Origin of the sequence: Butyrivibrio sp. XB500-5, assembly GCF_003625505.1 — a bacterium.
Lineage (GTDB): Bacteria > Bacillota > Clostridia > Lachnospirales > Lachnospiraceae > Butyrivibrio.
In genome coordinates, this window is sequence record NZ_RAIS01000011.1 from 1 (window position 1) to 42,201 (window position 42,201).

General features: G+C 37.5%; 47 protein-coding genes. 32 read left to right on the plus strand and 15 right to left on the minus strand.

The features are described from left to right. Positions 1 to 1,889 precede the first annotated feature (1,889 nt). Complete coding sequence (locus D6856_RS14735; protein ID WP_092248873.1) at positions 1,890 to 2,738, plus strand: ParA family protein; 849 nt, start codon at positions 1,890 to 1,892, stop codon at positions 2,736 to 2,738. Further along, complete coding sequence (locus D6856_RS14740) at positions 2,738 to 3,280, plus strand: hypothetical protein (RefSeq protein ID WP_120687529.1); 543 nt, start codon at positions 2,738 to 2,740, stop codon at positions 3,278 to 3,280. The genes D6856_RS14735 and D6856_RS14740 overlap by 1 nt, the downstream gene beginning before the upstream one ends. A gap of 69 nt (positions 3,281 to 3,349) precedes the next feature. Here the strand turns inward: D6856_RS14740 and D6856_RS14745 are convergent, their stop codons facing one another. Further along, positions 3,350 to 3,634, minus strand: coding sequence for an HU family DNA-binding protein (locus D6856_RS14745; RefSeq protein ID WP_022766405.1), 285 nt, complete (start codon positions 3,632 to 3,634; stop codon positions 3,350 to 3,352). Between the two features lie 152 nt (positions 3,635 to 3,786). Further along, complete coding sequence (locus D6856_RS14750) at positions 3,787 to 5,157, minus strand: MATE family efflux transporter (RefSeq protein ID WP_243114104.1); 1,371 nt, start codon at positions 5,155 to 5,157, stop codon at positions 3,787 to 3,789. A gap of 149 nt (positions 5,158 to 5,306) precedes the next feature. On the opposite strand from D6856_RS14750, the gene D6856_RS14755 reads away from it, so the two are divergent. Next, positions 5,307 to 6,251: a type I phosphomannose isomerase catalytic subunit gene (locus D6856_RS14755; RefSeq protein ID WP_120687530.1), complete on the plus strand. Its 945-nt coding sequence runs from the start codon at positions 5,307 to 5,309 to the stop codon at positions 6,249 to 6,251. A 7-nt stretch (positions 6,252 to 6,258) separates the two neighbouring features. On the opposite strand, the gene D6856_RS14760 is transcribed toward D6856_RS14755, so the two are convergent. After that, complete coding sequence (locus D6856_RS14760) at positions 6,259 to 7,107, minus strand: MerR family transcriptional regulator (RefSeq protein WP_092248882.1); 849 nt, start codon at positions 7,105 to 7,107, stop codon at positions 6,259 to 6,261. A gap of 146 nt (positions 7,108 to 7,253) precedes the next feature. On the opposite strand from D6856_RS14760, the gene D6856_RS14765 reads away from it, so the two are divergent. The 22 genes from D6856_RS14765 (at position 7,254) to D6856_RS14875 (ending at position 27,607) form a co-directional block, all read left to right on the plus strand. Continuing rightward, positions 7,254 to 7,475 carry an acyl carrier protein gene (locus tag D6856_RS14765; protein WP_120658750.1) on the plus strand — a complete coding sequence of 74 codons (222 nt, stop codon included), beginning with the start codon at positions 7,254 to 7,256 and terminating at the stop codon, positions 7,473 to 7,475. A gap of 18 nt (positions 7,476 to 7,493) precedes the next feature. Further along, positions 7,494 to 8,423 carry an enoyl-[acyl-carrier-protein] reductase FabK gene (gene fabK, locus D6856_RS14770; protein WP_092248888.1) on the plus strand — a complete coding sequence of 310 codons (930 nt, stop codon included), beginning with the start codon at positions 7,494 to 7,496 and terminating at the stop codon, positions 8,421 to 8,423. A gap of 13 nt (positions 8,424 to 8,436) precedes the next feature. Further along, positions 8,437 to 9,366 (plus strand): ACP S-malonyltransferase, encoded by a 930-nt coding sequence (gene fabD, locus D6856_RS14775; protein WP_120687532.1) that lies wholly within the window; start codon positions 8,437 to 8,439, stop codon positions 9,364 to 9,366. Beyond that, a complete protein-coding gene (gene fabG / locus D6856_RS14780; RefSeq protein ID WP_120687533.1) occupies positions 9,366 to 10,106 on the plus strand; it encodes a 3-oxoacyl-[acyl-carrier-protein] reductase in 741 nt (246 codons plus the stop codon). The genes fabD and fabG overlap by 1 nt, the downstream gene beginning before the upstream one ends. Then, complete coding sequence (gene fabF / locus D6856_RS14785) at positions 10,099 to 11,334, plus strand: beta-ketoacyl-ACP synthase II (protein ID WP_120687534.1); 1,236 nt, start codon at positions 10,099 to 10,101, stop codon at positions 11,332 to 11,334. The genes fabG and fabF overlap by 8 nt, the downstream gene beginning before the upstream one ends. Before the next feature lie 12 nt (positions 11,335 to 11,346). Beyond that, complete coding sequence (locus tag D6856_RS14790; RefSeq protein WP_120687535.1) at positions 11,347 to 11,775, plus strand: acetyl-CoA carboxylase biotin carboxyl carrier protein; 429 nt, start codon at positions 11,347 to 11,349, stop codon at positions 11,773 to 11,775. Positions 11,776 to 11,786: 11 nt separating this feature from the next. Further along, a complete protein-coding gene (gene fabZ, locus D6856_RS14795) occupies positions 11,787 to 12,227 on the plus strand; it encodes a 3-hydroxyacyl-ACP dehydratase FabZ (RefSeq protein WP_092248902.1) in 441 nt (146 codons plus the stop codon). 1 nt (position 12,228) lies between these two features. After that, a complete protein-coding gene (locus D6856_RS14800; RefSeq protein WP_120687536.1) occupies positions 12,229 to 13,557 on the plus strand; it encodes an acetyl-CoA carboxylase biotin carboxylase subunit in 1,329 nt (442 codons plus the stop codon). A 3-nt stretch (positions 13,558 to 13,560) separates the two neighbouring features. Further along, complete coding sequence (locus tag D6856_RS14805) at positions 13,561 to 14,394, plus strand: acetyl-CoA carboxylase carboxyltransferase subunit beta (protein WP_120687537.1); 834 nt, start codon at positions 13,561 to 13,563, stop codon at positions 14,392 to 14,394. A 22-nt stretch (positions 14,395 to 14,416) separates the two neighbouring features. Next, complete coding sequence (gene accA / locus D6856_RS14810; protein ID WP_092248910.1) at positions 14,417 to 15,172, plus strand: carboxyltransferase subunit alpha; 756 nt, start codon at positions 14,417 to 14,419, stop codon at positions 15,170 to 15,172. Positions 15,173 to 15,180: 8 nt separating this feature from the next. After that, on the plus strand, positions 15,181 to 16,833 hold the full coding sequence (locus D6856_RS14815) for an AMP-binding protein (protein ID WP_120687538.1): 1,653 nt from the start codon (positions 15,181 to 15,183) through the stop codon (positions 16,831 to 16,833). A gap of 86 nt (positions 16,834 to 16,919) precedes the next feature. Then, entirely contained in the window at positions 16,920 to 17,285 is a 366-nt protein-coding gene (locus tag D6856_RS14820; RefSeq protein WP_092248916.1) for a response regulator, read from the plus strand. Positions 17,286 to 17,391: 106 nt separating this feature from the next. After that, a complete protein-coding gene (locus tag D6856_RS14825; protein ID WP_120687539.1) occupies positions 17,392 to 17,796 on the plus strand; it encodes an amino acid-binding protein in 405 nt (134 codons plus the stop codon). A gap of 312 nt (positions 17,797 to 18,108) precedes the next feature. Next, positions 18,109 to 18,696, plus strand: a complete 588-nt coding sequence (locus D6856_RS14830) for a hypothetical protein (protein WP_120687540.1) — start codon at positions 18,109 to 18,111, stop codon at positions 18,694 to 18,696. Positions 18,697 to 18,776: 80 nt separating this feature from the next. Further along, positions 18,777 to 20,138 (plus strand): ABC transporter substrate-binding protein, encoded by a 1,362-nt coding sequence (locus D6856_RS14835; RefSeq protein WP_120687541.1) that lies wholly within the window; start codon positions 18,777 to 18,779, stop codon positions 20,136 to 20,138. 96 nt (positions 20,139 to 20,234) lie between these two features. Continuing rightward, positions 20,235 to 21,164, plus strand: coding sequence for a carbohydrate ABC transporter permease (locus D6856_RS14840; protein ID WP_199704185.1), 930 nt, complete (start codon positions 20,235 to 20,237; stop codon positions 21,162 to 21,164). Between the two features lie 2 nt (positions 21,165 to 21,166). Next, positions 21,167 to 21,988 (plus strand): carbohydrate ABC transporter permease, encoded by an 822-nt coding sequence (locus tag D6856_RS14845; protein WP_120687542.1) that lies wholly within the window; start codon positions 21,167 to 21,169, stop codon positions 21,986 to 21,988. 122 nt (positions 21,989 to 22,110) lie between these two features. Next, entirely contained in the window at positions 22,111 to 23,892 is a 1,782-nt protein-coding gene (locus tag D6856_RS14850; RefSeq protein WP_120687543.1) for a sensor histidine kinase, read from the plus strand. Position 23,893: 1 nt separating this feature from the next. Next, a complete protein-coding gene (locus D6856_RS14855; RefSeq protein ID WP_120687544.1) occupies positions 23,894 to 24,649 on the plus strand; it encodes a response regulator transcription factor in 756 nt (251 codons plus the stop codon). Positions 24,650 to 24,683: 34 nt separating this feature from the next. Continuing rightward, positions 24,684 to 25,838 carry a glycosyl hydrolase family 8 gene (locus D6856_RS14860; protein WP_120687545.1) on the plus strand — a complete coding sequence of 385 codons (1,155 nt, stop codon included), beginning with the start codon at positions 24,684 to 24,686 and terminating at the stop codon, positions 25,836 to 25,838. A gap of 330 nt (positions 25,839 to 26,168) precedes the next feature. Continuing rightward, positions 26,169 to 26,963 (plus strand): PHP domain-containing protein, encoded by a 795-nt coding sequence (locus D6856_RS14870; RefSeq protein WP_120687547.1) that lies wholly within the window; start codon positions 26,169 to 26,171, stop codon positions 26,961 to 26,963. A gap of 14 nt (positions 26,964 to 26,977) precedes the next feature. After that, positions 26,978 to 27,607: a polysaccharide deacetylase family protein gene (locus tag D6856_RS14875; protein ID WP_120687548.1), complete on the plus strand. Its 630-nt coding sequence runs from the start codon at positions 26,978 to 26,980 to the stop codon at positions 27,605 to 27,607. Between the two features lie 140 nt (positions 27,608 to 27,747). Here D6856_RS14875 and D6856_RS14880 read toward each other — a convergent pair whose 3' ends face one another. The 4 genes from D6856_RS14880 to trxA form a co-directional block, all read right to left on the minus strand. Then, a complete protein-coding gene (locus D6856_RS14880) occupies positions 27,748 to 28,029 on the minus strand; it encodes a Dabb family protein (RefSeq protein ID WP_120687549.1) in 282 nt (93 codons plus the stop codon). A gap of 87 nt (positions 28,030 to 28,116) precedes the next feature. After that, positions 28,117 to 28,440 (minus strand): hypothetical protein, encoded by a 324-nt coding sequence (locus D6856_RS14885; protein ID WP_120687550.1) that lies wholly within the window; start codon positions 28,438 to 28,440, stop codon positions 28,117 to 28,119. Positions 28,441 to 28,442: 2 nt separating this feature from the next. Next, complete coding sequence (locus D6856_RS14890; RefSeq protein ID WP_120687551.1) at positions 28,443 to 29,198, minus strand: nucleoside/nucleotide kinase family protein; 756 nt, start codon at positions 29,196 to 29,198, stop codon at positions 28,443 to 28,445. Positions 29,199 to 29,275: 77 nt separating this feature from the next. After that, positions 29,276 to 29,605: a thioredoxin gene (gene trxA, locus D6856_RS14895; RefSeq protein ID WP_330392994.1), complete on the minus strand. Its 330-nt coding sequence runs from the start codon at positions 29,603 to 29,605 to the stop codon at positions 29,276 to 29,278. A 148-nt stretch (positions 29,606 to 29,753) separates the two neighbouring features. Here trxA and D6856_RS14900 point away from each other — a divergent pair, with 148 nt between their 5' ends. Then, complete coding sequence (locus D6856_RS14900; protein ID WP_120687552.1) at positions 29,754 to 30,089, plus strand: winged helix-turn-helix transcriptional regulator; 336 nt, start codon at positions 29,754 to 29,756, stop codon at positions 30,087 to 30,089. 54 nt (positions 30,090 to 30,143) lie between these two features. Next, positions 30,144 to 31,055, plus strand: coding sequence for a hypothetical protein (locus D6856_RS14905; protein ID WP_120687553.1), 912 nt, complete (start codon positions 30,144 to 30,146; stop codon positions 31,053 to 31,055). A 290-nt stretch (positions 31,056 to 31,345) separates the two neighbouring features. On the opposite strand, the gene D6856_RS14915 is transcribed toward D6856_RS14905, so the two are convergent. After that, positions 31,346 to 31,543: a PspC domain-containing protein gene (locus D6856_RS14915; RefSeq protein WP_092248972.1), complete on the minus strand. Its 198-nt coding sequence runs from the start codon at positions 31,541 to 31,543 to the stop codon at positions 31,346 to 31,348. 201 nt (positions 31,544 to 31,744) lie between these two features. On the opposite strand from D6856_RS14915, the gene D6856_RS14920 reads away from it, so the two are divergent. Then, on the plus strand, positions 31,745 to 32,086 hold the full coding sequence (locus D6856_RS14920; protein WP_092248975.1) for a hypothetical protein: 342 nt from the start codon (positions 31,745 to 31,747) through the stop codon (positions 32,084 to 32,086). Between the two features lie 122 nt (positions 32,087 to 32,208). Then, complete coding sequence (locus D6856_RS14925; protein ID WP_092248978.1) at positions 32,209 to 33,495, plus strand: aminotransferase; 1,287 nt, start codon at positions 32,209 to 32,211, stop codon at positions 33,493 to 33,495. A gap of 39 nt (positions 33,496 to 33,534) precedes the next feature. On the opposite strand, the gene D6856_RS14930 is transcribed toward D6856_RS14925, so the two are convergent. Next, positions 33,535 to 33,828 (minus strand): hypothetical protein, encoded by a 294-nt coding sequence (locus D6856_RS14930; RefSeq protein ID WP_092248981.1) that lies wholly within the window; start codon positions 33,826 to 33,828, stop codon positions 33,535 to 33,537. 133 nt (positions 33,829 to 33,961) lie between these two features. Between D6856_RS14930 and D6856_RS14935 the strand changes: the two genes are divergently transcribed. Beyond that, positions 33,962 to 34,567, plus strand: coding sequence for a YgjV family protein (locus tag D6856_RS14935; protein ID WP_092248984.1), 606 nt, complete (start codon positions 33,962 to 33,964; stop codon positions 34,565 to 34,567). Positions 34,568 to 34,575: 8 nt separating this feature from the next. Here the strand turns inward: D6856_RS14935 and D6856_RS14940 are convergent, their stop codons facing one another. Beyond that, positions 34,576 to 34,812, minus strand: coding sequence for a hypothetical protein (locus D6856_RS14940; RefSeq protein ID WP_120687554.1), 237 nt, complete (start codon positions 34,810 to 34,812; stop codon positions 34,576 to 34,578). A gap of 142 nt (positions 34,813 to 34,954) precedes the next feature. On the opposite strand from D6856_RS14940, the gene pta reads away from it, so the two are divergent. Then, the gene (gene pta / locus D6856_RS14945) at positions 34,955 to 35,938 is read left to right on the plus strand and encodes a phosphate acetyltransferase (RefSeq protein WP_120687555.1); all 984 of its coding nucleotides are present in this window, start codon (positions 34,955 to 34,957) and stop codon (positions 35,936 to 35,938) included. 45 nt (positions 35,939 to 35,983) lie between these two features. Here pta and D6856_RS14950 read toward each other — a convergent pair whose 3' ends face one another. The 3 genes from D6856_RS14950 to hypA form a co-directional block, all read right to left on the minus strand. Then, positions 35,984 to 37,402, minus strand: coding sequence for a sensor domain-containing diguanylate cyclase (locus tag D6856_RS14950; protein ID WP_120687556.1), 1,419 nt, complete (start codon positions 37,400 to 37,402; stop codon positions 35,984 to 35,986). 77 nt (positions 37,403 to 37,479) lie between these two features. After that, complete coding sequence (locus D6856_RS14955) at positions 37,480 to 38,427, minus strand: GTP-binding protein (protein WP_120687557.1); 948 nt, start codon at positions 38,425 to 38,427, stop codon at positions 37,480 to 37,482. 71 nt (positions 38,428 to 38,498) lie between these two features. Further along, positions 38,499 to 38,849 (minus strand): hydrogenase maturation nickel metallochaperone HypA, encoded by a 351-nt coding sequence (hypA, locus tag D6856_RS14960; RefSeq protein WP_243114105.1) that lies wholly within the window; start codon positions 38,847 to 38,849, stop codon positions 38,499 to 38,501. Positions 38,850 to 38,949: 100 nt separating this feature from the next. On the opposite strand from hypA, the gene D6856_RS14965 reads away from it, so the two are divergent. Continuing rightward, positions 38,950 to 39,165 carry a hypothetical protein gene (locus D6856_RS14965; RefSeq protein ID WP_092248862.1) on the plus strand — a complete coding sequence of 72 codons (216 nt, stop codon included), beginning with the start codon at positions 38,950 to 38,952 and terminating at the stop codon, positions 39,163 to 39,165. A gap of 28 nt (positions 39,166 to 39,193) precedes the next feature. On the opposite strand, the gene D6856_RS14970 is transcribed toward D6856_RS14965, so the two are convergent. Both D6856_RS14970 and D6856_RS14975 read right to left on the minus strand, forming a co-directional pair. After that, positions 39,194 to 40,495, minus strand: coding sequence for an ATP-binding protein (locus tag D6856_RS14970; RefSeq protein WP_120687558.1), 1,302 nt, complete (start codon positions 40,493 to 40,495; stop codon positions 39,194 to 39,196). 38 nt (positions 40,496 to 40,533) lie between these two features. Next, positions 40,534 to 41,700 carry a replication initiation protein gene (locus tag D6856_RS14975; protein WP_092248867.1) on the minus strand — a complete coding sequence of 389 codons (1,167 nt, stop codon included), beginning with the start codon at positions 41,698 to 41,700 and terminating at the stop codon, positions 40,534 to 40,536. Positions 41,701 to 42,201: the final 501 nt, after the last annotated feature.

Below are 42,201 nucleotides of genomic sequence, written 5' to 3' on the forward strand. Positions count from 1 at the left end.
GCTGTTATTACTTATTTTGTTCCCTTTTTTATCACTTTAGACACTCTTTTTAGTCCTTTTTCTCTTATAACATTGCCTTTTTTGCTTTTCTTATATATATTCCCTTTTTAGTCACCTTTCTTCCCTTTTTATACACTTGCAGATTTCCATGTATTTCACTCTTCTGTATTATCCTGTATTTTAGCTTTTTTGGCTTTTATACCCGGGACACATCATTTCCCTTTTTAGTCACCTCTTATTCCATTTAACTTATCTCTATATCCTCTTTTCTAGCACTTTTACATATATTTTTCTGTTCCCTTTTTTATATCCTTATATTCCCTTATTCTTTACCTCAGATTCCTCTTTTGGTATCTTATCTTTCCCTTTTTTGTTCCTATAAATCTTTTAACTCCTGATGGTTGCTATGTTTTCAGGCCATATTAATTAATAATCAATTGTAGTTATATATAAAACTAATAAACAACTCTCTTTTGTTGTATAAAAATATCTTAAGATCATAGTTATTAAACAAACTATAACTATATATTTTATACGGTAGCATAAAAAAAGAACCGGTACGATTTTAGTATCAGTTCTTTGATATTACGTATAAAGTTTTTATTTTTACACATATCTTTTGATATTAAATCCAAATATAACTACTGCGTTTTTTCTATATACTTAAGCTCGATTTTATATTAACATTATTATTAATGCTATTTTGTTACTGTATTTTGTTATCTGAAATATGTAAAAAGTTTAATATAAATACGCAACAAGCGTTACGCTATTATTGACTTTTTGGGTCGGTTTTTTCTTCAAAACGCTACCTCTTCTGGTTTGGTTGCATATGTTATTAAATCTAGAATTACTATTACCTAATCTCTCTGATTTTTTCTTCTCTTTTGGATTTTTTTATTTTGTTATAATATTTAGCTTGCGCAAGAGAACTTGCAATATTTAGCTTTTTATTTTCATTATCTTGTATTGATTGTTTTAAAATGTCGTAAACACTGCGTTTTGACGTATTTCTAATTATTGCATCATAGTGATTTGCTTTATATGGTTTTGGGTGCCGTTTTAGCTTACTATCATTGGCCGGGCATTTAAATTGCAATCTGATGACTATTGCTTAAAATCGCTCTATATCTTGACTTATTTTATTTTTGCCTTTTATGTAGATCAAAGATGTCTTTACTCTACCGGTTGTGATGCTTTGCTCGCACTTATGTCTTTTATATATAGGTATTATATTCATTATACATTATATCTTTGATATCTATATCATTTATACTTTATCATATATCTATAACATTTACAATATCTATTATCTTTAATCTATTTAAACCATTTACTTCATTTAATATATATTCCATATACATAGTATATGTATAATCCAATACATTCAACTTATATAACATATCTATAATATAAAACACATTTTGTGTATCTATATTTTGTATTTTTATATAATAATACAGACATATATAACATATATACTACATATATTATATTTGCCATCACAATATGTTTTCTCTATCTATAGTGTGCTAAACATTGCTATTAAATAGTACGGTATAATAGATTACTGAATAATTATATTGAATGTATAACATATATTCGCTATGTAATAAAACAAGTATTTATGAGAGTACTAAATAGTAGGTATAACATAAATAATACGTATAAGTTATATAACAAGTATAACACAAATAAATAAAATATATGATATGACATATAGATGTAATAGATTAAAATAGTATATTAAAATAAGTATATGAAAAGAAAGAATAATGTTATATAATACATATACATTATGAATAAAATGTGCTTATAGAAAATTAAATAAAAAATATATGATATATAAAAAATATAAAAGACAATAGAATAAACGACCAGGAGGAGATATGCGAATTATAGCTTTTAGTAATCAAAAAGGTGGCGTGGCAAAAACGACATCAAGTTATGCGATGGCGGTTGGCTTAGCGAAAAGAGGATATAAAGTATTGGTTGTTGATGCTGACCCTCAAGAAAACTTATCAATGACAGCCGGAATAGATTTAAATGAGATCGATCCGGATCCCGAGGAAATAGAAAGATTATCAGAAGAACAACAAGAATACTTTTATAGGAATGTTCCTGCAAAGCTATTTGAGGTTATGGAATCAGAAGTCGACAAAAAATCAGCAAAAAAGGATATTAATAAGGCGATAATTCCCATTGCTGAAAATTTAGACTTAATCGTTGGGGGAATAGACCTTGCATCGGCGGATATGACTTTTAATAATATAGGCCGTGAAAGGTTAATGGAAAAAGCATTTGGGAAACTAAACAAGGAATATGATTTCTGTGTTTTTGATTGCAGCCCGGCACTTGGAGTAGTTCTTATGAATATATTAACCTTGGCGGATGAGGTAATAATACCACTTGAACCAGGGGCTTATTCCTTACAAGGGTTATCAAGACTTTATAAATTCATCGGACAGATACATGATTATACAAATGATAGACTAAAGGTAGACGGAATACTTGTTACTAAAGTAAGAAAAACAGCTAATTCCAAGATATGGATCGGAGATATAGAAGAAAAGGCTAAATTGCTAGGAACGAAGGTATACAAGTCAAGAATAAGGTTAAATGTATCAGTAGAGGAAGCACAGACAATGAGAATGGATCTGTTTGAATATGCAAGCGGTTCATCTGCGGCAAGAGACTATGATGATTTTATCGATGAATTTTTAGAGGAGGATAAGTGATGGCAAGTAAAGCAGATCTTTTAAAAAAGAGTGTAAATAAGACCGGAAAGGGATTATTTGCAGGAATGACTCCTATAAAAGAAGAAACGGAGAATAAAGAGAAACAAAAATCAATTGAAGAGAATGCCGGCAGGATGGAGCCTCAGTATAAGGAAATAGAGAAAGATGCAGAAAAAGAAATTGTTGAAGTGATAGATCCTAAAAAGGAAACAGCACTTGAAGAGACAAAAGTTATAAAAGAAAACAAAACAGAGCCCAGCCCTAGGGAGATGGTAGAGGAGATTCTCAGACAAAACTCTGGTACAAAAGAAAAAAAGACAATTACAGGCGAGAAACAAGAGAAAACAAGCAGGTATGAGAAAGAGAAGTTTTTGCTTCTTGATATCAGAGGATATAGAGATTATGTTGAACATATGGCCAAAGCAGCAAATATGTCAGCAACAAAATATATCAGGAGCTTGATAGAGCAGGATATGGAACAGAATATGGATATCTATGAAGCACATAAGGCATTGGAAGAAAGACTAAAAAAGAGAAAATAAAAAGCAAAAAAAGAACTGTAAGAGAATAATGAATATTCTCTACAGTTCTTTTATTATATACAGATGATATTATTTCTTCTTGCCGTTAACAGCATCCTTAAGAGCCTTGCCGGCTTTAAACTTAGGAACTGTAGCAGCGGGGATCTTGATTGCAGCGCCAGTCTGAGGATTCTTACCTGTTCTAGCTGCTCTCTTTGCAGTCTCAAAAGTACCAAAGCCTACGAGCTGAACTTTGCCCTTTTTCTTAAGCTCTTTTGAAACAGCATCTGTGAAAGCCTTTACAGCCTTCTCTGAATCCTTCTTAGAAAGACCAGTCTCTTTTGCAATAGCATCAACAAGTTCTGTCTTATTCATGGTATAATACCTCCCTCAAATTGAGTATTTTTACTACTATTCATGATTTTACAACGTTTTTATGCGCCTTACAAGAGTTTTGGCTCGAAAAATCGCCAAAATTTGTAGCGTTTTTTAGTGCACAATACTGAAAAACCGCATGAATAATGTCTTTATAACGTGGCGAGGGTGGTTTTGTACAGTTTTTTGAATAGTATAACAGATATGGTGAGCGAAGCTATCTCTGCTATTGGGAAAGCAAACCAAACTAAATTGAGGTTGCCTGTTTGAGCCAATAACCATGCAGCAGGGATGAGAACAACAAGCTGACGGCCAACAGAAACGGCGAGAGAATAGGTTCCTTTAGAAAAAGCCTGGAAAACAGATCCCATAGCAATACAAAGACCTGCAATAGGAAACGAAAGGCTTATTATTCTAAGCGCAGGTTTACCAATAGCTGTCATTTCAGAAGATGAATTGAAAAAGCCGAGTAGTGTAGCGGGGAATATCTGAAACACAAGGGTTCCGGTAAGCATAATCGATACAGCTAAAACAACAGCAAATCTAAGAGCTTGATTTATTCGTTCCTTATACTTGGCACCATAGTTATATGCAAGAACAGGAATAAGACCGTTGTTTAAGCCAAACACCGGCATAAAGAAGAAACTCTGAAGCTTAAAGTAAACACCAAATACCGCTGTGGCGGTTGATGAAAACATACCTAAAATAAGATTGATCATGTAAGTCATCACAGAACCAATAGACATCATAAGTATTGAGGGTATTCCGACATAAAAGATTTCTTTAATTGTGGAAAAAACAGGAGTGGTGATATCTTTAATAGAAAGATGGATTTCTGTATTAAATTTTAAATTGCATAAAAGACCAATCATGGCAGCAATGAACTGGCCTAAAATGGTTGCATACGCAGCACCGGCAATTCCAAGTGCGGGAAAAGGTCCTATTCCAAAGATTAGAAGTGGATCAAATATAATGTTAATAAGTGCACCTGTTGCCTGCGAAATCATGCTATAGAAAGTTTTTCCGGTAGACTGAAGCAGACGTTCAAAGGTCATTTGGAAAAAAAGACCTAAAGAACAGCAACTAATTATCTGAAGATAAGTTGCCCCGTATGAAGATATTATTGCAGATATAGTTTGGGTACGAATAAAAGCGGGTGCAAAAAAGATGCCTATAATAAGAAAGACGAGATAGTTGACAAACGTAAGTAAAACACCCATATTTGCGGCAGAATCTGCTTTATCAAATTTTTTTTCACCTAAAGAGCGCGAGAGAAGAGCATTTATACCTACTCCCGTTCCTGAACCTAAAGCGATCATAAGATTCTGCATCGGGAAAGCCAGAGTTACGGCTGTAAGAGCATCTTCTCCGGCAGTAAGTGATTCACCTACTATATTAGATACGAAGATACTGTCCACAACGTTATATAAGGCTTGTACCAACATTGAAATCATCATTGGCAAAGACATAGACAAAATAAGCTTTTTTACCGGCATAATACCCATTTTATTTTCTTTATTCATTGTATTCCCTCTTTATTTATATATGTGAGAAAGTAGTATAACACGAAAAAAAGAGATAATCTACTTATAAAAGGAATGACATAAATCAATAAATATGTATATAATTCATAAGATAAGATTATTATAGTGAATAAAAAAGGAATATCATAATGGGAATATATAAATTAAAACCTGCTTGCAAAGACTATATTTGGGGTGGAAATCGTCTGGTTAATGAATATGGAGTTGAGTGTGACGGAGAAATATGTGCAGAGGCATGGGTTCTTTCTTGCCATAAAGACGGCAGCTCAAGGATAACAAGTGATATTCAAGAAGGTAGATTGTTTTCGGAGTTTATAAATGAAAATAAAGCTGTTTTAGGAACTAATTGCGAAAGATTCGATGATTTTCCTATTTTAATCAAGCTTATAGATGCAAAAAAGCCATTGTCAATTCAAGTACATCCTGATGATGAGTATGCCCTGAAGCATGAAAAGCAGTTTGGAAAAACAGAGATGTGGTATGTGCTTGAGGCTGATGAGGGCGCTTTTTTGTATCAAGGTTTTGAAAAAAATATAGATAAAGAAGAATTTGAGCGACGAATTAATGATAATACTCTTACAGAAGTTTTGCATAAGAAGTATGTAAAAAAAGGAGACGTGATTTTTATAGCTCCCGGAACGCTTCATGCAATCGGTGAAGGAATTATGGTTGCCGAAATACAACAAAACTCAAACGTTACTTATAGAGTATATGATTACGGAAGATTAGGGCCTGACGGAAAGCCAAGGGAATTGCATATTTCAAAGGCGCTTGATGTTACAAAGCTTGAGCGACCGACAGATACTGTTTCTAATAGCGGACACTTGGCTACATGTGAATATTTTTGTGTTGACAAAATCACCGTCAAAAAGGAGGCGGTATATCATGGAAACGCCGGAAAGGAGTCCTTCGTTAGCATTCTTTCTATCACAGGAAACTGCACTGTATCAACAGGCACAGAAGCGATTTCCATGAAGAAAGGTGATTCATTATTTATTGAAGCAGACACCGGCAAGTACGAGATTGAAGGTGATGCAGAAGTGATCATAACTTCAATTCCGTCAAAAGCATGAAAACATATTATTCTACGCAGATAAATAAGTATTTAAAGTAAGAATGAGTTTCTTCTTTGTTATACAAGTTTATTAAACTTATAGAATATAGATCAGAGCAGGCTTTTAGCCTGTTCTTTTTTATATATGAAACCATCTTTCTGTATGTTTTTTCAATTGCCGGAGAATGATGGTCGTGATAGCAGCATACAGTCTTTGCGCTTGGAAGCGGAAAAGAGGACTCGTTATCGGCGGGGAGGAACGATAAGCTGATTATATTATTATAAAGATAATTTTTATTAACAAGATCTTTGTATTTAATCGTTACTCCTGAGGGAAACGTTGAAAGTGTATCATTTTCTTTTACCCTAGACATGTGATTGGAGATGTCATGTGCAATATCAGCCGCGTGATGTGCATCAGATTTGTTTTCGATGGGGGTTGTCGTCACACTTATTTCCGGAATGTCATCCATAAAAGGCTTATCCGGGCCGTGATCCTCGTATTTATCCAATATCCACATGCCCAGGTGAAGGGCGCTTATTTTTTTATTAATGGAAAAAAGTTCTTTTTGCATGTCTAAGATTTTAGAATTAACCAAATTAGTGATACTTTCTTTGGATGAATTATAAATTATGTTGCGTATCTCTTTGATGGAACAGCCTGTCTGGCGCATGGTTGAGATAAAATAAAAAGAACTTATCTGGGAAGCGGAATAGTAATGATATCCGTTATCGGGATCGATTCTTGGCTTAATTATATTTTGTTCATAATAGTATCTTAATGTGTCTCTTGTTGTACCACATAGTCTCGCAAACTGGCTTACAGTGAGCGTATATTCTAAATCGTCATCTTGAAAATTCTGAAATGTTGTCATTAAAACCCCGCTAAAATGATTAATTTTTTTCTTGACCTGGGGGTTACCCCCAAGATTATTGTAACAAAGAATTAAAATAAAACAACCCTATGACATGTGTGCAGAGCATATGTATGGGAAAAGAGAGAATTAAAGGAGATAAACAAATGAAGGACGTAAAGGGAACAATAATTCGTATAATCGCAGAGTATCTTGATAAGGAGGAGTCAGAGATCAAGTCTAGCGATACATTTACAGATATCGGTCTTGATTCACTTGATATCATGGAGCTTGTTATGCAGATGCAGGAAGAACTTGATTGCAAGATCGAGCTTTCTCAGGAAATCACAACAATTGATAAGCTTGTTGAGCTTATTGAGAAGCAGTAATCCTCTGGAGGGATTGAAATGAATAAGAACCCGGTATGTGAATTACTTGGAATTAAATACCCTGTTATTCAGGGAGGAATGGCGTGGATAGCAGATGCTCAGCTTGCAGCAGCCGTATCCAACGCAGGTGGGCTTGGCCTTATAGCAGCAATGAACTCAAATGGGGAACAATTGCGAGCACAGATTAAAGAGGCTAAGAAGCTCACGGACAAACCATTTGGCGTAAACTTAATGCTTATGAGTCCATACATCGATGAAGCAGTAAATGTTGTATGCGAGGAAGGAGTATCTGTAGTTACAACTGGTGCAGGAAACCCGGCAAAGTATATGGAGCAACTAAAAGCTTCGAATATTAAGGTTATCTGCGTAGTAGCCAGTGTTGCCCTTGCAGTTATGGTTGAAAGAATGGGCGCCAGTGCGGTTATAGCAGAAGGATGCGAGTCCGGAGGCCACGTCGGAGAGACAACAACTATGGCGCTTGTTCCGCAGGTTGTAGATGCGGTCAATATTCCGGTCATTGCAGCAGGTGGAATTGCGGATGGCAGAGGAATGGCTGCAGCATACATGCTTGGAGCAAAAGCTGTACAGATGGGAACAAGATTCCTGACAGCAAAAGAATGCAATGTTCATGAGAATTATAAAGAAAAAGTCCTTTCGGCTAAGGATAGGGACACCATCGTTACCGGAAAGACACTTGGACATCCTGTAAGAGCACTCAAGAACCGCATGACAAGGGAATTCCAGAAAAAAGAGAGCGATCCCGCGACAACACAGGCAGAGCTTGAAGCAATGGGTGCAGGTGCACTTAGAAAAGCCGCCATAGAAGGCGATGTTAAGTATGGTTCATGTATGTGTGGACAGATCGCCGGCCTTGTAAACAGCGAGAATACTTGCGAAGAAATAATAACAAGCATCTGTAGCGAAGCGGCTGCACTTATGGGTGCATGATTTTGGAGATAACATGGGAAAAATAGCTTTTTTATTTGCCGGACAAGGCAGTCAATATGCAGGAATGGGGAAAGATCTATACGAGAATGTACCGGAGGTGCAGAGTCTTTTTGACAATGCAGAAGGAGAAAGACCCGGAACACTTTCCCAGATGTTTGAAGGAACAGAAGAAGAACTGAAAAAGACAGAAAATACTCAGCCTTGCCTTTTTTTGGTTGACTTAGCATGTGCTATGGCACTGGAAAAAAATGGAATAAAGCCTGATGTCGTTGCCGGCTTTTCACTTGGTGAGGTGGCGGCTATGGCTTCATCCAAAGCACTTTCCAACGAGGATGCGTTTAAGCTTGTGTGCAAGAGAGGCCAGCTGATGCAAAAGGCGTCGGAATCAATCGATGGCGTGATGATTGCTGTAATGAGGATGAACAAGAAAGAGCTTGTTCAGTTATGCAGTGAGTATGGAGTGTATCCGGTAAACTTCAACTGTCCCGGACAGATTGTTGTGTCCGGAGAGGCCGAAAAAATCGAAAAGTTGAAAGAGACACTTACCGAGAAGAAGGTTCGTTTTGTCCAACTTGCGGTAGGTGGAGCGTTCCATACACCTTATATGAAGGGCGCTTCTGAAGGATTAAAAGAGGAATTGGCTTCAGAAAAGTTATATAACATAAATAAACCATATATCTCTCTTTATGCTAATAAGACTGCAAAACCATATCCGGATAACAGAGAAGGAATGGTGGAAACACTTACTGATCAGATTTCAAACAGCGTTAGGTGGGAGGAGACACTTGCAAACATGGCGGAAGATGGGGTTGATACTTTCATTGAGTGTGGCCCCGGTAAGACCTTATCGGGTTTTGTAAAAAGAACAGTTCCGGAAGCAAGAATATTTAACGTATGCGATCTGGATTCATTGAAGCTTACTATGGAGGGAATGACTAAATAATGCTTACAGGGAAAGTTGCGGTAATTACAGGCGGAACACGTGGTATAGGAAATGCAATTGCCAATTTGTTTGCTAAAAACGGAGCATCGCTTGCAATAATTGCCACAAGAGATAACGAAAGGGCTCAAAAGGCCATAAATACAATTAAAGAACTTGGGGCGGATGTAAGACTTTATGTATGCGATGTAAAAGATGCAGAGCAGGTCGAATCAGTTTCTGAAGAGATACTTGCTGATTTCGGAAAAGTAGACATTCTGGTAAATAATGCAGGAATAACACGCGATAATCTTCTTCCAAGCCTGAGTGTTATGGATATTGACGATGTAATTGATATTAATTTAAAAGGCACGATGTTTGTAACGCGTTCGTTTATAAGAAGTTTTGTTAAGCAGCGCCACGGAAACATCATAAACATTAGCTCGGTTGTTGGGCTAATGGGAAATAAAGGTCAGACTAATTATGCTGCATCTAAGGCAGGTATCGTTGGATTTACAAAGTCTGTTGCCAAAGAATACGGCAGACGAAATGTGAGGTGTAATGCTATAGCCCCCGGATATATTTCTACTGAGATGACAGAAGAACTCAGTGAAGCACAGGTATCCGAGCTTAAAGCTCAGCTTCCGCTCACAAGACTTGGATTACCTGAGGATGTAGCTAATCTGGCATTGTTTTTAGCTAGTGAAAATTCTTCTTATATCACAGGGGAAGTAATCAAAGTAGATGGAGGCATGTATGTGTAGAGTAGTAGTTACAGGAATGGGCGTTATATCCCCTGTTGGAAATGATATAGATACTTTTTGGGATAGTTTAAAAAGCGGAAAATGCGGTATCGATACAATAAAAAGATTTGATGCATCAGGCCTTAAGGTAAACCTTGATGCAGAGGTCAAAGATTTCGAGCCGAAGAAATACTATGACACCGTTCAGGAAATAAGAAAATCCGATCTTTTCATGCAGTATGCAATGGCTGCATCCAAGCAGGCTGTTGAGCAGAGCGGAATATTAGATAGTGATATTGATAAGGAGCGTTTCGGCGTATATATCGGATCTGGAATTGGTGGAATTAATACAACAATCAGAGAGACAAATAAGCTTAACGAAAAAGGACCTGAGATGGTATCGCCTTTTTTTGTTCCTATGATGATAGGAAACATGGCGACAGGTGCGGTATCAATCAAGTTTGGTGCTAAAGGCCCCACACTCCCTATTGTGACAGCATGTGCCACATCAACTCATACTTTGGGAGAGGCATATAGAGCGATCAAGCATGGCTACGCAGATGCGATCATTGCGGGCGGAAGCGAAGCGTCAATAAATGAACTTGCTATGGCCGGATTCATCAATTGCCAGGCACTTAACCTGTCAGACGACCCCAATTGCGGAAGTCTTCCTTTTGATAAAAGAAGAGCCGGATTTGTAATGGGCGAAGGTGCAGGAATTCTCGTCCTTGAGGAATATGAGCATGCTAAGAAGCGTGGAGCTAAGATATTTGCTGAAGTTGTAGGTTATTCAAATACAGCGGATGCATATCATATTACTGCACCGGATCCGGAAGGTGACGGAGCGGTTCGAGCAATCAGAACTGCGGTCAATGAGGCTCAGATTGGTGATAATGATGAGATTTACTTTAACGCACATGGAACAGGAACACATCTTAATGATGCAATGGAAACAAAAGCGATCAAAGATGTCTTCGGAAAAAGAGCGTATGACATTCATATAAGTTCAACAAAGTCAATGACAGGACATATGATGGGCGCAACCGGCGCTGTTGAGGCGATTGCATCAGTTCTTGCTCTTGAAGAGGGGATAATCCCTCCGACAATTAATTACAAGGAAAAAGATGAAGAGTTAGATCTTGATTACACACCCAACAAGGCCGTATCAGCAAATGTCACTTATGCCATCAGCACATCACTTGGATTCGGCGGACACAATGCTTGTATCGCATTTAAGAAGGTTAACTAAGAGAGGGCGATTATGAATTCATTACAGGATTATAAAGAGCTTTTTTCACAATTAAATCTTACGGAATTATCTGTTGAAGAAGGCGATTTCAAGCTTTTTATCAAAAGAGAAGTTTCTGCTCAGGCAAATCAAGTGATTGCAGATACAGCTAATGTTGTGATTCCTCCGGTAGAAAAAAAGGCTGAGAATGAAGCGCCGATTAAAAAAGTAGAGGGAACAGAAGTAAAAGCTCCCTTGCTTGGAATTTTTTATGGTACAGTAGGAGACCGTCCTGCATTAAAAGTCGGAGACAACGTAAAAAGCGGTGATGTTCTTTGCACTATCGAAGCAATGAAAATGATGAATGAGGTAAAGTCGCCTGTTGATGGAGTTATAAAAGCAGTTTGTGTCACAGAAGGAACTCTTGTTGAGTACAACCAGACGCTTTTTGTTATTGGATAAAAGAGGTTTTTATGAACAGAGAAGAGCTTAAAAATATACTTCCGCATAGAGAGCCAATGCTTCTTGTGGATGAAGCATATTTGAACGAAGACGGTACTGCTACAGGATATTATCAGGTTCGCGGAGATGAATTCTTTTTACAAGGACATTTTCCGGGTAATCCTATTGTTCCCGGAGTTATTCAGTGTGAAATGATGGCACAGTCTGCATGTATCATGTTCGAGGAAATGATGAATAAAAAAGGCTGTATCCCCGTTTACACGGGGCTTGATAAGGTGAGATTTCGCAATATGGTCAAGCCCGGAGACAGGGTAAGGATAGATACTAAGCTTATCAGGTCTTTTCATCCTATGTATGTGCTTCATGGTGAGCTTACGGTTGATGGTAAGAAGTGCATGAGCGGTGATTTCTCTTTTGCGATCACCGGCGAAGGTGACAGTAAGGAGGCATAATATGTTTTCTAAAATTCTTATTGCTAATCGTAGTGAAGTGGCGGTTCGAGTTATAAGAGCCTGCAAAGAAATGGGTATTGAGACAGTAGCAATTTACTCTGATGCGGATGCAGATGCGCTCCACGTCGAGATGGCAGATGAAAGCTATTGCATTGGCGGTCCGCTTGTAAAAGACAGCTATCTCAATATGGATGTGATAATTACACTGGCGCAGGCGGTTGGTGCGGAAGCGATTCATCCGGGTTATGGAATGCTTTCCGAGAATCCGGAATTTGCAAGAAGGTGTGAGGAAAATAATATTACACTTATTAGCCCTGGCGCAGAAGTCATGGAGAAGATGGGGCAAAAAGAGATTGCAAGAGAAGTTGCAAAACTTGCCGGAGTCCCGATTACGCCTGGAAGCGATATTTTGAATAATGATAAAGATGCGATCAAATGGGCACAAAAGATAGGCTATCCGATTATTTTAAAGGCAAGAGCAGGTGGCGGCGGAAAAGGAATTCGTGTTGTAAGGGAAGAGAGCGAGTTGATTTCCGCGCTTGAACAGGTAAAGAAAGAAGCCAAAAACTCTTTTGCCGACGACGCGGTTTTTATGGAGAAATACCTTGAAAACGTTAAGCATGTGGAAGTACAGATTCTTGCCGATAAGAACGGAAAAGTAGTTATCCTTGGAGACAGAGATTGCTCTGTGCAGAGAAAAAATCAGAAGCTTATAGAAGAATGTCCGGCACCTGTTTTGCCGGAAGAACTTAGACAGTCAATGTATGAATCGGCAAAAGCGCTTGCTAAAGCTGTAGGATACGTGACCGTAGGCACAGTAGAGTTTCTTGTAAAAGATAACGCATATTATTTTATGGAAATGAATACCAGACTTCAGGTTGAGCATTCTGTTACAGAGATGGTATGCGGAATAGATATCGTTGAGTGGCAGATAAGAACTGCAGCGGGAATAGAGATTCCCTTTGATCAAAAAGATATTGCTCATAGTAAGCACGCGATTGAATGCAGGATATGTGCTGAGAATGCAAAGGATTTTACTCCTTCAACCGGAAAAGTAGAGCTTTTGCATATCCCGGGAGGTGTAGATGTAAGATTTGATTCTGCATTATACCAAAATTATGAAGTTACACCTTTTTACGATTCAATGCTAGGAAAACTCATTGTATGTGCAGACACCCGAGATGGTGCGATCAGAAAGATGAAGAGTGCGCTTTCTGAGTTTGTTCTTGTTGGAGTTGAAAATAACCGCGAGATGCACATGAAATTTATGGAAAATGGCGGATTTGTCATAGGAAATTATGATACAGGTATATGCCAAAAGGTTTTGTGATAAATGGAATTAAGAAATCTTTTTTTAAAAGCAAATAATGAGCTGGAATACAGCGGAAACAGAATTCGAAGCAGAAAAGTAACTTGCAAAAAATGCCAAAAGGAAGTTTCTGTAGCAAAAATAAGAAAAAATAACTTCGTATGCCCTAATTGTGGGCACTACTTTACCGTCAGAGCAAGGCGAAGGATTCTTATGCTCACGGATAAAAGAAGTTTTGTTGAGTTGTGCAGGGAGTATGAATCCAAGAATGTACTTGGCTTTCCTGAGTATGACAGCAAGCTTCAGGCGGCGAAAGAAAAAAGCAGAGAAAATGAAGGCGTAATCTGTGGAGAAGCAACAATAGGAGGCCATTCGTGCTGTATTTTTGCCATGGATGCTAATTTTATGATGGGTTCCATGGGTGCAATTGTGGGAGAAAAGATTACAAATCTTTTTGAATATGCCACGGAAAAATCTCTTCCTGTTATCGGAATCACTGTTTCAGGCGGAGCGAGAATGCAGGAAGGAATGATCTCGCTTATGCAGATGTCTAAAGTTTCCGCAGCTGTAAAACGTCATAGCAACAAAGGGAACCTTTATATAGCTCTTTTGACCAATCCGACTACCGGTGGCGTTAATGCCAGCTTTGCTATGCTGGGAGACATAACACTTGCTGAGCCGGATGCCAGAATTGGATTCGCCGGACCGCGCGTCATAGAAAAAACACTCAACAGGGCATTGCCAAAAGGATTCCAGAAGGCAGAGCGCGTGTTGGAGTGTGGTTTTATCGATGCAATTGTTCCGAGAGATCAGCAGAAGGCATATCTTGAAAAAATTCTTAAGATACATAATTGCTGAAACATGACATATTAGGAGTATTATGAAAGATTATGATATAGTGCTGGGCGCCAGAGGTGAAAATAGGCCTACAGCAGTAGATTATATAAACGGAATAGTTAATGACTTTATGGAGTTCCATGGAGACAGATATTTTGGTGACGACGGTGCTGTTATTGCAGGTGTGGGATTTCTGAAAGATATGCCAATAACAGTGATTGGCATTGAAAAAGGAAAGAACACGGAAGACAGGATTGCTCATAATTTTGGAAGCGCCCATCCGGAAGGATATAGAAAAGCTCTTAGGCTCATGAAGCAAGCTGAGAAATTCCACAGACCAGTACTATGTTTTGTTGATACAGCAGGAGCGTTTTGCGGAGTGGATGCCGAGGAACGAGGACAGGGACGAGCTATCGCCGAGAACCTTTATGAGATGTCTGATTTGAAAACACCTATCTTATCCATAGTGATTGGCGAAGGAGGAAGTGGTGGAGCGCTTGCACTGAGCCATTCCGATAAAATTTGGATGCTGGAAGATGCCTATTTTAGCGTGGTTTCTCCTGAGAGCTGCGCTAATATTTTGTGGAAAAGCACAGAAAAAGCCGATGTAGTGGCTGATGCATTGTTCCTTACTTCCGAGAAATTATATAAGCTTGGTCTTATCGATAAAATATGCAAGAAAGATGATATTACAGGGCTTGGAGAGGATATATATTCGGAACTGAAAAAACTTTGTGCGACGGATGAAGAAACGCTTGTTGAGCAAAGATATCAAAAATTCAGAAATATCGGATACTAGGTGAAAAGATGGCTTATATATACCAGGACTATTATAAAGAAGTAATAGACGAAAACGGAAAGATTATAGATATAAAAATCAATTATAATGATTCATTCAATTTCGCATATGATGTTATAGATAGATATGCAAAAGAAGAGCCGCAAAAGCTGGCGCTTGTTCATAGGAGTGCCGAAGGTGAGGATACGCGCTTTACTTTTGGAGATATGAAGCATTTATCTGATAAAGCCGCAAATATGCTTAAAGAACTCGGCGTTAGACGCGGAGATTCGGTAATGCTTCTTATGAAAAGAAGATACGAGTATTGGATAAGCATTTTGGCTATTCATAAGCTTGGAGCCGTTGCAATACCGACATCACACATGGTGTCCGCTGAGGATATAAGGCAGAGAGTATCTCTTGCCAAGGCAAAGGTCGTAATCTGTGTTAATTCTGATCAGATATGCAGTAAAGTAGAAGAAGCACTGGTCGGAAGCGGGACAATCCAGCTTGTGGTGGGTGATAAGTACAAAGACAAGATTTCTTTTGATGAGCTTATGGAAAAAGCTTCAAATAAACTGGAAAGAGTATCTACACATGTTGAAGACGACATGCTCTATTATTTCACCTCCGGGACAAGCGGTGAACCCAAAGCTGTTATTCACGACTTTTCCTATCCTATAGCACACATTTTTACAGCTAAAAATTGGCATGGAGTGAAAGAAGACGGCCTGCATCTAACCGTTGCCGACTCGGGCTGGGCAAAATCTGCTTGGGGAAAGCTATATGGGCAGTGGTTCATGGGTGCAGCCATAATGGTCTATGATTATGAGCAATTCTATGCAGGAGATATGCTTAAATTGCTTGAAAAAGAAAAAATACGCAGTTTTTGTGCTCCGCCTACTATATACAAGTACTTTGTGCTTGAGGATTTTGGGAAATACGATTTAAATAACTTGCGTTACGTTACAACCGCCGGAGAGCCGATGCCTAAAGAGATAGCAAAGAGATTTACGGATCTTACCGGACTTACTATTAGAGAAGGTTTTGGTCAGACTGAGACAGCTTTGCAGATTTGTACAGCTGTGGGAGAGGAACAACTGACCGGAACAATAGGATGTGCATCTCCTTTATATAAGGTAGAACTTGTGGACGAAGATAATAAACCCGTTCCTGTAGGCGAAGAGGGCGAAATCGTTTTGATCCCCAAAGATGATAAGCGCCCTATCGGAGTTTTTAAAGGCTATCTTGGTGATGAAGAGCTTTATAAAGAAGTCTGGACAGGAGGAGTTTATCATACAAAAGATAAGGCAATAATGGACGAATCAGGCCATTTCTATTTTATAGGAAGAAATGACGATGTAATAAAGTCCAGTGGATACAGGATCGGACCTTCGGAAGTAGAAGATATAATTATGCGTCATCCGGCTGTATTTGAATGTGCTGTCACAGCATTTCCATCCAAGAACCGAGGCGCCGTCGTTAAAGCAAGCATTATCTTGAAAGAAGGATATTCGGATAACGGAAGGCTTGGGAAAGAGATTCAGGAGTTCGTAAAAGAAAGAGTTGCTATTTACAAATATCCTAGAATAATTAAATTTGTATCCAATCTGCCAAGGACAAGCTCCGGAAAGATCAGCAGAGCAAAGATCAGACAAGCTGATTATCAAAATAACGTTTAATGGTGTAAAAAACGATAACTTGTGTGGTATTATTAAGTATATAGAATAACTTGCTATGTATTTTCATATCATATAAGGAGTGGCTTATGCGAAAAAAAGTACTGATTGCGGATGATACTGTTCTCATGAGAGAAATGCTAAAATCTGCGCTTGATCCGGCAGATTTTCAGATAGTTGGAGAGGCTGTGACGGGTGAGCAGGCAGTTGAATTTTATAAAGAAAAGAAGCCTGACATTTTGATACTAGATATAAACATGCCCAAAATGAATGGAATAGATGCGCTTTCGGCTGTTATGAAATTTGACCCCAAAGCTAAAGTTGTCATGTGTTCAGATCAAAAATATGAGAATATGATAGTTATGGCAATAAAAAAAGGAGCAAAAGACTTTATTGTAAAGCCGTTTACCGCTTCTGATGTATTACAAGCGGTAAAGAAAGCATTTGACGAATAATATTTTAGCGAGATAGCCCCGCTGTCTCGCTTTTTTACTGGACATGGGGATGTCCTGATGTTAGAATACATGCATACGCCAATCGGCATAGTGAGGAGAATGAAAAATGCTTAAACAAATATCTATATACGCAGAAAATAAAAAAGGATGCTTACAGAATATCACCGGAATCCTGTGTGATAGTGGGGTAAATATTCTGGGTTCTGTTACCAATGATTCCGCAGAATATGGAATAGTAAGAATGGTAGTTTCCAATCCCGAGAAAAGTATTGATGTTCTTGGAAAAGCCGGATATATTTGCAAAACAACTCCGGTTTTAGCTGTAGAGTGTCCCGATGAGGTCGGCTCGTTGGATAAGATTTTGAAAACATTATATTCAAGCAATATAAATGTAAATTATACATATCTTTCATTTAACAGAGAATCCGGGCTGCCTATAATGGTTATTCATACTGATGACACCAAGCAGGTGGAAAATATTCTAATAAACAAAGGATATAATTGCATTTAATAGCGGCTGATATTTTAAACACAGGCAAATGCCTGTGTTTTTTTATTGTCTTTACTATTGATCTCTGCTTTGTCAGATTGACGTAAAAGAATGGGCATTATGTATAAAAGTATCAACAATCCCGAGCGCAATTCTAAAGCGTTAAAGTATTAACATGCATTCTGCACAAAAAAAGTAGCATAAAATTATCTTTTATCGTCAAGAAGTAAAAAAAGTACTTGATGAAGTAAAAGATTTCCATTCAATCAATTTTTTTTATCATATATACTAGATTATGCCGTGAGGTATAGAAAACAAAAAGAAGGCAGCTACATGAAAAATCTAAAGAAGTCATTGATTGTTGGCATACTGATTTTTGCTACGCTTACTCTTAACGGATGTGGTAAAAAAGTTGAGAGTTGGGCATACAATCATGAGCCGGACAAAGAGATTCTTGCATTATATGACAACGGAAACGCTGTCTTTAAAAATGAAAAATACAAATATATCAAAGATGATAAGTTTATAACATTAACCGCCAAAGACGGTAATGAATTTAAGATGCATTATGATACCGATAACGAAGGTATTGTTCTATATGAAATAGAAAAATATACGGCATGCGAGGGAACCGACGCTAACGGTAACAGCATTGATTTTTCGGAAGAAGACAAGCAAGGGATTGTTGGATATTGGCTCCATGAGAATGGAAATTCATCTTTTGTTTTTTCGAACGATGGAAGGTTTATGGAAGACAATAGTTTTGGCGGACAATATGCGGTCGACGAAGCTTCCGGACAGATAAAACTCATGTATGATGCAGATTTCCGTTTTCAAGATGCTTTTCTCTATTACTCAGTCAATGGAGATACTCTTACTATAGAATATCCCTGGCCTATGGTTCATACAACAGGGAAATAAAGGGGATCAAAAGCAGAAATGCTTGCGATAGAACAGGTGACAATGTCACCAAAACAAAACTTTATAATGGGAGGTATGATATGGAAATGAAGCGTTTAGTTTCAACCGTGTTGGCGGGTGTAATGGCTCTTTCACTTGTTGCATGTGGAGAATCAGCATCTACAGCACCGGCTACAGATTCAGGTGATGCAGCACCTGCTGCTGAGGCAGAAGCACCTGCTGAAGCAGAGGCAGAAGCACCTGCTGCTGAGGCTGCAGCATCAGGAGAGCCTATAACTCTTAAAATGTGGTGTATCGCTACAGAGAGTGACTCAAACCGTCATGCATATGAAGCAGCTATTGCTGATATGCAGGCTAAGTACCCTGAGATTACATTAGAATGGGAAGCATTTGAGAACCAGTCTTACAAGACAAAGATTAAGGCAGCTGTTTCAGCTAACGAAATGCCTGATATCTTCTTTACATGGTCATGTGCATTCCTTGGTGATTTCGTAGAGGCAGGAAAGGTATATTGCCTTGATGCTGCTTATGAGAATTACAAGAGTGAGCTTCCTGAGGTTATGCTCGGAAACACAACATATGATGGAAAGCACTATGGTGTTCCGTTGACAATGAACATCGTTGGTCTCTTCGCTAACATGGATCTCTTAAAAGAGGCTGGATACGATGAGATCCCCGGAACATATGAAGAGTTCATTAAGTGCTGTGATGCACTTAAGGCTAAGGGAATCATTCCATTCGGATGTGCAGGAAAAGAGACATGGTGCGTAACTGAGTATCTTGAGTCTGTTATCGAGAAGAGCGCAGGCGCAGATGCACTTAACGACATTTTCCTTGGAAGAGCAACATGGGACAATGCAGATGTTGGTGCTGCTGTTGATACATTCCAGAAGCTTGTTAAAGACGGATACTTTGATCCTTCAGGAATCGGCCTTACAAACGATGAAGTTAAGAACAACTTCATGGCTGGTAAATATGCATTCTACATGAACGGAACATGGAACTGTGCAGACTTCGCAAACAATGCAGAGTTCTTCCCTAAGGTAAAGGTTAGCGAGTTCCCTGTAATTAACGCTGATAAGGCTAAGCTTGGTCAGTTGATCGGTGGACCTTCAGATACACTTGCTGTTGCAGCATCTTCACCTAACGCTGAGAGAGCAGCTGATTATACTTTCGAGCTTGGTAAGCTTATTTGCCACTATGGATATCTTGATGGATGCGGACTTCCTGCATGGACACCTTATGGTGACACAAGCTCTGTAAATGAGCTCACACAGGCAGTTGCTGAGATCTGCTCAAATGCAGATACATACGTTCTCTTCGGAGATACAGCTATGGATGCTGATTCAGCTAATACATATCTTTCATATGTAGATCAGGTTTATGGATGCCAGGTTGATGGTGAGGCATTCATCAAAGGATTAGCAAAAGATATTCGATAACATAAAACAAAAGATTTAGCTTAGGCTACTTACGATCCTTCCTGTGCTTCCCATGGGGAAGACGGAAGGATCGTATTATTTTAGAAGGTTATAATAATGTCTGATAATAATTATATTGTAAGTAAAGAAATATTAAGGGAAAGAAGAAACAAGAACATAAAAAAGCATTTGACCATATTCGTATTCCTTCTTCCCGGATTAGCACTTTTTATAAGCATTCTTATTGCTCCTATAGCAGTATCACTCTATAGAAGTACTTTTGATTGGAATGGTTTTTCTGAAGGAACATTTATTGGAATTGCCAATTACGTAGAGCTGTTTACCAATGGTTCGATCAAATTTATAACGTCATTGAAAAACGCAATGATCATAGCTATCTTCTCAGTGTTTATACAGTTGCCTATTTCGTTGGCGCTGGCACTTCTTTTGGGAAGAAAGCCAAAGGGCGAAAAGGTATTCTTATCAATATTCTTTATGCCTGTGTTGATCTCAACCGTTGTTATCGGTCAGCTCTGGTTGAAAATATATAATCCCGACTACGGTCTTTTAAACAGATTTCTTGATTTTGTTCATCTTAGTCAGTATAAGCATGTATGGGTGGGCGAAATCGGAACAGCGCTTGGAAGTATCGTTGTACCTACTATTTGGCAGTACATCGGCTACCATATGCTTTTAATGTACGCCGGAGTTAAAGGTGTATCAGTAGACTTAAGAGAAGCAGCTATGCTTGACGGCGCAACAAAGTGGCAGGTTGATAAGTACATTGTTATTCCGATCATTAAGCCGATTTTAAAAGTAAGCGTAATTTTCGCGGTAACAGGTTCACTTAAAACTTACGACCTTGTACGTATTTTGACTGAAGGCGGACCCTTCCAGTCAACAGAAGTACCCAGTACCTTGCTTGAGAACATGCTTTTCTTGAGAAACAGGTATGGTATGGGTAGTACAATCACGGTTATGTTGATAGCACTTTGCTTTGCGTTTGCTTTATTGATAAGCGCTGCATTTAAGGAAAAGGATAAATAAAAATGAAGTTTAAAAAATCGTTAGCATATATTCTTCTTGGAATATGGGCACTTGTAAACTTATTCCCTATTTACTTCATGTTTACATTTTCTCTTAAATCCAATGATGAAATTTTCGGAAAAAACATTATAGGTATCCCTAAGGACTGGTTGTGGTCGAATTACGCTTCAGCCCTTAAGACGGGAAATATGGCACTGTATTTTGCAAACAGTTTACTGGTTACAACTTTGGCAATTGCCATTTCTTTAATGGCAGCATTGATGGCCACTTACGCGATTACTCGTATTCCTTCGAGGCTTAATAAGTATACCAACGCATTCTTTATGCTCGGACTTACTATTCCACTTCAGGCTTCAATCGTACCGGTATATGTTGTTTTATCTAAGCTTCATTGGCTCAACAAATATTCAACACTTATCGTGCCATATTCAGCTTTTGCATTGTCAATGGCAATTCTTATATGTACAGGATTTATGGTCGATATTCCTATTGACCTTGATGAAGCTGCAAGAATTGACGGATGTGGATTATTCGGAACGTTTTTTAAGATTATACTTCCGCTTACAAAACCCGCATTTTCAACTGTAGGTATCTATTCATACCTTCAGTGTTGGAATGAGTTCATGTTTGCCAATGTTTTCATTTCCGACTCTAAACACAGAACATTGCCTGTGGGTATTAAAGCCTTGTCAGGTGCATATACAACAGATTGGGGTCCGATTGGTGCGGCTCTTGTAATCGCAACATTCCCGACTTTGATAGTATATGTTTTCTTAAGCAGAAAAATTCAGGATAGCTTTATCGCTGGTGCGGTAAAAGGCTGATAATTTTATACAATTTAGAGCTTGGCGAAAGATAAAAGCCAAGCTCTTTTTCTTTTGCAACAAAAGGTGAAAAATGTTATCTTTAAGAGGTATTATGTGGAGGAAGTTTTGAGGGGCGATATATGAACATAAAGAAAAATCTCTTACAATTCTATGATAACAATAGCAAGAGAACATCCCTGTCATCCAGTCTTAAGCAGGTTATCTTTGGGATTATTTTTATTGCCATTGTTTCCTTTCTGATTTCCACATATTACATTACTGAAAAAGAGAGAAAAGAATATGGAATTCGCGAAGCAGAGAGCGTTATAAAAACACTCTCCAATAATATTTATTCCGAAACCAAGAATTATATAGACCTTTCAAGACTTATCATGACTGAAGGAAGACTAGTAACATTTCTTAGGGCGGACACAGACGATGTAGATATCGGAATGATCAATGACGCCAGATACGGAATTATGAGTATTCTTAATGTAAAAGAGGGCGTGGATTCGGTTATTGTCTTTCGCGAGGATATGAAAAGAGTAGTTACCGATAGATTTTCATATAAATATAACCATCCTCTGATCGAACAAGATATATGGAAAAAAGATATCTACAACGGAAGAGGACGAGCTGTGGTCTCGCTTAACAGTAATAAAATAGCTACAAGAGCGGATAACAAGCCTGTTGTGACTGTTGGAAGAGCTATATACGATATTGACTCTCAGCGTAGACGCGGACTTATGTTAATGAATATATCCGCTTCGGTATATCAAAAGATGCTAAATCAGCTACATTACAGCGATATATGTATAATGGGAATCGATGGTACATACTTGGCAGGAAATAAAGAGCTGGTTCCTTTTTTTGAAACCGGATTTGATTCCGCTCAGATGGTGCATAAGAATGATGTCCTTGATCATGAGCGGATCCTGATATCAGGATGTAATGTAAGCAATCTTCCGATTGTTATTCTCAAAGTTTCTTCGTACGGATCGGAAGGCATTCCGTACAAGATTATATACGCATTACTTTTCTTGCTGGTGGTGTTTATATTGATGGCAATATATGTAGCCAGATTTATTCAGAAGAATATTACAGATCCAGTGTTTGAGCTTTCAAGTTCAATGGAAAGAAACAAACGCTCCGGACATCTTAAAAAAATCAACATAGATATGTCTAGTAACGAACTCGACATGTTGAAGACAGATTATAACAGCATGATCGACCATGTAAACGAACTGATTGCTACACTTATAGAAAAAGAGAAAACACTTCAAAAAGCAGAAATGCGAGTGCTCCAAGAGCAGATAAAGCCGCATTTTTTATATAATTCCATAGAAACCATAGGTTTTCTTGCGATGGATGCCGGCGCCGATAGGGTACACGATGCACTTGAAACACTTGGCAGCTTTTACAGAAACTTCCTAAGTAAAGGAGACAGGGAAATTCCCTTGTCCAGAGAAGTATGCATAGTTAAAGATTATATTGCGCTTCAAAAGCTTAGGTACGGAGATATCATAGAAGATATTTATGATATTGCGGAGGACACTGAGAACTTCATTGTTCCTAAGTTAATCCTGCAGCCTCTTGTGGAAAACAGTATATATCACGGTATACGCTTAAAAGGTGAACGAGGTATAATAAGGATATCCAGCCGAATGGAAGAAAATGAACTCCATCTAAGCGTAAGAGATACAGGCGTGGGTATGGACGCGGATCAGATAGAAAAGATTCTTTCCAGAAAAAAGATAAATCAAGATGAACTCGACGCAGAGAGTTTTGGTTTATGGGGTACAATAGAAAGAATAAGAATCTTTTATGATAAAGAAGACGTGGTAATAATAAACAGCGAAATCGGTGAGTATACGGAAATTGAATTTGTTATTCCGTATGCAAGCCATTATGGGGTAAAGTGACATGAACAGAACATACAGGGTGATGATAATTGACGACGAAGAGTCTGCACGTAAACTCATGAGAGCCGGCATCAAATGGGATACTCTTAACATGGAAGTTGTCGGAGAAGCCGCAAGCGGCATTGAAGCTATAAACGTTATTGACGATGTAAAGCCTGATATTGCTTTTGTTGATATTTCCATGCCTTTTATGGATGGAATAGAGTTTACAAAAACCGCAACAGACAGATATCCGAATCTGATCATTATAATCATGACAGCAATCAATCAATTTGAATATGCAAGAAAATGCGTAAGTCTGCCCGTTTTTGATTATATGCTTAAGCCTATGGTAAGAGCGGAGATTTCCGATGTACTGGAAAGAGCTAAAAAGAGGTTAGATGAATCTAAAGATTCTTGGGAAGATTCTAAGGCAGAAATAGAAACCGAGAATTCAGATGAAAATAACTCGACCGAACTTATTAAAAAATACGTAGAAGATAACTTTACGGACTCAATGCTTAATCTTACTTTTCTTGCACAATATTTTGGCTTCAGCGCCAGTTATCTATCAAGAAAATTCAAACAAGACACCGGCAAGAATTTTGTAGAATACCTAAATGACTTGCGAATGAAAAAAGCGGTAAAAATAGCAAAATCTAACATCAAAATGTATCAGATAGCCGCAGAAGTTGGAATTCCGGACCCGAATTATTTTAGTAAATGCTTTAAAAAGTATACCGGAATGAGCTATTCTGATTATATTTCAACCAAGTAATTACTATTAATAAATTGAAAGGTTATTATTTATAATGGGAGCATTTGATTCAGGCAAATACAGAAATATCTTTAAAGAAATCGGAAAAACAGACGAGGAAATTTCTTCACGTTTAAAAGAAATTGTAAATACTTTTTTCTATGACGAAGAAGAACGAATATATCATGAAGCCGGCGATGATATGGGGTATCTGACTGATACCGGCAATAATGACGCCAGAACAGAGGGCATGTCATATGGAATGATGATGTGTGTTCAGCTTGATATGCAAGAAGAATTTGATCGAATCTGGAAATGGTCAAAAACATATATGTTCATGACAGAAGGAGAGAATGAAGGGTATTTTGCTTGGTCATGTCAAACAGATGGTAAGAAAAATGCCGACGGACCAGCTCCCGACGGCGAAGAGTTTTATGCTATGGCACTCTTTTTTGCTTCACACAGATGGGGCGATCGGGACGGAATTTTTGAATATAGCAAAGAAGCCAAGGAGCTTCTTCATTCATGCATACACAAGGGTGAAAACGATAGAGTAGGCACTCCCATGTGGAATAAGGATAATTACCAGATTTTATTTGTCCCGGGAATTGGCTTTACCGATCCATCCTATCATCTTCCGCATTTTTATGATCTGTTTGCTCTTTGGGCATATGAAGAAGATAGGGAATTCTTTAAAAAAGCCGCAGAAGCAAGCAGAAACTTCCTTGTAACAGCGTGCCATCCTGAGACGGGATTAAGCGCCGAATATGCTAATTTTGATGGAAGCCCGATGAATAAAGAATTACCTTGGGGACAATTCGGTGACTTTTTCAGCGACGCATATAGAACGGCCGCAAATATCGGTCTAGACGCCGAATGGTTTGGAATCGATAAAGGGCAATATTCGATTCCGTTTAAGATGATGAATTTCTTTAAAACCGATCTTGAAGCGGCAAGATGCGCTTACAAAGTTGACGGAACGCCTCTAGAAAGACCCGTTCTCCATCCTGTTGGACTAATAGCTACAATGGCTCAGAGCGCATTGACTATTCCATACAGCAATAATGAAAACAGTGATTTTTCTACTGCAAAAAAATGGGTTGAATGGTTTTGGAATCAGCCTCTTAGAAAAGGCGTTCGAAGATACTATGATAATTGCTTATATTTGTTTGCCTTCCTTGCATTATCCGGCAATTATCGCATTTGGTAATAATGTGTTTTAACACATATTATATATAATGTATTTAAGTTATATAACAATTTAGGGGTTTTATTATGGCTAATAACATAAAAAGAATTTGTATCAACTGTGGCAGAACATTTACAGCCCGCGAAGGGAGAAAGGTTTTTTGCTCATTTAACTGCAAAAGATTATACGGAAATCACATCAGTTTCAGGTGCAGAGATTGCAGAAACGCGACTTGCAGCATAAGAAACAATAATCTGGTCAATGCGCCTTATGGATGTGAAAATCTGCTCAATCCAAACAGGTAATAGTCTATTCCGGCAAGATAGAAAGAGTAAATAAAATAAAGACATCATGGAATACATTTACGAAACACACCTACATACTATGGAAGGAAGCGCCTGCTCAAACACTCCGGCCGAAGATTATATTGACTACATGATAGGCCTTGGATATAGCGGTATTATTGTAACAGACCATTTTTTTAATGGTAATTGCGCCGTTCCTAAAGATCTTCCCTGGGATAAAAAAGTTGAACTATATTGCAGTGGCTACAAACATGCGGAAGAAGCTGCAAAAAACAAGGGCTTAGCAGTCTTTTTTGGCATCGAGTATAATTTTGACGGAGATGAATATCTACTATACGGTGTAGACGAAGATTGGCTTCTATCCAATCCCGATATTATGCAAAAAGACAGATTTGAAGTTTACGAAGCGATTCACAGCGCCGGCGGAATAATGATTCAAGCTCACCCATACAGAGAAAGAGGATATCTAAAGGCAATTCATCTTACTCCAGAAGTATGTGATGGCGCTGAAATTTTTAATGCTGGAAACCCTGACTGGCAAGACGCTCTAGGTTACCAATACGCGAATGACCGGAATTTTCTCTTTTCAGCAGGATCGGACATTCATAATTTTTCACAAGATGACATGGGGGGTATGAGTTTCCCCTATCCTATACATTCTATAAAGGAGTACGTATCGGCTTTTCTTAAAGGTGACGGAACTCCTGTGTTTAAAAGAAATGTTCACGGTGGCAATTCTTCTTTTAACAGAGTCACTGACGATATTGCTCTTACGGTGCCTTCCAGAACCCCTTCTCTAGAAGTAATATGGCATAAGAAAGCTAACGTATCAGCACAATAATGGAGGCAAATTTCATGGATAACAAGAAGAAATATATCGCACTTACTTTTGATGATGGTCCTTCCGATACAACAACATTACAAGTTCTTGATAAATTAAAGAAATACGGCGTTGTGGCCTCTTTTTTCCTAATAGGAGAGAACATGACTCCTGAGAGATCGCATATTATCAAAGAAGAAATCGCGCACGGATGCGATATTCAGAACCATTCGCTTACGCATTCCGATATGCGGGAATTCAACAAAGAAACAATTCTCGCCGAGATTAAGGAAACTTCTCGAAGAATTGTCGAATACACCGGGAAAGAGCCTACGTTCTTCAGGCCTCCCTATATCTATGTGAACGATCTTATGATGGATACAATTCCATTAGTATTCATAAGCGGCTACAACGGTCTGGATTGGGATCCTGAAGTTCCGGCTTCCGAACGCGCACGGCTGATTATTGAAGGCGCCAGAGACGGAGCAGTTATTCTTCTTCATGATCTTGAAGGAAATGATGCCACTGTAGAAGCTCTTGATACAATTATTCCGGACCTGCTTAGGGAGGGATATGAATTTGTTACCATAACAGAACTGTTTGACAGAGCCGGAATTAATTATCAGAATGCAAAAAGAGAAGTCTATTCATATACAGATCAATAAGTCTCTGCTGCTTTTTTGTATATGTATATTAGATGCCGCACACGCTATTTCGTAAAACGGAAATTTTGCGAAATAGCGTGTGCGGCTTATTTTACTTTCTACACTATCTATATTTATTGATCAGCTATAAAATTTAACACTTAGTCACAATCAAAAATTGTCTTTCCTTCAAGCATATCTCCGAATCTAATCTTCCATTCGCTGTGTATGGGAGAATTGTCAAAATTCTCAAGCCCCTCAGGGGATAATTGCAATTCAATCATAACATGTGCTCTGTTTGACCGATCCGAACAAGACGGATAAATCCTAACCCCCGAAACACCTTCAACATTGGTGGATCCTTCAAATAATTCCTTAATTCCCTCCATTTGACTCTTCCAGTCAATGTGTTCCTTAAATTTTGCTATTATATAATGTTTCATAATCATAACTCCTTCATTGTCATAATAGATTCGGCGCATACACAAACAAGCCGCGCTAATACACGGCTTGTTATGATAATTAAATCATCATTTAAAAAGACTTGTGACAGTGTTCATTATTGTCTTGTTCTCAAGAATGGATTCTAATATGCCACCTAATTGAGTCTTCTCTCCTTTCAATATAGCCAATGCTGCTTTTTTTGTATCTGCGTCAGCAGCTCTGTAAAGCTCTAAAAGCTTTTTCTCTGCTGCAGTAACTTTCACAGATGAACCGGTGCTTTTCTTGGCGGAAGCGGAAGTCCCTGTCTTTTTGGGCTTATTTGTGCTAGCGCTTTTTGCTTTTGAAGTAGTCGCTTTATTTGTTCCGGAAGTACTCTTCTTAGATGTAGTAGCCTTTTTGATAGTTGCCATGATTAGCCTCCTTCACGTTTAAGTAATGTATATTGATCATCATCTCTTAATACCAATTCAATATCAGCCGGCTTTGTATTTCCCAGGCATAGCCACACATTCGCCATATCACTAAAATCTACAAATTTAATCACTTTATCCATGGCAAAACCACTGGCAGCTCTCTTACGCGCAATCAACCTTTTTCGGAGTTGTTCTTCTCCTGCAATAATAGATATTGTATAGTCAGCATATGAAGAAAGATCTCTCCATCCCTTTGTATCCAGAAGTAGATAATTTCCTTCAATTATAACTATATCTGTATCTACCCTTATTCTATTTTCTATAGGATTATGCGAAACCCTGTCATAAACCGGCCACCCGCATACTCCTCCCTTTGCTACTTCTTCTATGCTACTTCTCAATTTCTCCAGATCAAAAGTAATCGGTGCTCCTTTTATATCTACCAGCGGAACCCTTTCCCCGTCAATAATAGTCGCATGTGAAAGCAAGTACTCCTGTCTTTTGTGAAATCCATCCATGCCAAGCGCCTTTACTGTTTTCTCGGGTATAACGTCTTTCGACAAAAACTCCAGAAAACTTGCCAACGTACTTTTTCCGGCTCCGGGAGGCGCCGCAATCATAGCGATTACACGATTCCCTTTCTTATTATGTATTTCAGCAAGTTTTTTCAACAAAGGAACATATATCTCTTCTATGCTCTCTTCGCTATATGTCGCCAACACTTCAAGACCATTTATGAATTCACAATATTCCATACGAAATCTTCCTTCCCGGAAACTGACCGCCTATATTTAAGTATATAGCATTTTGCAGCAGTTAGCATCTGGATGGATCAGATTAGTCTATCAAGAGTTCCTGCAAGTCGTTCCTTAGAAACTGCTCCAAGCTCACTCTCCTCAAGCTCTCCGCCCTTTATAAAAGCAAAGAACGGGATACTCATGACATTGTATTTTGCAGCAAGCTCCGGCTGTTCATCAACATTAACCTTACCAATCTTAGCTTTCCCCTCATATTCTTTTGCCAATTCTTCTACTACCGGTCCCATCATCTTGCAAGGTCCGCACCAATCAGCATAAAAATCTACAAGAACCGGGATATCACTGTTCATTACTTCTTCATTAAAGTTTTCTTTTGTAAAAATGTATTCCATATAATTCACCATTTCGTTCAGGTTTTCCCTAAACGCCTTTCTATCAAATAATACTTGTTTTTATTTACCGGTAATTATATTATAGGTAGTATAAAGAATATATCAACTACGCAGATTATACTAACTTGGTATCAAAAACCATACCATAGAAAGGACTTATATGAAAAAAGAATCCCTTTGCAATAATATTGCCGGTGAAAAATGTGGCTTAAAGAAGGTTTTGGATATTGTAGGTGGAAAATGGAAAATTCTCATTCTTTGCTTAATAGATAATAGAGAAGTCGTTCGATACGGCGAGCTTAACCGTGAGATTTTTGGAATTACGAACACTATGCTTGCAAATTCGTTAAAAGATCTTGAGAATGACGGCCTTGTTATCCGAACTCAATACCCGGAAATGCCTGTTAGAGTAGAATATTCGCTTACCGCTAAGGCAAAAACTTTAATTCCAATTCTTCTCGAACTCAAGAAATGGGGAGAGGAAAACCTTTTCTAAATTGATTTTTTTAGATATAATCAGTTTTAACGCATTTATAAAAGGAGTCTTATCATGTCTTTAGAAAAGTACATTAACCCGGATTTTACTATTTACAAAAAACTGATATTCCTACTCATCACCATTGCAGGGATAGCGATATGCGCTCTATTAATTCATATCGGAACCAAACTGTCCTACGCACCTAATCCTTCGGGGAAAAAGCGCAAACCGACTAAACAAGAAAAAGAAGTTCTTTTTTTTAAAAACTTTCACTTAAACATTCAGCTTTTTATTGAAATGATGATCTCTGCAACATCTGTAATGATGTTTGCCTGTTCATATGTAATCGTGAACCACGTATACGCTACTGTCACAGGTCAAAGCGGTAGATACTATGGTTTTGATCAATTTATTAGTACATGGGACAATAGCAAGGATTTCATATTATTACTGCTTATATGTCTATCCTGTGTTGCGAATACAATAATCGACAAGCTGATTATCCCTCTAAAAATGCCTTCAAAAGAACAAAAAGCTTCAATACGAATGCTGGGTATGTTCTATGTTATTATAATCCTCCTGTTTCTCAATAATACAATTGGAGATGAAAGCCAATACAGTCCTGTTATGATGTACTATCTCGGGCTCATGATCGGTAGATTTATATATTTTGATGCTTCGTTTATGGATTTTATAAATGCATTAAAAAGTGCGCTTTATCATTCTCCACTTTTAATAATCGGCCTCCTTGTTTCGAGCTCTCTAAGCTTTCTGGGATTTAAACTGGGATATCTTTTAGAAAGAAACTATTATATAGTAGGTATTTTTTATACTCATCTGTTTATATTGGTAGTTCTCTTTATCCTTCATAACAGCAGGGTCATGTATCTCTTTGTAAGGAAACCTAAAGAGGAACCGGAGCCTTTATTCGACGAGTATGAAGAATATGATGACTATGATGATTACGATGAATATCGAAAATAACGAATACCCACCTTCAAAAGCACTGCCATGAAGGTGGGTATTTAAAAAATTTACTTTATGCATTACTAAGCAATCCTACTATCCCAAACACTATCAACAAAGGAAATGCCACGTAGATCATACCACCGACCACTAGCATTACCAAGATAAACGGGAAGAATACCAAATACATTATTGCTTTAAAAATGCTCCAAGATGCTTTTATAGCAAAGCCTATCATTTTTCCAAAAATAATAAAAAATAACACAAAAAACAATATCATCATAATCCGTTACTCCTATTACCAACGCTTACTGGTCAATATAATCCGGCTTATCGTCCATTATGATTGCCGCAACAATGTATACCGGAATTCCAATTCCTCCGCCAAGCGATGCCAACACCCAGATCAGGCGAACAATAGTGGGATCGACATCCATAAACTCTGCAATTCCACCGCATACTCCACAGATTTTTCGATCATAGCTTTTATATAATTTCCTATTCATTTCTTTTCCCTCCACCATATATAAAAGGTTTTATTGTTAAAAAAAGTATATCTGCAGTGCAAACTCATATAAATACTGACTTTGGCGAATATCGTCCTTTATTTTTCTTTTTTGGAAAAATAAAAAAAGAAGAAAAAAGGTAATGAATCCTTTTTGTCTGCCGATATATTGAAAGATTAAAAATAATAAGAGGAAAAGAAAATGATGGATTATAACTTTCTATCTTCAGTAGATAGAATTACAAGTACATATCTCAATAATGATCCCCTTTCAAAAGCATCGGATTTAGGAGATGATATCAAAGCTAAACTCGGTCCTGAATTTACCGAAGTCTATGACTCTCTTAAGGCCATTAAAATGCTTAATTCTACTGTTCACCAAGATAATTCGATTTCTCAAAAAGACTCTTTACGTGAACACGCATCCAGACTCGGTTACTCTATTGATAATCGTGTTATTGACATGCTCAGAATATCTATTTCTGATGAAATGAACATCAAAGTCAATGATGCCGTTCAATCTGCAGCAAATGCGCTATTTTGACAAACCCTTTTCTTTAATAATTTAATACCTATAAAGATTTCCCCTTGACTTGACGGAGTGATGTTGTAATAATATCGATAGGATTATGCAAAAATACTTGTATACAACAACGAGGATGAATTATGAAAAAATACAGCGAACTGTCACAAGAGGAATTATTGAAGGAAAAAGAGCTGCTTTCTCAGCAGTATAAGGACTGGCAAGCTAAAGGCCTTAAGCTCGATATGAGCCGCGGAAAGCCATCTGTTGAACAGCTCAATCTTTCTATGCCTATTTTTGATATATTAGATGGAAAATCTCTTATGAAATGCATGAATGGTGTTGAGACTCGTAACTACGGATGCCTGGAAGGTATCGTAGAAGCACAGCATCTTATGGCAGAAATAATGGATTGCCAGCCTGAGCAAGTAATCGTATGCGGAAACTCATCATTGAACATCATGTTTGACACTGTTGCACGTGGTTATATGTTTGGTTTCGGCGGATGCACTCCCTGGTGTAAGCTTGATAAGGTAAAATGGCTTTGCCCTGTTCCCGGATATGACAGACATTTCGCTATAACTCAGCACTTTGGCTTTGAAATGATCAATATCCCCATGCATGATGATGGTCCTGATATGGATATGATCGAGGATCTTGTATCAAAAGACGATTCTATCAAGGGAATCTGGTGCGTTCCAAAGTATTCAAATCCCCAAGGTATTGTTTATTCAGATGAAGTAGTTCGCCGCATGGCAAATCTTAAGCCTGCTGCTAAAGACTTCAGAATATTCTGGGACAATGCATATGCAGTACATCATTTATATAAAGAGAAATGCAAAATTCTTAATATTCTTCATGAATGTGAGGAAGCAGATAACCCTAGTCTTGCATTTGAGTTTGCTTCTACATCCAAGATTACATTCGCAGGAGCAGGAATCGCTGCTATAGCATGTAATAATGCTAACAGGCAGGAACTCAAGAAGACTATGACTGTTCAGACAATCGGTTATGATAAAGTAAACATGCTTCGTCATGCCAGATTCTTTATGGATGTCGAGTCTGTTGATGAACATATGAAAAAGCATGCTAAAATCTTACGTCCTAAATTTGAGCTTGTAACTAAGACTATGGAAAGAGATCTTGGTGAAATTGGTTGTGGTTCTTGGGCTAATCCCAAAGGCGGATATTTCATTACTTATGAGGCACCTAAAGGAACTGCTTCAAGAATCGTCGAACTCGCAAAGCTAGCAGGTGTTATTTTAACCCCCGCGGGAGCTCCTTTCCCTTATCATATGGATCCTGATGATTCTGTTATAAGATTTGCTCCTTCTCTTCCACCATTGGAAGAACTTGAACAGGCTGCTGACATATTTACAGTATGTGCAAGAATTGCTTACTTGGAAAAACTTCTTTTAGCTAAAGCATAATAAGAATGCCGTGAAGACATATATCTTCACGGCGTTTTTTTACTTCGGTATATCCGGTTTACTTTCCTTTAGTCTTTTGATTCCTTCAATCGCGGTTTTATATATCAGCGCCATATGTCTGGATGCCGGATCGTTCATATCACACTTCTTTTGCATAAGATTGAAATGCTGTATTGCCTCTTCAATAACCGTTTTAGAAATTACATAACCATCGCAATAAAGCGTGCCGGTGTCCGGGTCATACCTTGACTCCTCAAATCGTGTTTTCGCATAATCCCCCGCGCCCATGCTGGCCGCAAGCTGGTTTATAAGATCAGTTCTGGTATCTCCCATATAGAAATCTCCTTCCATAAATCCAGTAACCAATTATCGAATTACACAATAAGATTTTATCATAATTTGAACAACATGTAATCTTTTGATATCATACCATTGTCACATAAAATAATTATGAGGAGATATTGTCATGAATACAAATATGATCATAGAAGCTATTGGTTATCTTGGATCAGCACTGGTATTAGTGTCTTTTTTGATGGCCTCTGTAGTAAAGCTCAGAATAATAAATTCTATAGGAAGCATCATTTTTACTATTTATGCTTTTATCATTCACTCATATCCTACTGCGTTGATGAACTTATGCCTAGTTCTTATCAACATCTATTATCTTGTAAAAATGAGTAATACCTCTGTTGAATATGATTTTATAAAGCTCAATAAGGGAGATTCTGTCATTAGCTATTTTATCGACTGTTATAAAGATGATATCCAAAAATGTTTCCCTGGAAATCCGCTCGATTTCTCAACTGCCGATACCGGCTACGCCGTTTGCCACAAAGGCAATCCCGCCGGTGTTCTTTTAGGAAGACTTGAAGATAATAACCTTGATATAATGCTTGATTATTCGACTCCCGAATATAGAGACTTTTCTATCGGTAAATTTCTGATCTCAAAACTCCCGGATGAAGGTATTAAATCTATGACCTACCGCGGAAACGATGTTAATCACAAAGCTTACCTTTCCAAGGTTGGTTTCAAGCAAAAAGACGGTTATTACGAAAAGCTTTTTTGATTGCGATATTATTGTTTCCCCATATCCATAAGCATTTTCATTGTTTCAACATCATTTGCATTTATTTTTATGTTGGATTCAATAGTTTTTCCTTCAGCTGTGGTGACTTTCATCGCAATGACGGTTCCTTCCTGCATTGCGTTTTCTCCAACAGCCATTAAAAAAGGCATTACTTTAGGATGATCGTTTTGAAACAACCCCAACCTTTGCTGAAGCTGCAATATCATCATAGGATTCATGTTCATACAAACCTACCTCGCTTGTTTTTTATATTCTAATATATTAATGTAAAACTTGAGCGAAATCAAATTATTTTAATTATCATGGGTCTAAAATATGTATGCGCTTACAAAATGATAAATACCTGATATATAAGGAGGAAGATAAATGTACGGATTTGGAGATATGATTCAGAAGCTTAAGGCTGACCCTAAGACTATTGTCTTTCCCGAAGGTTCAGATCCAAGAATCCTCGAAGCAGCTTCTCGTTTGCTCGCCGGTAATTTTTTAAAGCCAATTCTTTTGGGAAATGAAGATGAAATAATCAAAGCTGCAGAAGATGCTGGATATAATATTAGAGGCGCTAAAATCATAGACCCTGAGAAATATGATAAGTTTGACGAAATGGTTGATGCTTTTTGCGAACTTAGAAAAAATAAAGGCATGACGCCTGAAAAAGCTATTCCGATTCTTAAGCAGACCAACTATTTTGGAACTATGCTTGTAAAAATGGGATACGGCGATTGTTTGCTCGGTGGCGCAACTTATTCTACAGCCGATACAGTTCGTCCGGCATTACAGATCATCAAAACAAAACCCGAGAATACAATAGTATCATCTTGTTTCATCCTTGTACGCCCTTCTGCTACGGGTGAAAACGAAGTAATCGCAATGGCAGATTGTGGAATAAACATCAACCCTTCAGAAGATGAGCTCGTTGAAATATGTGGTGAAACAGTTAATTGCGCACAGAGATTTGGTATTAATCCTAAAGTTGCCTTCCTTTCTTTTTCTACAAAAGGATCCGCTAAAGACGATACTGTAACTAAGATGCAGAATGCAACTAAGAAAGCTCAGGAAAAGTACCCTGATATCCCTATCGATGGTGAACTTCAGTTTGATGCTGCTGTTTCTCCCAGAGTAGCGAAACAGAAAACACCCGGATCGCCCGTAGCCGGACATGCTAATACATTTATTTTCCCTGATATCAACGCCGGAAATCTTGGATATAAAATTGCTCAGCGTATGGGTAATTTTGAAGCATATGGTCCTATTCTTCTTGGTCTTAATGCTCCAATTAATGATCTTTCCCGAGGTTGTAACGCAATTGAAGTATATTCAATGTCAATTATAACTGCGTCCCTCGCATAACTAATAAAAAAAGGGTTAAAACCTCTTGTTTTAACCCTTTTTATTTTACTTTTTTTCAACTTTATCGCTATGCCTTCGACCATGTTTCTTATAGTATGAAGCTTTATCTTCATACATTCTTTCATCTGCCTGCTTGACGGCAATATTTATCTCTTTTGAATCATCTATCCAGATTGCACCGATTGCTACAGAAATATCCTCTGTCTTCGTTTTAAGCCTGCTCACCTGATTATCAAATTTCTCTTTAGTAATCTCAGGTATTATTGCCAGAAATTCATCTCCACCTATCCTATAGCAGTACTTACGTTTGAAGACAGACGCAAAAATATCAGCTGTTTTCTTAATGCGTTCATCTCCTGCATCATGGCCTTCTGTTTCATTAGTGGTCTTCATCCCATTAATGTCCAAATAGCAAACACCCGCCATTGTCGATACTCCCGATAAAACAAGGAGTGTCTGATTTAGGGCATATCTGTTGCCAAGTCCCGTGAGAGCATCATGACTTCCCAAATAAGTCATTTCTTTTGTCAAAGCACGATTTCTCATCTCATATGATATAAAAATCGCAACCGACTCCATAACTTCACCGACATTTAACGGTAAGCCTTCGGCGTAATTGTCAGCAACAAGATATCCTATGACCTCATTATTATCTTTCATAACAGAAACGCTGTACCTGGAAATACTTCCATCAACGATACTGTTATACAAATCTTCATTCAGCTTACTGATAACCGAACTGTCTTTTACCAGAACGGTATTCTTATCTCCCAGCTGTTGATTCCATAATGATATAACATCGACTTCTTCAAAAGTTTTTCTCCCGGGCAAATTTAAGGTTCTCGCTCCGGCATTATTGAACCATTCATGAGTATCGGTTACTTTCTTATCTTTTACTTCGATTACACCTACTCTATCTGCTTCAATAGTCTGTCCAAGTAGCATAAGTACCTTTTTGACGCCCTTTCCAAACTCAGCAGAAGAAAGCGCAGTGGCACAATCTATTATCAATTTGCTTGTATTTGATGCGAGCTTAATATTATCTTCGCTCTTCTTTACTCCCGTAACGTCATGAAAAACAAAAGCACAAAATCCTTTTTTATATACAGGAACCGACCAGAATTCCAGCCATTTATCAAACTGAGTATTATAAGTCCTCACTTTAGATGACTGTCGTAATATTGCTGCTTGATAACTATATTTAATCCAATCCTCATCTCTGTTGGTTACGGTTTTATAGTATGTGTTTCCAATTAGATCCTCTACCGGTATCCCGACAAGCTGTGAATACTTTTCATTGGTGAAAAGAAACAGCATATCTTTTACTGTACCAAAAGGATCGGTCAATACTTTAAAAATACAGCAAGCATCCGGGAGATCCTTAAGCATATATATTACATCGTTGTCTTCTATGTTATCTAACGAGGAATATGAAATTTTCCCTTCCTTACTGTATTCTGTCATTATTGTCTCCTGTATACAGTCAAAATGTTAACCTTATAACATGAATTATACTATAAATATTAACGTTTTGCACCTATTCAGATAGACGGCTCGCCGATATATTTTTTTAACCTATCTTTATTCAAAGCCTCTCCTATCACAATTAGAACTGCTCTTTCTGTTTCTGATTCACCGATCATAAGTTTAGTTCTTGTTGCATTTATCTCTGTTTTCTTTATTCCTCCTGTGTCTATAAACCCTTTAATTCTTAGTACATTTCCGCATTTCTGATCACCAAAGATCATTTTTACTGCTTTTTCAAGCTCATTTATAGGCATATCAAAATCAAAGTAAAATAACGTTTGATATGCATCTGCATTTTCAAATGCTCTTTTTACATATTCAGCCTTTCGATACCCTGCCCTTGCGATTAGATCAAAATCCTTATCTCTTAAGTTGTCCCAAGCTTTAGCAATTATATCTTTTTCATCTATCTTACGATTACATGCAAATTCTTCTATTGTTTTATTCAGTAAGTCAACTATCTTGCCTTTTTTGTAGGTATTCTCATCATTTATTTTACTAATTATTATTTTTCCGGCACTCACTGCTTCAGACATAAGCATATATCTGGATGCTTTAGATATATTATCCTCCGTTTCGGCATCCAATATGCATATAATGTTATTCATTTCATACCATCTGTCCAAAGGCTCTTCGTATAGGGTGTCAAAAAGCTCATCCGGATCAAATATTCCTGACGGTTCGATAATAACTCTATCGTATCCGCTCATTCCCATTGCAATGAGTTTTGTTTTTAATCTTCTTTTATGTGCCTCTGCTCCATCACCTCCTACTATCATTTCCAGATTGCAATTATCTCCTGCAATTTCATTAAGGAGCACCATATCTACATTTATTGCTCCAAAATCATTTTCTAATACGCATATCTTTTCACCTTTATTTATAAGATACTTGGCATATTTTTTTAAAAAGGTCGTCTTTCCGGCTCCTAAAAAGCCTGTGATCAAATCTATTTTTGTCATCATTCCTCCGTCTTTATTTAAAAAAGAGGTCCTAATCGGCCTCTTTGCATGTGTTATATAACATATATTAGTTATTCATCTTCTATAACAACATTTTTTAAAACTACTCCTTTTCCTTCAACAATGTGTGCCTTTCTTCCTCCGCAGTTTGGACATAAATATCCATTATTTTTATCTGGGTAATATTCACTATTACACTCTTCACACATAGCCTTTACCGCGGTTTCTTCACAAATCAGTTCCGCGTCTTCCAACATTGTTCCTTTTACAGCTGCCGGAAAATATTTATGCATGTAATAAGGCAAAACTCCGCTCGTCTTTCCTATCTGAACTGTTATGCTTTTTACTCCGGATGCATTGTTTTCTTTCGCTACATCAATAGCCAGTGCAACCATCTTAGATATATAACTCATCTCATGCATTTTTTATTCCCATCATGTTATCATTTTTTATTGTCATTTTATCATCATTTTATTGATTATATAGCGATATCTGGGATAATAATATTATAGGAGAATGCTTATGTCTCACAATGTTGTAAAAATCTGTATGGGTTGCGGAAGAACATTTATAGCAAGAAACAGCGGAATGGCATTTTGCTGTAAAGCATGTAAAAAGCGCTACTCATATCACTATACCTTCAAATGTAAGGACTGTAGAAACGCCGCATGTGAAGTTCGTAATGAACAATTACAAGGATGCGCGTTTGACTGTCCTAACTTAAAATGGAATCCGTAACCTCTTTGCTTATCTCAAAAAGTTTTTTTTATTTGCCCAAAAGATGATTGATAAATTGCTGAGCCGTTCTTCCTGATACTCCTCCGTGATTTAATTCCCATCTATCCGCTTCAAGACATAGTTCTTCTTTTTCCATATTGATGCCGTTTTTCTTCGCTAGTTCATTTACTATTGTATAATACTCTTGTCTAGAAGGCTTATAGTATCCTATTGTCACACCAAATCTATTGGCAAGAGACAGCTTCTCTTCCATAGTATCTGATCTATGAATATCTCCGTCTTGTTCAACATCTCTTCTATCATTCCAGGTTTCACGAATAAGATGCCTTCGATTCGACGTTGCATAAATAAGAATATTGTCGGGCTTCGTCTCTACGCCTCCTTCTATTACAGCTTTCAGGAATTTATAATCTGATTCATCTTCTTCAAAAGACAAATCGTCCATGTAAATAATAAATTTGTAATTCCTGTTTTTTATCTGTGATATTATCTGCGACAACAACTTGAATTGATATTTGTAAATCTCTATCATTCTAAGACCATCACCATAAAACTCATTAACTATGGCCTTTATGCTGGTAGATTTACCTGTTCCACTATCCCCAAAAAGAAGAACGTTATTTGACTTTTTCCCTTCAACAAATGCCTTCGTATTGGCAATAAGCTTCTGTTTCTGAATTTCATACCCTACAAGATCATCAAGAACAACTCTGTCCATGTTGTTTATTGGCACAAATTCTATCTTCCCGTCATTGTGTTCCCTTAATCTAAACGCCTTATTTAATCCGAAAGCGCCTACACCAATACTCCTGTAAAACTCGGTTACCCCTTCAAAAAAACTTTCATCTGAATTTGCTTTTCTCAAGACATCTGCAAGATAGCCCACTTTTTCACTGACATTTTTATTGTACATAAGCTCAGGTTTTTCTATGGCTTTATAATTCGTAATACATGAAAAACAATCTATTCCAAGCGCGCTCTCTATTTCACTAAAATCATAGTTAAAAAGCTCTCTAAATGCATGAAAATCACTAGTGGCAAAATGGTTAACACTACCCTCTCTGCTACCAACCTTCTCGCATGTAAGGCTAAAAGGATTTTCATCCATGATCAAAAGATATGTAAGATAACTTTGCCACAAGTTTTTATCAAATGCACAAGCTGTTGCTAACTCCAACAATCTTTTTACTTGCTTGAAACATCTTGATATAAGATTTTCTTTATTATAGTCCTGACTATGAAGATCTCTTGAAACACGAGAAAGCTCCATTAGTATGGAATCTTCCGGTAAATCCCCATATATCAACAGCTTTGCAACTATTTTTTCCATTTATCCTCCATGAATATCATATATGTGTTATATAACATTTAGTTGTCTAATAATTTTCTCTCCAGTTCTGCAAAATCGTCAACTTGTCTTTGTTCAAAGTTATTAAATGAATTTTTGGGTCTTATCTGCTTTTTGGGAACATTTGCGTAGTACTCGTTTCTCACACAATCAATCATAAAAGCAACAGGAACCTCCACCGTTGTATTGTAGTTAAGCATATAATCATATGCTTTTTTTATTTTATCTACGTCATATTCTGCAGCTTCGGCAATCTCTCTGATTTCTCTTACTTTAAAATAATCCAGCATAAATTCAATAAGTTCATCCATGACCTCATCTTTATTGATTTCTTTATTTACGCTGACTTTTTCTTCATTACCCTTTTTATCAACATAAAATCTGATTCCTACAGTTTTTCTTCCGCTTTTTATCGGTTCATAATCAATAATAAGACTTGTCTTTTTATTAAGCTCTTCCTTTGCTTTGCTGAGGACATTTCTATTGAATATTTTGTATTCCTTATATTTTGTCTGCCCGGTTTTCTCAACAAGTTCAGCTACTCTGTCATAATCAGGATACTCTTTTTCAAGCTCTGTCTTTATCTTGTTATCTCCACCTGAGTTTATGATTCCCAGTTCTAATTTTAGTTCAGTAAGATCATACTCAAAAACCTGCGCCCCGGATCCTTTCGTTATAGCACTCTTATAATCCAAAGCAGATTTAAGCATCTCATATAGGCGCAAAGAATAAACACTCTTCAAACTAAGTGTTTCTGCTAAGCTTAAGACAGTATAACCCTTTTTCAGATTGACTATCTTATCAGTCAAGGAATTATTATATCGCAGTGTCAGCGTACCATTCTTAAATGATGCATCGGTAACGACCTGATGAGCCTCAAGCTTTCCGTTCTCTTTATCCTTGATCAAAAGATTCCAGTCAAAAATTGTAGCTCCTTTTATCTGCCTGTCGCATAATGCTTCTATGTGCTCGTATAACGATCCGGAACTTGATTTAAACATTTTTCTTAAATCTGTTCCATAAATAGTCGCTACTACATTATTTGTATCATCAACTTTTATATGTTGCATTCCTATAGCAAATAGTTTCTGGCTTAACGCAGTTCCTTTGCCCATAGCATTTATCAGCTCATTTGACTTATTATAAGTCTTGCTCAAAATAAGCTGCTCTCTTTTTTCTTCGCGCATAATTTCCCCTATCATTTACTGAAGATAAATATACATTCCTTTTTTGCTCACCTTTTGTAAAAAAAGAAATTCCCTTTTATGCTACTTTTAACTCTATTATATTCCTTTTTCGTTCACCTTCAAGTTTTTTTTACTATATTTAGGGGTCATGCGTAAACTTAACCGCTATAATTTGTTTTTGCCCATTGACCATATCGGTCTGCGTTATTGTTCCCTTTTTTATCACCTCATTTCCCTCTATTATGCGCTTTACGTGTTTATTGACCTTTTAGTCTTGACTGTTTCGGTTTGAGTTGTTCCCTTTTCAGTCACTTTTTATTCCTCTTTACTACCTTAAAAATTGTTCGAATTTATATATCCCATTACTTTTTCTATATTTCATATAATTTTTGATTTATTATTCTTATCAAATTAGCACATACGTGCTGTTATTACTTATTTTGTTCCCTTTTTTATCACTTTAGACACTCTTTTTAGTCCTTTTTCTCTTATAACATTGCC

Coding starts and splice junctions, on each gene's coding strand:
- D6856_RS14735 (WP_092248873.1), top strand. CDS start 1,890: ATGCGAATTATAGCTTTTAGTAATCAAAAAGGTGGCGTGGCAAAAACG.
- D6856_RS14740 (WP_120687529.1), top strand. CDS start 2,738: ATGGCAAGTAAAGCAGATCTTTTAAAAAAGAGTGTAAATAAGACCGGA.
- D6856_RS14745 (WP_022766405.1), bottom strand. CDS start 3,634: ATGAATAAGACAGAACTTGTTGATGCTATTGCAAAAGAGACTGGTCTT.
- D6856_RS14750 (WP_243114104.1), bottom strand. CDS start 5,157: ATGAATAAAGAAAATAAAATGGGTATTATGCCGGTAAAAAAGCTTATT.
- D6856_RS14755 (WP_120687530.1), top strand. CDS start 5,307: ATGGGAATATATAAATTAAAACCTGCTTGCAAAGACTATATTTGGGGT.
- D6856_RS14760 (WP_092248882.1), bottom strand. CDS start 7,107: ATGACAACATTTCAGAATTTTCAAGATGACGATTTAGAATATACGCTC.
- D6856_RS14765 (WP_120658750.1), top strand. CDS start 7,254: ATGAAGGACGTAAAGGGAACAATAATTCGTATAATCGCAGAGTATCTT.
- fabK (WP_092248888.1), top strand. CDS start 7,494: ATGAATAAGAACCCGGTATGTGAATTACTTGGAATTAAATACCCTGTT.
- fabD (WP_120687532.1), top strand. CDS start 8,437: ATGGGAAAAATAGCTTTTTTATTTGCCGGACAAGGCAGTCAATATGCA.
- fabG (WP_120687533.1), top strand. CDS start 9,366: ATGCTTACAGGGAAAGTTGCGGTAATTACAGGCGGAACACGTGGTATA.
- fabF (WP_120687534.1), top strand. CDS start 10,099: ATGTGTAGAGTAGTAGTTACAGGAATGGGCGTTATATCCCCTGTTGGA.
- D6856_RS14790 (WP_120687535.1), top strand. CDS start 11,347: ATGAATTCATTACAGGATTATAAAGAGCTTTTTTCACAATTAAATCTT.
- fabZ (WP_092248902.1), top strand. CDS start 11,787: ATGAACAGAGAAGAGCTTAAAAATATACTTCCGCATAGAGAGCCAATG.
- D6856_RS14800 (WP_120687536.1), top strand. CDS start 12,229: ATGTTTTCTAAAATTCTTATTGCTAATCGTAGTGAAGTGGCGGTTCGA.
- D6856_RS14805 (WP_120687537.1), top strand. CDS start 13,561: ATGGAATTAAGAAATCTTTTTTTAAAAGCAAATAATGAGCTGGAATAC.
- accA (WP_092248910.1), top strand. CDS start 14,417: ATGAAAGATTATGATATAGTGCTGGGCGCCAGAGGTGAAAATAGGCCT.
- D6856_RS14815 (WP_120687538.1), top strand. CDS start 15,181: ATGGCTTATATATACCAGGACTATTATAAAGAAGTAATAGACGAAAAC.
- D6856_RS14820 (WP_092248916.1), top strand. CDS start 16,920: ATGCGAAAAAAAGTACTGATTGCGGATGATACTGTTCTCATGAGAGAA.
- D6856_RS14825 (WP_120687539.1), top strand. CDS start 17,392: ATGCTTAAACAAATATCTATATACGCAGAAAATAAAAAAGGATGCTTA.
- D6856_RS14830 (WP_120687540.1), top strand. CDS start 18,109: ATGAAAAATCTAAAGAAGTCATTGATTGTTGGCATACTGATTTTTGCT.
- D6856_RS14835 (WP_120687541.1), top strand. CDS start 18,777: ATGGAAATGAAGCGTTTAGTTTCAACCGTGTTGGCGGGTGTAATGGCT.
- D6856_RS14840 (WP_199704185.1), top strand. CDS start 20,235: ATGTCTGATAATAATTATATTGTAAGTAAAGAAATATTAAGGGAAAGA.
- D6856_RS14845 (WP_120687542.1), top strand. CDS start 21,167: ATGAAGTTTAAAAAATCGTTAGCATATATTCTTCTTGGAATATGGGCA.
- D6856_RS14850 (WP_120687543.1), top strand. CDS start 22,111: ATGAACATAAAGAAAAATCTCTTACAATTCTATGATAACAATAGCAAG.
- D6856_RS14855 (WP_120687544.1), top strand. CDS start 23,894: ATGAACAGAACATACAGGGTGATGATAATTGACGACGAAGAGTCTGCA.
- D6856_RS14860 (WP_120687545.1), top strand. CDS start 24,684: ATGGGAGCATTTGATTCAGGCAAATACAGAAATATCTTTAAAGAAATC.
- D6856_RS14870 (WP_120687547.1), top strand. CDS start 26,169: ATGGAATACATTTACGAAACACACCTACATACTATGGAAGGAAGCGCC.
- D6856_RS14875 (WP_120687548.1), top strand. CDS start 26,978: ATGGATAACAAGAAGAAATATATCGCACTTACTTTTGATGATGGTCCT.
- D6856_RS14880 (WP_120687549.1), bottom strand. CDS start 28,029: ATGAAACATTATATAATAGCAAAATTTAAGGAACACATTGACTGGAAG.
- D6856_RS14885 (WP_120687550.1), bottom strand. CDS start 28,440: ATGGCAACTATCAAAAAGGCTACTACATCTAAGAAGAGTACTTCCGGA.
- D6856_RS14890 (WP_120687551.1), bottom strand. CDS start 29,198: ATGGAATATTGTGAATTCATAAATGGTCTTGAAGTGTTGGCGACATAT.
- trxA (WP_330392994.1), bottom strand. CDS start 29,605: ATGGTGAATTATATGGAATACATTTTTACAAAAGAAAACTTTAATGAA.
- D6856_RS14900 (WP_120687552.1), top strand. CDS start 29,754: ATGAAAAAAGAATCCCTTTGCAATAATATTGCCGGTGAAAAATGTGGC.
- D6856_RS14905 (WP_120687553.1), top strand. CDS start 30,144: ATGTCTTTAGAAAAGTACATTAACCCGGATTTTACTATTTACAAAAAA.
- D6856_RS14915 (WP_092248972.1), bottom strand. CDS start 31,543: ATGAATAGGAAATTATATAAAAGCTATGATCGAAAAATCTGTGGAGTA.
- D6856_RS14920 (WP_092248975.1), top strand. CDS start 31,745: ATGATGGATTATAACTTTCTATCTTCAGTAGATAGAATTACAAGTACA.
- D6856_RS14925 (WP_092248978.1), top strand. CDS start 32,209: ATGAAAAAATACAGCGAACTGTCACAAGAGGAATTATTGAAGGAAAAA.
- D6856_RS14930 (WP_092248981.1), bottom strand. CDS start 33,828: ATGGGAGATACCAGAACTGATCTTATAAACCAGCTTGCGGCCAGCATG.
- D6856_RS14935 (WP_092248984.1), top strand. CDS start 33,962: ATGAATACAAATATGATCATAGAAGCTATTGGTTATCTTGGATCAGCA.
- D6856_RS14940 (WP_120687554.1), bottom strand. CDS start 34,812: ATGAACATGAATCCTATGATGATATTGCAGCTTCAGCAAAGGTTGGGG.
- pta (WP_120687555.1), top strand. CDS start 34,955: ATGTACGGATTTGGAGATATGATTCAGAAGCTTAAGGCTGACCCTAAG.
- D6856_RS14950 (WP_120687556.1), bottom strand. CDS start 37,402: ATGACAGAATACAGTAAGGAAGGGAAAATTTCATATTCCTCGTTAGAT.
- D6856_RS14955 (WP_120687557.1), bottom strand. CDS start 38,427: ATGACAAAAATAGATTTGATCACAGGCTTTTTAGGAGCCGGAAAGACG.
- hypA (WP_243114105.1), bottom strand. CDS start 38,849: ATGCATGAGATGAGTTATATATCTAAGATGGTTGCACTGGCTATTGAT.
- D6856_RS14965 (WP_092248862.1), top strand. CDS start 38,950: ATGTCTCACAATGTTGTAAAAATCTGTATGGGTTGCGGAAGAACATTT.
- D6856_RS14970 (WP_120687558.1), bottom strand. CDS start 40,495: ATGGAAAAAATAGTTGCAAAGCTGTTGATATATGGGGATTTACCGGAA.
- D6856_RS14975 (WP_092248867.1), bottom strand. CDS start 41,700: ATGCGCGAAGAAAAAAGAGAGCAGCTTATTTTGAGCAAGACTTATAAT.